Genomic DNA, 55376 nt, shown 5'->3' with positions numbered 1-55376 from the left:
GTACGAAATAGTTGCCGGCTCGTCTGTAATGGTTTTGCAGGCCTACAAAATGGCCGCAGCTACTCCGGTAATGGTTTTGTAGGTGTACGGAGGCTCCGCCGGTGCGTCGGTGATACTTTTGTAGGTATACGGAGGTTTTCCGTGTGGTACGGACACACGTTTTCGGCAGGCTGCAAGGGCAGCCTGCTATGTTTTGATTGTTTTTTACGTGAAAAAGGTGGGTGGAGGAAAGGTTACGTTTTTTTTGCAAAATTTCCTTCTTCATGAAGAAGGACTGCGGAACATACATGTTCCGCAGATATATGTCTTATACAAGGAATGTATTTCATCTTGTTTATGAGATGTTGCGGGGGCAAAGATAGGGAATAATCTTTATGAATTAAGCCTGTCTACTGTTTTTACGCCCTTTACTGTTTTTATCTTTTTAGTAAGCATGTTTAAAGATGTGGTATCTTTAACCATGACGGTAAAGTTGCCCTGGAATAATCCGTCTACCGAGTCTATGTTGATGGAACGTAATGTAATTCCGCTTTCTTTTCCGATTACGGAAGTTATGTTGCTTACAATTGTTATATCATCCCGTCCGATAACACGGAGGGTAACAATATAGCCATTGTCACCTTTGCCGCTCCATTTTGCGCGTATAATACGGTAACCGAAACGGCTGAACATTTCCTGTGCGTTAGGGCAATCCAGCCGGTGTATCTTGATTCCTTGCGTAGAAACGAAGCCGAATACTTCGTCGCCGTAAATGGGGTTGCAACATTTTGCCAGCTTGTATTCGATACCTGTTAAGTTTTTATCGATGACCAGAACGTCTTTACTCGTCGAAATTTCTTCTACCTCTGTTGTTGTGATGAAATCTTCGGCACTGCGTACTTCTATGTGGTCGTTAACCTCTTTCTCTTTGCGTTCCAATTCAAGGTATTCGTCAATCACTTTATTGGGGTCGAGACGTTCTTCCGCAATTTCTATATAGAAATCGGTAACGGTTTTGAATCCTTTCTTTTTAATGTAACGCATCAGTATGGCTTCTTCCACCTCTATTTTCCGGTTCTTAAAGCGTCGCTGAAGCATTTCCTTGGCAAACTCGGCAGCCTTGACAGCTTCTTCGCGTAAAGCCTGTTTTATTTTAACGCGGGCTTTCGAGGTTACAACAAAATTCAGCCAATCTCTCTTCGGGCTTTGTGCAGGTGAGGTAATAACCGATACCGTATCTCCATTATTCAGAACATATTTTATAGGTACGTTTTTGCCGTTAACTTTAGCCGAAACGCATTTGCTGCCTAACTTGGTATGGATGGCAAAGGCAAAATCCAATATTGTGGCACCTTTGGCTAACTTGATAAGTTCGCCGGTCGGTGTAAATACATATATTTCGTCTTTGTATAAATCCATTTTGAAATCTTGCATCAGGTCTAAAGGATTGCTCTCCTTAGCCTCTAATGCGGCACGTACGGTGGTAAGAAACTCGTCTAATCCGTTTTCCGCTTTTATACCTTTATATTTCCAGTGGGCGGCAAGTCCCCGTTCTGCTATTTCGTCCATACGTCTGGTACGTATCTGCACTTCCACCCACTTGTTTTGTGGTCCCATTACCGTGATATGCAGGCTTTCATATCCATTGGTTTTAGGGATGGATATCCAGTCTTTTAATCGGTTGGGGTTGGGTTGGTACATGTCGGTGACAATGGAGTAGACTTGCCAGCATTCCGAACGTTCTTTCTCTAATGGTGTTTCCAGTACGATCCGGATAGCAAAAAGGTCGTATATGCTTTCGAACTCGATCTTTTGTTTTTTCAGCTTGTTGTTGATGGAATGGATAGACTTGGTACGTCCTTTTATATCGAAAGTTAAACCAAGTTCTTCCAGTTTCTTCTTTATAGGTGCGATAAATTGGGCAATATAGGCATCTCGCGAGCGTTTGGTTTCATTTAATTTTTGCTTGATGAAATCATACTGTTTGCGATCTGTATATTTTAAAGAAAGGTCTTCAAGCTCGCTTTTTATTGAATATAAACCTAGCCGGTGGGCTAAAGGAGCATATAGATAGGATGCTTCGGTGGCTAACCGGATGCGGTCATCTTCTTTTAACTGCTTGCCCAAACGCATTAAGCACAAACGATCGGCAATCATAATCAGGATAACCCTTACATCTTCTGCAAAAGAGAAAAGTAAATGATGGAAATTCTCCGAATTGACGGCCGTGTTGCGTGCATATAAATCGGAAGTCTTTAGCAGGCGGCTGATAATAAGTGTAACGTCCGGATCGAAAGTTTGCTCAACATCTTCTAACGTTATGATTTTTTTTAGTACGGGCCGGTATAGCAGTAAAGCGATGACGGGAGTCCTTTTTAACCCGATCTCCTGGGTTACGATCAAGGCGGTATCTATGTTTCTCAATAAACCGTTGATCCCGTTTTTATCTCTGCCGTAACAATCTAATGCAACAACTCGCTGCATAAGACTTTTCATCTTTCGAATATCTTCTCTTTGCAGGAAAGAATAAAGATTGCGTAATAGTAATCTGTACTTTGAGAAAAACGTTTTTTTCTCTTCTTCGGTAAAGAATGATTGTGTATCCATTGTTGTGTTATTTTTACTGCCCACTTGCGGACAGGCCGTAAAACATGTTGTAAAAGTATCTTTTTTATTGGAATATGAATACTAATCTAGCGGTTATTTTATACATTTGCGATATCCGGAGTCTTTTAAAGGCTGTGGATTCATGATGAATTAATCAATTAAATTTATATACTATGTTAAACGCAAAAGACTTGGAACAGTTGTCGGCCAAAGGAATCAGCGAAAAACAGATTGACGGACAGTTGGCATGTTTTGTGAAAGGGTTCCCTTTTCTGGAAATAGCTGCTTCCGCTTCCGTTGAAAAAGGAATAATGGTAATTTCTCAGGAGCAGCAGGCCGCTTATATGGATGCTTGGGATGCTTATCTGGCAAAGAATAAGAAGATTGTGAAATTTGTTCCTGCTTCCGGTGCGGCAAGCCGTATGTTTAAGAACTTGTATGAGTTTTTGTCTTCCACTTATGATGAGCCTGCCAATGCATTTGAACGCACGTTTTTTTCCGAAATAAATAAGTTCGCATTTTATGATGCATTAAACAACGTTTGCCTTGCCAATGAAGAAAAAGATATTCCGGCATTGATGAAGGAGGGACGTTATAAAGCGATTGTTTCCAATTTGTTGGAACCTAAAGGATTGAATTATGGCCAGCTTCCTAAAGGTTTGCTTCTTTTCCATTCATATCCCGGAAAAGTCCGTACCGCAATGGAAGAACATTTGTCTGAAGGTGCTATGTATGCGAAGAATAATGCCGGTGAAGTAAATATTCATTTTACTGTTTCTCCGGAACACCAAGCTCTGTTTGAACAGTTGGTTGCCTCTAAAAAGGGAGAATATGAAGAGAAATTCTCCGTTAGATATGACATATCTTTCTCTATCCAAAAACCGAGTACCGACACGGTTGCGGCCGATATGGAGAACAATCCGTTCCGTGATAAGAATGGTAAATTATTGTTCCGTCCGGGCGGACATGGTGCATTGATTGAGAATCTGAATGATGTGGAGGCCGATGTTGTATTTATTAAAAACATAGATAATGTAGTTCCGGATAGTTTTAAATGCTCTACTGTCATTTGGAAAAAAGTTATTGCAGGCGTATTGGTTTCTCTGCAGGAAAAGATATTTAATTATCTGAATCTGATTGAAAGCGGTAAATATAACCATAGTCAGATCGAAGAGATGATTCATTTCTTGCAGGACGATTTATGTATTAAGAATCATGATATTAAATTGCTTGAGGATGCAGAACTTGTATTATATATCCGTAGTAAATTGCTACGTCCGTTGCGTGTCTGCGGAATGGTGAAAAATGTAGGCGAACCAGGCGGAGGTCCCTTCCTTGCCGTTAATCCTGACGGAACAGTTTCTTTGCAAGTCCTGGAAAGCTCCCAGATTGATATGACTGATCCTGCTAAAAAAGCAATGTTTGAGAAAGGGACGCATTTTAACCCTGTTGATTTGGTTTGTGCCGTGAAGAACTATAAAGGCGAAAAATATAATTTGCCTGATTATGTGGATAAGAATACCGGTTTTATATCTTATAAAAGTAAAGACGGGCGTGATCTGAAAGCTTTGGAATTGCCCGGTTTATGGAATGGTGCTATGAGCGATTGGAATACAGTTTTTGTAGAAGTGCCTATCGAAACATTTAATCCGGTGAAGACTGTGAACGATTTATTACGCAGAGAACATCAATAAGAATTATCCCGATCTTTTTTGAAAACCATCCCGATGATTTTGTAAAATCATCGGGATGGTTTGTTTTCCGGTTAACGATCTGCTTTCTTCTTGCATAATGACAAAGTGATTTATACTGTTTTTCATAGTAGCCGGGAGATGGTAATAAAACTATATCCCATTGTAAAAAAAGTTATTAAACCTGATTAAGTCTGATTCTTTTCAAAATATAGACTTACCTTTGCCAATGTTTTTTCAAAAAAATGAGTGTAAAACAGTTGTAAAAAGGATATAGACGATGAAAATACGAAGTGTAATTGCATGCTTTCTTTTGTGTTTGCCTCTATTGTCGTGTATACAAAGTGAGGCTCCGAATGCCGAAGCCGATATACTTACTTGTTCGGTGTCGGGCAATGTTCTGAAGGCAGAACCGGAAATAGAGAATGAAAGTATAACTCTCATTGTTAGAAGTGATGCAGATATAACCAAATTATCCCCTGAGTTTACTTTGACCCCTGGTGCAACAATTAGTCCGGCCAGCGGAACGACTTTTGATTTTACGACTCCGCATACGTATGTTGTAACTTCGGAAGATAGAAACTGGAATAAGACATATGTTGTACGTTGTATAGTTTCGGGAATTAGTACCGATTATCATTTTGAGACGATTACTTTGGAACCTAAAAATGAGCGTTTCCAGATATTCTATGATCTTTCATCAAGTGGTGATGCTGTAAATTGGGGAAGTGCGAATGCCGGTTATGCTTTAACCGGTGTGCCCAAAAGCCCGACGGATTATCCTACCAGCCAGTTTGCGGACGGATATGTTGGCAAATGTGCAAAACTTGTGACATGTAGTACAGGTAGTCTGGGTAGTTTAGTCGGAATGTATATTGCAGCCGGTAATTTATTTATAGGAACATTTGATGCGTCGTCTGCATTAACAAATGCATTAAAAGCAACTCGTTTTGGCAGACCTTTTGAACATGTTCCTACCTATTTAAGCGGGTATTATAAGTATAAACCGGGGGAAGAATTTACTTCTAAAGGAAAACTGGTTCCGGGAAAGGAAGACCAGTGTGATATTTATGCCATTTTTTATGAAACGGATGAAAATGTCCGCTACCTGGACGGCACGAATGCACTTACCAGTCCCAATCTGATTTCTGTTGCCCGGATTTCAAATCAGCAGGCAACCGATGAGTGGACTCATTTCTATATTCCTTTTGTGGCACGCCCGGGCAAGGTTGTGGATAAAGAAAAGCTGAAAAACGGAGGCTACCAGCTGGCCGTTGTATTTTCTTCCAGCATACGGGGAGATTACTTTGAAGGGGCCGTAGGCAGTACCCTATATATTGATGAGGTAGAGGTGATTCATTCTGAAAACGAATAAAAGGAAGTATGATGAAAAAACATATATCTGCAATTTGTGTATTGATGCTACTGTTTGCTGCAACGGTAAACGCGCAGGTCGAGAGAAACGAAGGCATTATATGGTCTTCTCTCCGGGGATTAGAATATGAGGTGAAAGCCGGTTTTAACATTGGCGGTACTGCTCCGGTTCCGTTACCTCGTGAAATACGTTCTATAGACGGCTATAAACCTACTCTTTGCCTGTCGGTTGAAGGCAATGTTATAAAATGGTTCGGCGTAGAGAAAAAGTGGGGAATGATTTTGGGACTCCGCGTTGAAAACAAAGGTATGGAAACAAAGGCTACAGTGAAGAATTATAGTATGGAAATCATAGGGACCGGAGGTGAAAAACTGAAAGGAAACTGGACGGGAGGTGTGCAAACTAAAGTACGTAATACCTATTTCAGTATCCCGGTACTTGCTTCTTACAAATTGAATAACAGAATGAGTTTTTCTGCAGGTCCGTATGTTTCTTTCCTGACAAACGGCGACTTCTCCGGGTATGTTTATGATGGTTATTTACGTGAAATTAATCCGACCGGAACAAAAGTTGAGTTTAAAGATGACAACCGTGCTTCGTATGATTTTTCAGATAATCTGAGAACTTTCCAATGTGGGGTACAAGTTGGTACGAAATGGAGAGCATTTAAGCATCTTGATGTTTGTGCCGATCTGACTTGGGGATTGAGTGATATATTCCAGAAAGATTTCGATACGGTAACTTTTGCTATGTATCCTATTTATTTGAATGTAGGATTTGGTTACGCTTTCTGATATTTTCATAACTTTGTACATACCATAGAAAAATATATTATTATGAGTAACAGACGTGATTTTTTGAAGAATGCATCCCTTTTTACTGCTGCAGGACTATTGGCAGGTAAAGCAGGATCTATGTATGCAGCCACTACTCCGGCTCCTGTAGTTGCCGCAAAGAAAAAGATAGGTTTACAAATATATTCCCTTGCCAGAGAATTGTATGAAGACCTTCCTAAACGTTTGAAGGAAGTAAAAGAAATGGGTTATACCGATCTTGAACTTGCCGGATATAATAAAGGGAAAATAGGGGATGTAGACATGATGGAATTTAAAAAGATGGCAGAAGATGCCGGTCTTAAAATCATCAGTTCCCACGTAAATCCTCCTACAAGGGAGTATACAAAAGAAAATATGTCTCAAATCCTGGAGTATTGGAAACCTACTGCCGAAGACCATGTAAAGCTGGGTTGTAAATATCTGATTCAACCTATGATGCCTAAATGTGCATCCCATGAAGATGCCGCATTAATTTGTGATATATTTAATAAAGGCGGAGAAATTGTAAAAGCTGCAGGTCTTCCGTTTGGCTATCATAATCATAATATGGAATTTCAGCGTGTGGTTAAACCCGGGGAACGTAAGGGAGAAGGCTTTTGGGATAGATCGGGCGATGTCATTTATGATTTGTTCCTTGCAGGGACTGATCCTTCTTTGGTATTTTTCGAGATGGATGTTTACTGGACGGTTATGGGACAAAATGATCCGGTGGAATATATGAAGAAATATGCTGACCGCATTAAAGTTCTGCATATTAAAGACCGTGCTGTGCTGGGTCAGAGTGGTATGATGAATTTTGAAATGATTTTTAAGCAAATGTACGCAAATGGTATTCAGGATTATTTTGTTGAACTGGAACACATGCCGGACGGACGTACACAATTTGCCGGGGTGAAAGATTGTGCCGCTTATCTTAAAAAGGCTCCTTTTGTAAAATGATATATTAAAAATAAAACTGAAACAGGCTGCCTCGAAAAGAGGCAGCCTGTTTCAGTTTGTAGGATATAGAGATTGTATTCTTAGTTTCAACAAGCATTATCCACAATCTGCAAATAAAAATGGGCTGCGTATATCTGTCGTAGTACTTTTGTTATGTGAATCGATAATTAGTATTTGTCTTACAGGAATGAATATTACATTATAACCTATCAGCTATAAAGAATTTTATTGATTACTATTAGTTAAATTGGAAATTAGACAGCGCGTAATACCGTTTGGTTCGAGAGGATAGGACGGTATTCTTTTTATGTTTACGCTAAGGATTAATTAATTCTAGATTTATCGTGGAGCATATCGGACTCGAACCGATCACCTTTAGACTGCCAGTCTAACGCTCTAGCCAGATGAGCTAATGCCCCGGTTATCATTTTCTGAGTGCAAATATAGATGTTTTCCTGATATATCCGTTATCTTTGTGTGATAAATTTAATAGATAAATGATTGTTTATAATACAACTTTTCATATTGAGAGGGATATTCACGAAGAAGGTCTGAAGTATCTTAAGGAAAATTATATTCCGAAGGCTACGGCTAGTGGATTTCTGCAAGCTCCAAGTTTGCGTCGTATTATGCAGACTGCCGAAGATGAAGGGTTTAGTTATTCGGTGCAATTCTTTGTGAAGAATATCGATACATTAAACTATTGGTTGGAAAAGGAAGGACGTGGGCTCCATACGGCGTTGGTCAATCGGTTCGGTCATAAAATTGCAGGTTTTAGTACATTGCTGGAAGATATAGATTGGGAAAGATGACGAAAGACCGCATTATATTAGGTATAGACCCCGGTACTATTGTTATGGGATACGGCGTATTGAAAATTGAAGGTAATAAGCCAAGCATGGAGGCGATGGGTGTTTTGCAATTGGATAAATTTGAAGATCATTATCTTCGTCTTCGTAAAATATTCGAGCGTGTTCTCGGATTGATAGATCAATATCATCCGGATGAGTTGGCCATCGAGGCGCCTTTCTTTGGTAAGAACGTACAGAGCATGCTGAAGCTCGGACGTGCCCAGGGAGTCGCAATGGCTGCTGCTCTGGAACGGGACATTCCTATCTTTGAGTATGCACCCCTGAAGATAAAGATGTCTATTACAGGCAATGGTAATGCAGCAAAAGAACAAGTAGCCGGTATGTTGCAACGCTTTTTGCATATTCCTCAGGAATCGATGCTTCCGCAGATGGATGCAACAGACGGATTGGCGGCGGCCGTTTGTCATTATTTCCAGACCAACAGGCCGGCCCAGGAGAAGAAATATACGGGTTGGAAAGATTTCATTGCAAAGAACCCCGGTAAAGTAAGAGATTGATGTAGATAGAATGACTAATGTAAATAAAATGAACTTAAATCTGTGTTAATGAAAAAGCTTAAAGAACTAGTTGTGTTGGTTGTCTTGTTTGGGACAACAATTCTCAGTTGCGATTCTCCGCACAAAACAGTTACCATGGAATCTCTTTTGGACGAGATGGTTTCCATGGAAGAATTATCGCTTTATCCTGATCCGTATTATACCTGTAGTCAGGTAAGCAGTTATGACCGGCGTTCCGTATCTCCTTCCGATTCTGGGTGGTTTGCCAATAACGACGGCTTCGGTATAGAACGGACTGATACGATAGAGGGACGAATCGAAAAGGTTATGTTTGACGAAAAAGGTCCTGGAGTAATCACCCGTATCTGGATTACAACGTTGAATAAACGCGGGACTTGGCGCTTTTACTTTGATGGAGCAACAGAGCCCGGATGGATTATCCCGGCCTATGACCTAATGCAAATCAATATCCCAGACGTTGTTCCCGGCCTGGTTCAGGCACATACCAGTTATGAACCCGAAGGAAAGGGTGGAAACACATCCTTTTTGCCAATCCCATATTCCGAAAGTTGTAAGATAACATTTGAAGATGAGCGGGGTGTAGATCCTACTCCTAAATATTACGGTATTAACTACCGAACCTATCCGGCAGGAACGAAGGTGGAAACCTTTTCGGCCGAAGTGTTGCAACGGGTAGCCGATAAGATTGCGGAAGTAAACAAACATCTTCAGAATCCGGTTGCTCAAAAAGGAACTATACTGAAAGAACAGAAACGCTTGTCGGCTTCCGATGCTATCAGTATTGCTCTTCCGCAAGGAGAGAATGCAATTTACGATGTGACTTTTACGATCGGAATAGAAGATACGGCACAGTTTGCCCAACTCATGCGTGAAGTTATCTTCAGTGCCGAGTTTGATGGAAAGCAAACCGTTTGGGTTCCTTTGAGCGACTTTTCAGGTGGCGGCATGGGCGCTCCTGCTGTCGATTGCTGGTATTTATATTCTGATGGAAAAGGAAAGATCGTGAGCCGCTGGCTGATGCCGTATAAAGAAAACGGAACGTTGAAACTACAAAATATCTCTTCCTCAGATGTAGATGCTAAGATGGAAGTAAACATCCTGCCACTGGCTTGGGACAAAGATCGTTCGTTGTACTTCCATGCTTCATGGCGGCAAGACACCGGAATCTATATTCATAATAATCCTGACGAGGCTGCCAAGTGTGCTGACTGGAATTTTGCCACGATTCAAGGCAAGGGCGTATATAAAGGTGACCTGCTCTCTCTATTTAACCATGCGCCCCGCTGGTACGGCGAAGGCGATGAAAAGATATGGGTAGATAACGATACATTCCCTTCTCACTTTGGTACAGGAACGGAAGACTATTACAACAGCTCCTGGGCTCCGGTTTATCCTTTTTATACGCCATTTGGTGGTGCACCTAGGGCTGATCTGACCAGTTCGCATGCCTACAATGCTTTTTTGCGTACCCGCAATCTGGATGGTATACCGTTTAAGGAGAAGTTCTGGTTTGATATAGAGATGCTGGGTTGGGACAGCGGCTATGTAGACTATGCCACTACCATTTACTGGTATGGCGATTATAATGCCCGGGCGCAAAGTACTTCCGGCGAAGAGCAAGCAAAGCGCATTTTACCTTCCCCCGTAACAGAATAAGATACTGTTCTTTTCAGAATCCAAAGCCGCCGTGATCTTCTTTTACGGCGGCTTTCTCTTTTCCTTTTATATAAAGAAAGGTATCGAAAACAAAGCTACCGACAGAGTAACCTTCCCTGCCGATAGCTTTTATAAAAGTGTGTTTATACGATTCTCTATACCACGCCTTGTGCCATCATAGCCTTGGCTACCTTCATGAAGCCTGCAATGTTTGCTCCTTTTACGTAATTGATATATTTTCCGTCTTTACCGTGGGCTACACATTGATTATGGATATCACTCATTATCTGGTGCAAACGTGCGTCTACTTCGGCCGCTGTCCAGGAGATATGCATTGCGTTCTGCGTCATTTCCAAACCCGAAGTGGCAACACCTCCGGCGTTAACCGCCTTGCCGGGAGCAAAGAGTTGTTTATGTTCAATGAACAAATCTACAGCATCGGCAGTACATCCCATGTTGGAAACTTCGGCAACGCAAAGTGTCTTGTTGGCAATTAACTTGCGTGCATCTTCGGCATCCAGTTCATTCTGGGTAGCGCAAGGTAGTGCAATGTCAACTTTCTGTTCCCAGGGCTTTTTACCCGGATAGAATGTAGAACCGGGGAATTGCTCTGCATATGGAGCTACAATGTCATTCCCGGAATTACGAAGTTCGAGCATATATTCGATCTTTTCACCCGAGATGCCTGCAGGGTCGTATATATATCCGTCAGGACCAGATATGGTTACCACTTTACCTCCCAGTTCGGTAGCTTTAGTTGCAGCACCCCATGCCACATTTCCAAAACCGGAAATGGCAATAGTTTTTCCTTTTATATCTATTCCATGTGTTTCTAACATCTGATGAACGAAGTATAAGGCTCCAAAGCCGGTTGCTTCCGGGCGGAGTATAGAGCCTCCGAATTCCATGCCTTTACCTGTAAATGTTCCGGTGTTTTCGCGTGCCAGCTTTTTGTACATGCCGTACATGTAGCCTACCTCGCGTCCGCCTACACCTATATCTCCGGCAGGAACATCGCGGTCGGGTCCCAGGTTGCGCCATAATTCCAAAATGAACGCCTGGCAGAAGCGCATGATTTCTGCGTCACTCTTACCTCTTGGTGCGAAATCTGAACCTCCTTTGCCACCACCCATAGGAAGTGTGGTCAATGCATTCTTAAATGTTTGTTCGAATCCTAAGAATTTAAGGATGGACAAATTTACAGACGGATGAAAACGAATACCTCCTTTATACGGGCCGATGGCGTTGTTGAATTGCACGCGATAACCTAAGTTTACCTGTATTTCGCCCTTATCGTCTACCCAGGGTACACGGAAGGTAAAGATACGGTCGGGTTCAACCAGTCTTTCAATGATTTTAGCCTTTTCAAATTCAGGGTGCTGGTTGTAGACTTCTTCGATGGACAGAAGAACTTCTTTTACTGCTTGTAAATACTCTTTTTCTCCCGGATGCTTTGCTTCCAGTGCCGATAAGATTAATTCAGTCTTCATAGTATATATCTCTTTTAAGATTACATTCTGTATGCAAATGTAAAGAATGCTCCGGAATGACAATGCGTTTTTAATGACTTTTTGATAGTGATTTATATGTTATTGGTGCATGTTTTTGAGTGGATACGGGTAAATGTCGGTTTGTATGGGTTGTGTGCGCTGACATTTTATCAGTAGGATTCTTTTGAAAGAATATGTGGGGCTGATTTGTTTTATCGGGTCAAAACTTTTATTTTCCGTATGGTAACACTATATTCTTGTCCTGATGAAAAAAGACAAAGCATTGTATCTTTTTTTCGTCAGGCATGCTATTCGGGCACAATATTCGGTATGTTTACGGATTTTTCTTTACTTTTGGCTGCATATAATTCTTACAGTATTAAGATATGAGCGGTATACCGGACTTTAAAGATCTTGTGTTTAAAGACACATCTTTTGCTAATCTGATGAATAAGCGTATATATAACGTATTGCTTATTGCTACTAAATATGATGCCTTTATGCTGGAGGATGATGGGCGGGTTGACGAACAAATATTCAATGAATATACTTCGTTGAGTTTACGCTATCCTCCCCGTTTTACTCAGGTAACTACGGAAGCCGAAGCTCTGGCCGAGTTAAGTAATCGTAACTTCGAGTTGATTATCTGTATGCCTAATATGGATAATCGCGATATATTTGCTGCAGCAAAAGAGATAAAAATCCATTATCCTAATATTCCGATCGTAGTTCTTACTCCTTTTTCGAAAGAAGTATCCAAACGCATGGCACAAGAAGACTTGAGAGCGATAGACTATGTGTTTAGCTGGTTGGGTAATTCGGAATTACTTCTTGCAATTATTAAATTGATAGAGGATAAGATGAATGCTCCTGATGATACGGCAGTTGGTGTGCAGATCATCATGTTGGTTGAAGATTCGGTTCGTTTTTATTCGTCTGCGTTGCCTCACTTATATAAGTTTGTATTGGAACAGAGCCAAATGTTTGCCAAAGAAGCTCTGAATGGACACCAACGTACGTTGCGTATGCGTGGCCGTCCTAAAATAAAACTGGCACGTACGTATGAAGAGGCCGTGCGTATATTTAACCAATACCGGGATAATATATTAGGTATCATATCGGATATGAGCTTTATGCACGACGGGGTAAAAGACCCGTATGCCGGTTACAAATTTGGCCAGTATGTAAGAAAAACAGGAATGATTATTCCTTTTGTTCTTGAATCGTCCGAGGCAAGTAATTCTGTGTATGCCAGGGAACTGGGGGCTTCTTTTATCGACAAAAATTCAAAGAGCTATCCGCAGGATTTGAGAAAGAAGATTATGCAGCGCTTCGGTTTTGGCGACTTTGTTATTCTCGATCCCCAAACGAAGGAAGAGATCATGCGTATCACCGACCTGAAAGATTTGCAGCGTAAGGTATTCCAGATACCTGATGATTCATTGGTTTATCATCTTTCGCGTAATCATTTCTCCCGTTTCTTCTATTCAAGGGCTATGTTTCCGCCTGCTGAGGTATTGAAGCATGTAGACGTGAGTGATTATAAAGATATGGACGAAGCTCGCAAGTTGATATTCGACTTGATTGTGCAGTATCGTCGCATGAAGAACTCCGGTGTTGTGGCTATCTATCAGAAAGACCGTTTTGATGAGTATAGTAATTTTGCCCGTATCGGTGACGGTTCGCTGGGAGGAAAGGGTAGAGGACTGGCTTTTATTGGGGCTATGGTGAAGCGTTATCCTAAATTAGAGTATGAAAACTTTTTTGTGACGATTCCGAAAACGGTTGTCATCTGTACCGACATCTTCGACGAGTTTATGGAGACAAACGAATTGTATCCGGTAGCTCTTAGTGATGTTGACGACGAAACAATTTTAAAATATTTCCTTCGTGCCAGCCTGCCTTCACGCCTGATAGAAGACCTGATGGCTTTTTACGACGTGGTAAAAGGACCTATTGCCGTCCGTTCATCCAGCCTGTTAGAAGATTCTCACTATCAACCGTTCGCCGGTATTTATTCTACTTACATGGTTCCGAAGGTAGAAGATCAGTATGAGATGTTGCGTACGTTAAGTGATGCAATAAAGGCTGTTTATGCTTCCGTATTCTATCGTGACAGTAAAGCGTATATGACTGCAACATCCAATCTGATAGATCAGGAGAAGATGGCTATTGTATTGCAAGAGGTTGTTGGCAGCCGGTATAATGACCGCTTCTATCCGACTCTTTCAGGTGTAGCCCGTTCGCTAAACTTCTATCCGATAGGTAATGAGAAGGCCGAGGACGGTATAGCTAACGTGGCGCTAGGCTTGGGAAAATATATTGTAGACGGAGGAATAACGTTGCGTTTTTCTCCGCGCCATCCGCACAATATCTTACAGATGAGTACGATGGATTTTGCATTGCGTGAGACGCAGACTCGTTTTTATGCACTCGACTTAAAGAATCTGGCGGAGAATTTTTCAGTAGACGATGCTTTCAATCTTTTGAAACTGAGCTTGAAAGAAGCCGACGCAGACGGTGCCTTAAAATACATTGTCTCTACATATGATCCGTACGATCAGATTATCCGTGACGGATATTATCCGGGAGGCCGTAAGATCGTATCATTTGTGAATATACTTCAGCATGATGTATTTCCCCTGGCTGAAACGCTTGATAAGTTGTTGCATATCGGACAAGATGAAATGGGTCGCCCTATAGAGATTGAATTTGCCGTTAATATTGATCCGAACGATAGTAGCAGGGCTACTTTCTACCTGTTACAGGTTCGTCCTATTGTGGATAATAAGGAAATTATGGATGAGGATCTTACGGTTGTAAACAATGGAGATACGATTTTGTCGTCTACAAGTGTTTTGGGACATGGCATTGTGAATGATGTACAAGATATAATTTATGTGAAGACAGGAGCATTTAATTCGTCGAATAATCAGTTAATTGCTTATGAAATAGAAAAAATGAACCGTCAGTTCGCAGAACAGGAAAAGAATTATGTCCTGGTTGGACCGGGGCGTTGGGGCAGTAGTGATTCATGGTTGGGAATTCCGGTAAAGTGGCCTCATATCAGTAATGCCCGTGTCATTGTAGAATGCGGGCTTGAAAATTACCGGATCGATCCGAGTCAGGGAACCCATTTCTTCCAGAACCTGACTTCATTTGGTGTTGGTTATTTTACAATCAATCCATTCAAAGGTGACGGATGGTTTGACGAAGACTTCCTCAATGCTCAACCGGCGGTTGAGGAGACTGAGTACCTTCGCCATGTATGCTTTGATAATCCTATAGTCATAAAGATGGATGGAAAGAAAAGTCTGGGAGTAGTGATGAAACCGTAAGGATCTTGGAAACCGGCTTATTTGCCGGTTATCCATTTTTCTGCTTTTTCCAGAGTATCCGGCTTACCTACATCTAACAGACGAAGATTTTCCATTTCATATGCGTGGATGTTTGTTTTGGCACAGATTGACAGATAAAAGTTGATGATTGAAAACTTGCCTGTCCATTCTTCCATCCATTCAAATATCTGGGGAGACACAACATGAACACCACTGAATGCATATTCATTATACTGCCTCGGGTCAAAGTCAGGATAATAAGATTTTACTTCTCCCGTATCATGATTACGCCATCCGCAAAGCTTGTTTTCCTTATTAAAAAGAAGATATCGGGAAGTATTTCTTTTGCTTACCAATAATGTTGCTAAAGGATTAGTTTCTAGGTGTTTGTTGTATAAATGGCGTAAATCGACATTAGATAATATATCTACATTATGGATTAAGAACGGTTCGTTTCCTTGCAAGAAGCGGGCGGCTTTTTTTATTCCTCCGCCAGTATCGAGCAGATAATCGCGTTCATCGGATATATTTATCCGGATGCCAAAGTTATTGTTGGCTTCCAGAAAGTCCAGTATCTGTTGTCCGTGATGGTGGATATTAATAACGATTTGATGAAACCCGGCATCTTTTAGCTTCAGTATCACATGTTCCAACATAGGCTTTCCTCCGATGGGGAGTAGAGCTTTTGGGGTAGTATCTGTCAATGGTTTGAGCCTTGTACCCAAACCGGCAGCAAAAATCATTGCTTTCATATTGTTGCGTCAAAGATTTGTTCAATATTCTGTTCTCTGTGTGTAAGATGTATTTTTACTCCGAATTTGGAACTGAGATGTTCGGCCAAATGTTGTGCTGAATATACTGAGCGGTGTTGTCCTCCGGTACATCCGAAACATACCATCAGGTTGGTGAATCCCCGGTCTAAGTAGCGTTTTACGGAAGCGTCCACCATTGTATATGCGTGTTCAAGAAATTCAGTAATTTCTCCATCGTTTTCCAGAAAGTTGATTACTGGCTCGTCCAATCCTGTAAAATGGTTGTAACGTTCATATTTTCCAGGGTTATTAATGGCGCGGCAATCAAATACAAAACCTCCACCATTGCCGGTTGGATCATTCGGTATTCCTTTTTTATAGGCAAAACTTACAATTTTTACTTCAAGTGTGCGTTTCTGCAAATCATCGGAGAACTGTTTCAAGTTGGTTAGTTCTCTTAATACGGAGCTGAGGTATGGATATTCGGGATAATCTTCGCGTAACAGTTGACGCAGGTTATCGATAGCAAACGGTACACTCTGGATGAAATGAGGTTTCTTTTCAAAATAACCTCTAAAACCGTATGCTCCCAGTACTTGTAGTGTACGGAAAAGGACAAAATGCCGTAGCTGACTGAAGAAGTACTTTTCGTCTACGGGAATGTATTTGCGTAAAGCTTGTATGTAATCGTTCAGCAGTTCATTTCTCAGGTCTTCCGGAAATTTGGCTTTTGCCTGCCATAGGAAAGAAGCTACGTCATAATAAACGGGCCCTTTGCGTCCACCTTGGAAGTCGATAAACCAGGGTTCTCCCTCTTTTATCATAACATTACGAGACTGAAAATCCCGGTACATAAAGGTTGCAGAAGAACTTCGAAGTAATACGTCACTCATTTTTAAGAAATCGTCTTCCAGCCGGTCTTCCTGAAATTCCATTCCGGTAGCTTTCAGAAAACAATATTTGAAATAATTCAGATCCCAAAGAATGGAACGCTTGTTGAATTCCGGTTGAGGGTAACATTTTGAGAAGTCGAATCCTTCAGCTCCTGCAAATTGAATGGAGGGTAATATCGTAATTGTTTTTCTTAATAAACTACGTTCACATTCGTCGAATACACTGCTTTTTCTCCCTTTTTCAATGGCATTGAACAATAAAGTGTCTCCTAAATCTTCTTGAAGATAATAGGTTTTGTTTTCTGACCAGCAGCATACATCAGGAACAGGCAATCCTTTTTTTCGGAAATGATCGGCCATGTATATGAACGAACTATTTTCTTCTTGTGATGTTCCGCTTACTCCAATTAGAGTTTTAATTCCTGTTAGTCTGAAATATCGGCGGTTAGAACCGGAAGAAGGTAATTCTGTAATCTCATTTGCTTCATGTCCGGTATAAGTGTAGTAGAGTCTTTTTAGTGCTTCTGTTACCATATCTCTTAAATTATGGCACTAAGGTACTATTTAATTGAGAACTGGGAATTGAAAATCGGAAATTTCTATTTGCGTGGGACTTCAAACCTGCTTTTTCTAACTCGAACAAGAAAGGGACTGACTAACTTTTATCGTTAGCCAGTCCCCTATATAATCATTAATCTTTTGATATTACAGGATTCCTTGTGCCATCATAGCTTTGGCAACTTTCATGAATCCTCCTACGTTTGCACCCTTTACATAGTTTGTGTAACCATCTTGTTGAGTGCCATATCTTACGCATTGTTCGTGGATGTCGTGCATAATCTGTTTTAGCTTAGCATCTACTTCTTCGCTTGTCCAACTCAGTTTCATGGCATTCTGTGTCATTTCCAAACCTGATACAGATACACCACCAGCATTAGCTGCTTTACCCGGAGCATACAGAATCTTAGCTTCCAGGAAGGCATCGATTGCTTCCGGGGTAGAAGGCATGTTTGCTCCTTCCGATACAGCAAAACAACCATTGGCTAAGAGAGCTTTTGCATCATCGCCATTTAATTCGTTCTGAGTTGCACTTGGCATAGCAATATCGCATTTTTCATTCCAAGGGCGACCTCCCTGTACATATTTACATCCGTATTTTTCGGCGTATTCACGTATACGGCCGCGATACAGGTTCTTTAATTCCATGATATAATCCAGTTTTTCACGGTCTATACCATCCGGGTCGTATATATAACCGTCAGAATCGGACATGGTAACGGGTTTTGCACCTAACTCGATCAATTTTTCTACCGTGTATTGAGCAACATTACCTGAACCAGACACAGTAACGACCTTACCTTTGATATCAATGTTTTTAGTTTTCAACATTTCCAGTAAGAAGTAAACATTTCCATAGCCGGTTGCTTCCGGACGAATCAGTGAACCACCGAATTCACGTCCTTTACCTGTGAATGTTCCGGTATTTTCGTGGGCCAGTTTCTTATACATACCATACATGTAAGCAACTTCGCGTCCGCCTACGCCAATATCACCGGCAGGTACGTCTGTGTCCGGACCAATATGGCGCCATAATTCTAAAACGAATGCCTGGCAGAAACGCATGATTTCAGCATTTGATTTGCCTCTCGGGCTGAAATCCGAACCACCTTTACCTCCACCCATAGGAAGTGTAGTAAGTGAGTTCTTGAATGTTTGTTCGAAAGCTAGGAACTTAAGAATAGACTGGTTAACAGAAGCGTGGAAGCGAATACCTCCTTTATATGGGCCGATAGCGTTATTATGCTGGATACGGTAACCCATATTTGTCTGAATTTGTCCCTTGTCATCCATCCATGTTACACGGAATGAGAAGATACGATCAGGAATGCAAAGACGTTCAATCAAATTGCTTTTCTCAAATTCAGGATGTTCGTTATAAGCTTCTTCGATTGTTCCTAATACTTCTGAAACTGCTTGATGATATTCCGGTTCATTCGGAAATCTTCTTTTCAGGTTGTCTAAAACTTCACTTGCCTTCATAAGACTGATTTTTATTTTGAATGTTATACCAATGTTATCCCATCATTGTTGTATTTACAACGACGCAAAGGTAAGTCAAATTTTGATACTGGCAAATATTTGAAAGAAAAAATACTAAAAAAATATCATTTAGATATTTTGGAGGCGTAAAACTGACTAAATGTTATTCGTTTCTGCGCTTTACGTTTTTATAGATAGGAACAAATACTATGATAGCGGATGCTACTAATGTGAATATGATATCAAAGTTTATTGTTTTGCTGTATGCAAGTAATATATAACATAAAACTCCCCATAAGAGTGTTATGCATACAATCTGACTATTTGTGATCTTTCTGCGAGCCATTGCGTACATTTTGTTTAGTTGGAAGATGCCAGAGAACCAAAGTAGATAACAAGCGCGAGGAATATGGCAACTATTACAAATAAAATAATGATTTGTTTTTCGAGTGAATATTTACACAGGAATGGTATATGTTGTGCTAAACCCGCCACTTGTTCAATCGGTTCATCCTCATTTGTTTCTTCTTGGGACACATATCCTCCTTCCTCCATAATTTCTAGAGCACGAGGTAAATCCTTCTCCAGGATTTCCAGTCTGGCGCCACCTATATCTATATAGCCAGCCATAACCTGGCTACTGATTTCATTTCGTAGATAACATTCGATGCCCTCAGCCCGGAGAAGAGATATTAATGTTTGTGCTTCTGCAGGATATGTGAACCTTGCTATTTCCACCATTTTATCCATAACTGTGTCGTTTTGTACAAAGATAGCCGTTTTTCGCTAGAATGCAATAGCTATTTCTGCTCCGATCTGGAATGGTTTACCTTTCTGGACAAACGGACGATCTAATGATTCAAAATAGAATGCGGCATAATCTGTATTTGTAATATTACGGCTCCACAGATTTACATTGACGATTCCTTTACGAACACCAGCTTTAGCATTAAGGGTTCCATAGAAGTTTTGTGTGATATCATTATATTCGGTCCAAAATATTTTACCTGTCCCGCAGAATTGAGCAGAAACAGTAAACTGGTCCAACCAACAGTTTTGTATCAGTTTTGTATATTGGACTCCGATATTTAATGTGTGCCTCGGAGTGTATGGAATGAAATTTCCTTTACAGTCAGTAGAAATAATTTCTGAATTTGCTTTCTTTTCACTGATATAATTGCGGAATGTAGCACGTGTAAAACCATAATTTACATCGGCCGTCAGATTGCCGGTCAGACGGGCACGTAATGATATTTCCGTACCGACGCTCCGTGCTTTTCCTGCGTTTGTCAGAATACGTCCGTTTCCGCTATCAACGAACTTGGTCAGTTGAAGGTCGCGTATATCCATATAGAATAATGTGAATTCGGCACTCAGGCGTCCGTTAATCAATTCGCTGCGGATTCCAGCTTCGTAGTTCCAACTATATTCCGGTTTGTAAGCCGATACTTCATCCAGTGGCAATGGTTCTTTTATAGGAAAAGGCAACATGCTTTCAACAGCTTTCATCATGTCGTATTGCATCTGGCTCTTCATTACATCGGCAGACATTTGCACATTGTATCCTCCTGTTTTATATCCTTTGGCAACCGATAGATAAGTGAATGTAGTAGGAGTGCATTCATATTTAAGGGATACTTTGGGCAATACCTGCCAGAAGTCTTGTGATATGCTTTCGTCTATTTTTGATGTTGGATATGGAAAGAATTTATCTAGTTCCATAGCCGGACTTCCGTTAAAACTGACTCCCATCTTCATCCTGGCTTCCGAGTTGTATGTCATTTTTTGCTTTTCATAATCCAGACGTATGCCTGCCGTAATGGACAAACCTTTTACAAACAGATTATTGTAAGTAGACTGGTGGAATAAAGCTACCCCGTAAGAAGGCGTGTCGAATGATCCGGGAATAAGCAGGTTTTCATCCATTACAACAAGTTGGGGCATTTTGGGGTTTTGTTCTTTCAAATCGTCAAATGTTTTCTGTAAGATATTTTTGATGCCGTCTTCCTTGAAGTTTACAGGCCCTTCCGTATGCAATGCATCATAAAAGCCATATAGACCGAAAGACCATTGGTAGTCTTTTTTTGTATTGCTCTTAAAGGCTATTTCCTGACTAACGGCATTTTGTTTTTGTTTCTGATTCAGGGTAAACATGGATAAGGTGTCGAAGTCCTGATCCATTTTCATGTCATCTTTGAAGTACTGATATCCTGTAGTACTGCTAAATACGAATTTGTCGGTTTTATATTCCAAGGAAAGATTGTTATTGACCATTGTCCGTTTATATGAACTGGGATCATTAAAACGTACGGGTTCAATTTTTCCTGTTTCTTTATTGTAAAGTCCGTAGGCAAAAGCGCCCTGATTGGTATAGTCAGCGGATAAGGAGTAAACTATGCGGAAGTTGGGGGTGAAACGGCCTTCCAATTTGATGCGACCACCTGCCACGTCTCCTTTGTCTACACGCTTCCCTGTGTATTCGTTTGTATAGAATCCATCGTTATGGTCGTAGTAAACACCGGCTGTAAATCCTATTGTGTTACTTAATTTTCCATAGTGAGATGCTTTGATTGTATATTGTCCGTAGCTTCCGGCAGCAACAGATAGTTTCTTTCCCTGAAAATCAAAAGGAGAGATGGTATACACATTTATAATGCCTCCCATAGCATTTCTGCCATATAATGTGCCCTGAGGACCACGTAATACTTCGATACGCTGTATATCTGTCAGGTCAAAATCGAATGTACTTTTATCCAGATATGGGACGTTATCTACATAAAGGCCTACGGATTGTCCGCTACTTCGGGCTCCAATTCCACGAATATATATAGCAGAAGTTAGCTTTGCCCCGTAGTCGGGCATATAAAGATTTGGAACGAATGAACTGATATCTTTTAGTACTTCGATTTGTCTTCCTGCAATTTGTTGAGGAGACAGAATGGAGACAGAACCGGGTAGTGTGCGTAGATTGTTTGTTTCTTTGGTGGATGAAGTAATCACTACGTCATTTAAGTTGTATGTTTTGATAGTGTCGTTGTTGTGTACTTCTTCGGCTGTAACTGTTTGTACAGCCAATAAAGTAAGAACCGCCAGTGCAGACAGGTAGTGTTGTTTCATGCAAATTCCTTTTGTTAGTAATTATTTTGTTTGCAAAGAAAATGGAAAAGAGTGGGATGGGCAATCACTAGATGTAGTGATTTTTAAAATTCTTCTCCGGATACGATTCCATTCATGATAGCATAGAAAGTAAGGCCGGAAACTGTTTTAATGCCAAGTTTTGCAGTGATATTTTTACGGTGGGTGAGTACTGTGTTAAGGCTGATGTTTAATTTATCGGCAATCTCTTTGTTTGTAATACCGTAGGCAATGAGTTGAAGTACATCTGTTTCGCGGGAAGATAATTCTTTGTTGTTGTCGCCGGAAGAAGTATTGGGGGTGTCGGTTACCAGGTATTGTTGTAATTGTTCGATGATTGTTTCTTGTGAAGCTTTTGTCATGAGGTGGTTTAAAGACTGTTGACAGCGCATTTCTTCTATTCCGTCTGTTAAGATGATTGTTTTGCTTCTGCGGGGAAGAAAGAAATCGGTGTTGAATGTAAAGGTTTCAGGTTGTACAAAATAGTAATCAAATAAATCGTTCCCCCCTGCACAGAAAACGTCAAAGGAAGGGAAGAGGTTCACTTCCACTGGAGGAAAGTATTCGTTCAGCAAGCTGTAGAGTCCCAGACTTTGCAATGTGTCGGGCAAAATAATTGCTATTTGTTTGTTTCTGTGCATTTTGAAACAAAGCGTTAAATACAGAGTTTCTCCATCGCCGAAACCATTGGCATGAGGATGCGATAGCGTATCCGGTTGTGTTGTTTTATGTCTTTTTCCAGACTACTGACAGCAAAAATTACAGCATAACATAGGTTCTCATCATATTCGCCGGATAAGTGCTTGATCATAATGCTTTTCAAGTCTGCCAGCAATTCTTCGATGGTATCTTCTTCCGGTTGGCTGGAATTTAATAGTAGCTCTTCCTTTGGTCCGGAATGGAGTTTTTCGCTTAATGAAAGACAATAGGGGAACCATACTTGTTCATCTTTTCTGATTCGTGTAGTCAGTTCTTCCTTAAATGAGGAGAAAAACTTACCAATAAGGTTAAGAGTATTGTTACCCGGTGTACTCATGGAGATGAATGAACCGAGATGGCGTTCTATATTGGGTAGTTGGTAACGTTGGTAATATTGATTGGTTTTTGTCAGATAGTCAATAATCTGTGAAGTATGGAAGGTCCGAAGTTTCTTTTCCGGAAAATACTCTTCATTGAGAAAGGTGTTAATGACAGTCAGAAAGAAGTCCGTATCCAGAGTATACTCATTACAAATAGCGCTCACGGACCTGTCCCCCAATCCGAGACGGATCTCGAAACGGTTGATAACAGGAATAAGTGAGGGATGCTCTTGCACCACCTCACTTAATTGCATATTAGGATAAACTAATGCCATATTGTATTAAGCCTGTTCCCATTGTTCGCGTAGCAGTTTTACTGCGGCAGGTACTACCGTTTCACGTTTGCCCTGGCAGCCACATTCAAAACTTACATATTTATCATAGCCAATCATTTTTAAGCCTTTGAAGCCGTTTATATAATTGTCGGCATCCCCATCTTCGCCCGGCATACTACGACGTTTACGGCTGGCCACATGTACATGTTGCAGATAATCTCCTGCACTAATAAAAGCTCCCATGTCCGATGGTTCTTCCCATGTCATGTGCCAGAAGTCGCCCATACAGCGTACACCCGGATTGTTGATGTCGCGACAAATAGATGCCGCATCAGCTACCTGACGGAGATAGAAACATTCTTTGCGGTTTAAAGGTTCAAATATGACCGTTGTTCCGTTTTGAGCGGCAAATGTTCCCATTTCATTAAATTGTTCGCAAAGGAAGTCGCGTGTCTCCATAGTGTGGGGCAACACGGGAACTTGCCCATTAAATGCTGGTACGATGATTACACCTGTCGAACCTAATTCGCCGGCAGCAGTAATAATTTCTTTCATTGTGTCCATGCATTGCTTGCGGATGGCTGGATCAGTAGAAAGGATAAAACCGTCAAAACCGGCACAAATTGCACTGACCTTGATATTGCGTCCGTTCAAAGCGTCTTTGATCTCTTTTACGCGTTCGCCGAGGCCTCTGCCACCGGGTTCGAAACCAACGACCCCTAGTTTCTCCATGTAGTCTAGCTTCTCATTCAAGCTTTCGCCGGGAGCCGTACCCTCCTGGAAAGATATTTTTAGCTCTGCTTTTTTATCATTTAGGCTACATGCCTTTTTTTCACCTGCCAGTGTCGCTGTTTGCTGGCCGGACTTTGATGAACAAGCTGCAATCGTTGTACTACCCACTGCAAGAGCTGCGCCTGATAGGGTAGTCCTTAAAAAGTTTCTTCTGCTGAATGTCATATACTTATCGTTTATTTTTTATCCTGAGGTTTGCCTGGAACAGGAACAGTAAAGCCACTCATATCCATTTTGCCGAGGTTCAAATCTTTCGGGGTATAATCGAGAGCCGAGGCTGTCATCGTTTCCCAGGTTATAGCTTCACCACTGTAGGCCGATTCGCGTCCCATAATGGCTGCCATGTTGGATATGGCTGTTTCCGAAGCTTGTTCGATAAGTTTGCCGGCACGAATCGTATTTATCCAGTTTACATGTTCCAGGGTATAAGGATCACATTGTTTGAAGTTAGCTTTTTCGGCTTCACTATCATATTTCCAGATTACATTACCAGCCAAATCTTTGATCTCCATTGTGCTGCTGTCCCATGAACCGCGTGTACCTTGAATAAATTCGCTTACGTTGTTAGCACAACCATCTATCTGGCGTGACATACTGTGTAGATGGATGCCATTCTCCATGGTAAAGTCGATACTGAAATTGTCATATTGATCGCCTGTAACACGACGTTGACGTGAACCAAAACCTACAGCTTTTACCGGTTTTAGTCCGCTGAACCAAGTAAATACATCTATATTATGTACATGCTGTTCTACAATATGATCGCCCGATAGCCATTTCCAGTTTACCCAATCTTTGATCATATATTCGCAGTCGTTCCAGCCTGGTTGACGATCGCGATACCAGAGCATATTCTGATTCCAGTAAACAGTTCCACCCGTGATTTCGCCGATCAGACCTTCCATGATCTTTTTGTAGGATTCTACGTAGCTGCGTTGGTGGTGACGTTGTGTTCCGGTTACAACGCAAAGGTTCTTGGCTGCTGCTTGTTTAGCCGTAGCCATGATGGTACGATAACCTACAGGGTCTACACATATAGGTTTTTCCAGGAAAGCATGCTTACCTTTTTCAACTGCATATTGGAAATGCACCGGACGGAAAACAGGAGGAGTGGCTATGATCACTACATCCACGCCGCTATCTATTACTTGCTTGTATGCGTCTAATCCAACAAAACGTTTGTCTGCAGGTATGTCGATGCCTTTTTCGTCTTTCAGTTTCTTTGCCAGATTGTCTACTTTTTCCTGGAAAGTATCGCCTAATGCTACGACTGTTACTCCGTTAGCTGCGTTTAGGAAGTTAAATGTTGCACCTGATCCGCGGCCTCCGCAACCGATAATACCGGCTTTCAACTCTTTTCCGTCAGCTGCCATGTCTGGTAATTCGGGAATATAATAGGTTCCTGCCTCTTTCAGAGGTTTCGGTGCATTGGTTTTTTCGCCACCACAAGAGGTTAAAATAACACTTGCTGCACTGCCTGTTCCTACGGCTCCTAGTGCACTTGCAAGTGCAGAGCTTTTAAGGAATGATCTTCTACTGATACTGTTTTCTTTTTTCATGATTTTCTATAAAGTCTTTTAAGATTGATTTTTCTTTTATTTAGCACCTAAAGAGGCGTCCGGTTCACAAACTACGCGGAAACCAATACCACGAATGTCAGAATACCACCAGATACTCTTAGGCTGTTGTGGGTCTGTTTTCAACCAGGCATCGTGTTTTGTATGATCGCGGGCTGCACAACGTACGTCTGCAGCATCAGAGGTATAGTTGCCACCACGTACCACCCATTCTGTACCTTCCGTAACGAGCGGATTTTTTTCATTTACACTGCTCTTACTATATGCTTCCGGATTATATTTATCGGCACAATATTCCATTACATTTCCCAACATATTTTTCAGGCCGAATGCATTCGGTAATACTAAAGCAGGTTCCTGCGTCTTATTACGGCTGTTTTTGCTGTAAATCACGTATGAACTTATACTATCTGTTTTTGCGTCAAAGAACTTACGCCAAAAACCCTGATCGGAGAAATCTTTTGGATTACCTGCAAAGAAATAAGGAGTTTCTGTTCCTCCACGGGCTGCATATTCCCATTCAGCCTCAGTAGGTAGGCGATATTTTTTTCCAGTCTTTTTAGATAGCCATTGGCAGAATGTTTCTGCAGCATAATGGGTCATGGTGATAGCCGGACGGTCGCCTCCTCCCCAACCTTGATCCGGGAAACCGAAAGGAGGAGTAGGTCCGGATATTGCATCTACATTCGGATTACTATTATTAGCATATATTTTTTCGGGTGGTGTACGTCCTTCACTCATGGTATTGCCATAAAATGCCCAGTACTGATCCCAGGTTACTTCCACTTCCGCCATAAAGAACGGGCTTAGCGTTATATTACGAACCGGAGCTTCGTCGGCTTTGTGGAACGGTTCTTTCTCAGTGCTTCCCATTTCAAATGTACCGCCTGGGATCGCGATCATTTTGAATGAAACGGCGGTACCCGGAATTTGTTCGGTATAGTTACTGAATGAGGTCAGTCTGACTGTATCAGTGAAAAACTTGCTTGAATCGCTTGCTGAAACCTTGTCAGCTCCCGGTATGCCTGTCAGTTTGGAGTGAACATAGTTCGGATTATAGTGTCCTGCATCCAGGTGACAACTGATACATTGCAGGTTCAGCTTCTTTTCATTTTCATCATAATAAAGATGGGCAGTTACTCCATCGTTAGAAATACCTTCAGGGAAAAGATTTTGATGGCATTCTTTACATGATTCGTTCGGAATGTATTTTACTGCATGTTCAAGTTCTGATTTGCTGTCCCAATTAAAATCAGCACTATCTTTAGTCAGGTAAGACCATACATCTGTCAGTCCTAATTTTGCTTTGGCTGAGTAATGAGCCCACGTGTTGTTCTGTGGCGGAAGATGGCATGCAACACAATGTGTTTTGACTCCACTTCTGTTATTTACGTGTTTCGATAATTTCCAGCTAGTTTCTACATGCGGATGAACATGGCATATCATACATGATTCGTCTGTAGAGAAGTATACTGAAGTTTTATAGGCAGCAATCATTATTCCTGCTCCAAAAAGTATTCCCAACAGTAAGATAAAGCTTTTTCCTTTGAAAAAACTTCTCTTTTTGTCGGAAGAGTAGCGTTTCGCAAATCTATTGTCCGTCATTTGTTTTTATGGTATTCTTAAATTGTAAGTCTTAAATTAGATTTAAAATCGGCAATAAAAGTAGCATATTCATTTATAAAAATGAAAGGGTATGGCTTCTATTTAACGAATTATATCTCGAAATTAGATTTTTTTTATATCGGAAATAAAGGTGCAACATGACAGATACTTTGTAAAACAAAAAACGATAGTAAATTTTTTACTATCGTTAATTTGCACGGAAGGAGAGGCTCGAACTCCCGACACCTGGTTTTGGAGACCAGTGCTCTACCAACTGAGCTACTTCCGTATCGTTGCGGGTGCAAAAGTAGTTTAATATTTTTAATATGCAAGGGGTGTCGTATGTTTTAGGGTAATTTTTATCGGATGAATACCATTTGGCTTTAAATATATCTTATAATTTTCTGTATTTTGTGTTTTGTAATTATTTAATCTATGACATGGAAACGTATTTAGCCTTGAGCTTGTATTTTGAGGGCTTTATGGTGAAAATCAAGTAGACTTATAATCATTAGTTTCTTATCAGGTATTTGTCTGCTTTTTTAACTAATATTAGTGGTGAATTCTGCCATTTAATGGATAAATTGTTGTTAATATTGAATTAAAATTATAATATTTACACACTATGCTCTAGTTATCTAAAGATACATATCTGATTGAGATTTTTATCATAAGGTTAGCCAATGCATATATCTGATTTTATAAATTAATTTATCAATTATCTTATGTCTGATTATCAAAATAAATTAGAAACCATCAGAACCTCTGGGTTTAGGTTCGAAATACATTTGACAGAACATTGTAATTTGAATTGTAAGGGTTGTTCTCATTTTTCGCCTTTGGCTGATGAAGAGTTTTTAGAAATTGGAGCGTTTGAAAAAGATATGGCGAGAATGGCGCAACTATTTGATAGGAATGATATCCAGATGATAACCCTATTGGGTGGAGAACCTCTGTTACATCCGCAAGTGAATGATTTTATGAGAATCGTTGTGAAATATTTTCCCTATATGCCTTTACAACTGGTCACTAATGGATTGCTATTGCTTAATAAGTCTAAATCATTCTGGGAAACGTGTCGGGTAACAGGTACGTTCATCCGTGTTAGTCATTATCCTATTTCATTGGATTTTTCAGCATTCAAAGAAAAAGCAATGATAGAAGGTGTAGACCTTTTTATCGAGCCGGAAGAAGCTCCTAAAAATTTCCATAAAGATGTTTATGATCTGTCAGGCTTGGCCGATGATCAATTGTCCCACGCGGCCTGCGAAATTTTTGGTTCTTGCTGTCAATTAAATAATGGAAAGTTCTTCCCCTGTAATAATGCAGCCAATTTCCATCATTTAAACCGCTTTTTTAATCTGGGAATTTCAGAGTCCGCTGAAAATTATATCGATATTTACAAAGCACAGTCAAAAGACGAATTTATTAAGTTGATAACATCTCCGATACCCTGCTGCAAATATTGCAATATGAATGCACAGGAATTGGAAATAAAGTGGGGTCGCTCAAAGCGAAGTTTGGACGAATGGACTTAACTAGGCAGTAGCTCTATTATATACGGGCAAAAACAAACTTATCCAACTCTCTTTCATCTGAGTGAAATAGTTTTATAAAACTATAAAAATCAAGCGACATGAAACAAACCAATATTTTCGCAAATGAATGGTCTATTGTATATGATACTTTGTCGAGCATGATAACTGAAGCATTAGTTATTCTTGATTTTGAGCAAAAGAATTTTCGATATATACCAAACCATGACTTGATCTTATGTGGTTACACGCAAGAAACACCAAAAAATCTTGGTTATGATTTTTTCAAAAATATAATTCACCCGAACGATATATCTTTTGGAATAAAGATATATAATATTGTTTTACAGAGTCTGAATAATAATGAATGGCTCGCAGATCAAATCAATTATTTTTCTTTTTTACTCCGAGTGAAAAGTTCTTTATCATCAGACAACAAGTCCAATTATCTGATGACATACGTAAAGTTGAAACCACAATGGTTGAATGAACAACTCCGATATGGAATTTGCATGCTATCCGTTTCCGTTATCCGAAAACAAGATAATCAGCTATGTGCACACTATAAGAATCTGGATCACTCTAATTACTCTTTTAAAACAAAAGAATGGACACATTATCCATTTTCACCATTGAGCAAAAGGCAAAAAGAAATGCTTGTATGGGCCCAACAAGGATTTTCACTAAAAGAAACGGCTGTTAAAATGGGTGTATCTGATAAAACAATAGAAAGCATAAGATGTGCACTTTTTGACAAATTCGGAGTAAACACCATAGAACAAGCTATTCAATATGCTTCCAATCGCAGACTGATCTATCATACTTATTCTGTTCAGTCTGAAACTATCCAATAGGTTTAGTCTCTGGAAAAATGGGATTGTGTATCTTTCTCTTTTTCAAATAAAGAACATGGAAATCAAGATATCTATATAACGAATGGCTTGTCTTCCATATATATTCAAATGAAAAATCCGGAATATAGCTTTGACTATAACCCGCAATTATTCTTTGCTAGAATAAATAATTCGGAGGCATGGCATACACTACAAAATAAAGAATTCTATTTTCGTAAATACAGCCGATTATTTGATGGTTTTCCTGGAGCGCATCTGGTACTGTTACATATAAAAAAATACTTCTTATGAAATACGAATTGAAAGACACTACTTTTATTTTATTGTCCGGATCGATTCGATAATCCGGTTAGAGAATTTACTGCTTGCCTTAGATATTCTGGAATCCGGTTTTGATACCAATATCCTTGTGGTAGAAGTTTCGTATTATAACAACGGAATACTAAAACAGCAGATTAACAGTACCGTCTCTTATCAATTTATAGAAGATAAAGACCCGATACTTCACCGAACCAAACATCTGAATACAATTCTAAAACAGATAAATACAGATATCATCGGTCTCTGGGAGGCAGATATTATTTTGGAATATTCCCCAATTATAGAAGCGGTACATCAACTCAGAACAGGAAATTGTGATTTTGCATTTCCGTATGACGGCAGATGTTTCGATACTTCCGAGATTCTTAGAAATCATTATTTGCTCCATAGAAATATCGATTTTTTGAAAAAGAATATATCCAAAATGGATTTAATATATTCCAGTTCAAGTAAAGGAAATGCAGTTGGAAGCGTTTTATTCCATCTTACGCATCCTAGAAATCAAAACGGGAAAATCAGGTCAGATTATTATGAAGCCAAAATAATGAATGAATATTATAAAACTTGGAATTCAACAAAAGAAGAACTGACAAATAAACTTCACGAATGAAAAATATAGGGAAATCACCTATTGTATGATATTTTCTATTTGCTCAATTTTGTCGCATATCACGTATCATTCAATGAGTATTAATTTAAAATCCAAAGAACATAAAAAAACTTGAAAAACTAAAATTAAGTCAACTTAGCGAAAACGCGTTAAATGCAAGACAGCAGGACATCTTAAAAGGTGGGGCACAATGCAATTGCACTTGCTCTACTTGTGGTTGTACTAGTTGGGACGGCACAGGTCCCATCACACCAGGACATTCTTCAACTGATATGGGGATGGGGACTATTACTAGAGACAGCACAGCTATGAGAGCGTCATATTTATGTATTGCTTAATAAAATACTATGAAAACAAGACATTTCAGCTTACTAATATCCTTTTTTTTATTGGGAAGCCAAGTAGTAAATTCCCAATCAAAGGTGAGTAACTTGCCTGTATTTGATTTTTCAAAAGATTATCCTCAAAAAAAGATGTGTCTTCAAGACATGGCAGATATTGAATATATACCATTGGAGACAACCGATGATATTTTATTGAGTGGAGCAGCGAAGCTTTCTGCTGTTACCAATAAATATATCCTTGTACACGAACTTCAGTTAGGCGACATATTTCTTTTCGATCGTAGCACCGGAAAACTATACTCCCACTTCAACCACAAAGGTCAAAGTGGCATGGAATATTCATGGATTAAAAACGGGACAATTTTAGATGAAAAAAAAGAGGAAATCTATGTGTGTTCCCAATACATACAAGTTTATTCTTTAAAGGGAGAATACAAACGAACTTTAAAAATAAATGGGTTTGAAAATGATATGCGAATTCTAAACTATGATGACACATCTTTACTTATCTATGACGAAGTAATTATAGAGCCCGGACATGAGAACAAGACTAAAAAAGCCCCTTACCGACTTATGTCCAAAAAGGACGGCAGTTTGATTTCCATATTGAACTTAGAGTTCTCGAAAAGATATTCAAACAAAATTGCTCAACATTTAGAGAATAACATGTGGAGATCTTTTGTAATTTCTTACTCTCATAATATGCATTATGGTTCAGATATAATAATTGCAGATATATCATCCGACACACTGTATCAACTATCTCCAAGCAAGGGACTAATTCCTCTATTAACCCGTACCCCATCAATCCACGCCCATGAACCCAGAAATATATGGACTCCTTTTTTAACAACCGACAAATTTATGCTGATAGGTACATTTCTTTTAGATTTTAATCCGAAAGGAGGAGGACCAATTCCTTCGTTTATGCTTGATTTTAGAACCAGAGAAATAAATAAAGCATCTATTTGGGATACAGAATATGAAACGAAATCTTGGAGACAAGGAAGATGGGGTGGGCCAAATGGAACACCTGCCATTGCAAAAAACATGGCTGCCGAACTGATTCAGGCATCATCAGTTATAGATGCTTACAAAGGTAAACGATTGAAAGGTAATGGCGAGAAAGTTGCAAAGAAACTTCTGGAAGATGATAATCCGGTAGTCAGGATTCTTACATTCAAGCAATAAAAAACAAGCATAATGAAAACGATCGGCTTAATAGATGAAAAAGTAATCAAAAACAATTTGATTAATCTCAAAAATATAGTTTTCGAGGTTACTGAAAAATGTAATCTGAAATGCAAATACTGCGGATTATCAGAACGACTATACGAAAAATACGATGTAAGAAAACACCGGGACTTACCATTCAAGAAAGCTCAGTTGATGATAGACTATCTTCTTAGTTTATGGAAAGAAAACTATATAGCAGAAACAAATTCACCACTTATTGTGAGTTTTTATGGAGGTGAACCATTACTAAATATGCCTCTGATAAAAAAAATCATCAATTATATCGAAGAATCGAATATCGTCAGTCGAAAAATTTTCTATGCAATGACGACCAATGCAATGCTACTGGATAAACATATTACCTTGCGAACGTATAGATCATGATTTTGAAGTAGGTTATGTTCATGATAGTTTTGTAGAGTTAGATCATAAATATGTTGCAGAACGACACAATTATTATTTATCAAAAGTGTCAGATCGATGTCTTAATTGCGCTGCCAGTAAATTTTGCTATCAATGTATGTATCATATTGACAACATAAGGAGTCAACATCCAGATTGTCCCAACTTCTATACTCCGGAACTATTCAATAAAGAGAAAGAGCAAAATTTCACTTATCTCCGGGAGCATCCTCATTATTACAACAGAATATTAAACGAAATTAGTTTTACATTGTAGAATTATGAATAAACATTGGTTTACACTATACGGTGATACCTTTTTATGGTTGAAAGACAATACAGGATTAGTCTATAATGCCGGAAATAAAAAAAGATTTCTTTTCCCTGTATCTGATAAAATTAAGGAAATATGCCATCAACTACTGGAAACAGAAAATTTATATACTGTTGGATTAACAGATGAAGCTATCAACGATGATGAAATTAATCAATGGATTCATTCATTAATAGATATGCAGGCCGGATATCTGTCGCTTAACGTAGAGTTTAATAAAAGGCCGGTTTCTTTGAAACCAATTTTAAAAGTTCAGGATAATAGAAAATATTATGAAGAACAGCAAAAACTTGGATTCAAAGGCAAAATTCTTCAAAATCTTCACGAGTTGACATTCTACATGAATGGAAGTGAACAAGGAAATGATGAATACTTTAAACAAGCTATTTATCCGGTCAGGAGCAACGTCCCTCACCTTCAAACTATGAAATAGTATTGAGGCGGCCTAATCTTTGCCATTTTGAAAAACAAGATCGCAAATGAATGGACTTAAACCATGTCACTCGCATATTTCAACCTCCATTGCCCCAAGAAATAGTGTACAGCAAACGCTTTTTCCACTTTATCCTCCATTTCCGGAGTTTCCCTGTTTAGCAATAAAAGAGAAATTTCTCTTGCAGACAAAGGTGTTACTAAATCTGCAGGGAGTAAAGTGATTTCTTCTTTGAAGTCGTATCCTTCATACAAATTATTAATCATCTCGATTCCGGCATTTTGAGTATCGTGCCATGTCATAGTTTGTTTTCTTCCGTTGCCTGAAAGAATAATTTGTTCAATTATCTTTTCAAAAAAAGGATGATGAGGAATGGCTGCCAGCATTGCATTTCCTATTAATTCTTGTTTGCCAAATCGTTCGGCATGCTCCGCCGGTTCAAGAGCCAAACAACAGGAATGTGTTTCCAGAAGGCTGTCCATAGGCTGAATACACTCGTAATCCATGTCAACATACAGGCCGCCTTCGTGATATAAAATCAGATAACGCATAAACTCCCATCTTTGTTTGTTGCAAAGAAATGATTTATAAATCGGAATAAATTCAGGGCAACTATCTTCCAGAAATTTTTGAATAGCTTCATGATCCCATAAACGATAGTTCCATGCAGGATGTTCTTTTTTCCATGATTCCGATACGTCAGACAGAATATCGGGAACACCTGCCGGATTATCATAGATTTGATGGATGATTTTGGGTATTTTCATAATTGTTTATTTGTAGTAATTTAAGAACCTGTCGGCTTCATTGGCAATACAATTAATTTTATTTCCCAGTATAATATCCGAAGATAACTGGAATGTATGCCCGTTTTTTATTTCTCGTTGTAGAGTGTTTGCTATGTCTTGAATATAACCATACTCTCCATGATTGGATTGTGTATGCGTATTCCAAACTGCAACACTTTTTTCCGATAGTCCCATAGAATACAACCAGTCTCTCCATTTCAGTTCATTGATAAAAAATGTTTCATCTAATGTAAGAAGTTCCATTTTCAAACGAGCCCAAGGTACCCTGCAAATATCTGCAACAATAGCTCCGTGCATGGCTGCCGATATGATTTTCTCCGATGTGGCTATTTCTTCCATTATAAAATCTACTGGTGCATACGGGTCAATTATGTTTACACCTGTTTGTTCAGAAATATACTTCCAATCAACCAGTTGCATTTGCAACATGTGCGGCATCACGGAAACCGGATGTTTTTTAGGAAGCCTGGGTATCATGTCATCCAACAATAAAAGCGAATAGGCTGCATCCGTAATAAACTTTTCTCCACCATATCCCAGAATGTTAGATGAAACAGGTCCTCGCAGAAAGAATACATTCCAATTTTGCTTGTCGTAACGCGGTGCCACTTCCCAAACACCCGACCCAAAAATTGCACACTTATTTTGTTGCCCAACATCAGGTCTGATGATGGTTCCTATTCCGTAGAAGTCAACATCTTTGTATTTCTCCATTTCAAATACAGAGCCAAACAGACGATTGAAAAGAGAAACATTCAATTCGTCACCAAAGTTGCCGGGTCCTCTGTGTGGGTGCCAGAATTTAAGATTCATAGTTTTTATCTAGTTTATTATTTATTGCACGGCATAATTGAATCACAGGATGTTCTTCTTGTTTTTCATCCTCAGGATAATAGACTTGCAGGTCGAAAAGCTCCTTAAATTCCGGATCATTAACCCATGGATAGTTCTTTTCTGTCTCCTCCAAATGCCAGGCTACCCAGATTTGATCTTCCGGTTTGTCTAAATCACCTTCAACCTCTTGTGCTAAATCCGGAAGATAGAACACGACAACATCGGCTTGTTGAAAATAGCGTCGGTCGGTGGTGATAAGCCAGTTTGCCGGAATAACTTCATTTTTTATATGTAAATTTTCACCGCGTACAGCATTGTATATCAACATCAGTTTCTTTCCTGATTTAATTTGATAAGCGACAGATGCCACCCCTTCGGAAGTACACCAATTCGTATATCTTTGTAAGTCTGCTATCGCAAGATCATAATAATATTTACATCTTTTTTGCGGTTCGGGCATCATTTCCCAACAATCCCGCCAAAAACGATCTAAGTGATACTGAGGTACTACGTATGAAGTATCTTTTATCCGGGAAAGAAACATGAATGCTTTAGAATAAATCCAAAATATATTAACATATAACCAATTTTTAAACTCTCCGTCTTCTCCCATAAAATCAAGGTGTCCGGCAAATTCTGTTAAACGATTGCCGACCCGGAACAAGGCTTTCATACGTTGTCGGCGACTCGATGCATGCATGACAGATCCTTCCCTTTGACGGTAATAATAGAAATTAATATCAGTAATCAGGAACTTCTCAGCTTGATAAAAAACGACAGGACTCCACAACTCATCTTCACACATAATACCCTCCTCAAACCTGGCCTGTATTTTATCTAAAAACTTCTTGCAATATATATAATTACATGCCATGGATGAATAAACGTTGGCCTTTGCTAGTTTTACAAATCCATCTTTGCCGGAAAGTAGAATATTACAAATGTCTTTAGGGGCAGGATTACTGGGGTTACTTAAGCTACCGTCTTGATAATAAAACAGCATATTGCCCATTACCATATCGGCTTGATGTTTAGTGGCTTCTCTGTATAATTCACCTAACGAATTTTGCTTTACCCAATCATCACTATCAATAAAAGCGATGTATTCTCCTTGTGCAATTTCCAAACCCGCATTGCGTGCAGCCGAGGCTCCTCCATTTTCCTGATGAATCACTTTAATCCGTTTGTCTTGATTGGCATATTGGTCGGCTATCATTCCCGAACCATCAGTTGAACCATCATTAATCAGAATGATTTCAACGGAAATATCCTGATCCAGGAGAGATTCAATACATGCCGGCAGATATTCTTCAACATTATATACCGGAACAACGACAGACATGTTTATGCTAATTTTACAATTCATAATTTTCTAATGGCTTAAGGTATTCAATTCTAAATATCAGCTTTTCGCAAAAGCTTCATGCAAAAGAAGAAGTCATAACTATGATTTTCTAAAGTTATAACTATGATCCGATAAAATTATAACTATGAAATATTGAAGGATTCGTTTACTAAAACTATTTCATAACCATGTATCAAAAAAAATGATCTGTTTTTTTTGTAAAGATAATTAAAAATATTAATTTGGTTAACAAATTATATATTTAAAAATCAAGGATAATTTCTCGAATTTAGACTTATATTTATATTAAAATAACGTATATTTGCCAAGAAGCGTTTATGTGCGTGTTGTTAGTTTTAGATTCATAATATCTATGGTTATGGAACAACCTTTAAATATTTGCCCGCAAATAACGTATGCTATTCAATTATTGTCTACCGGTGATAATCAGGATAAGGCTATTGGAATAATAGAATCTGTTATTTCCGATTATGACACAAAGCAATATCCAAATTTTTCTACAGGTTTAGCAGGTATTGGTGCCGGTATCCAATATATATGTAATACTCAGGCTGAGTTGCTACAGAATCGTATGATTGAAAACATGTATTACAAAGAAAACGCATCTTGCATCTCTGCAAATAAAAACCTGGATGATCTCACCATCTTAATTCCTGTCAGAATTGACAGCACTCAAAGATTGGAAAATTTATATACAATGATCGAATTCTATACATCCCGGACAAATGCACGCTTTATCCTCCTAGAGGCGGGTGAAACTCAATTAGTCAACATCACACATTATAATCATGTAGAGTATATTTTTTGCAAAGACAATAACCGGATTTTTCATCATACGCATTATCGGAATGAGATGATAAAAAGAGCTGGAACTCCAATTGTTGCGATTTGGGATATTGATATAGTCGTACCTCTGGATCAATTGTATGTGGCGGCAGAAGCGATACGTAAGTATGGTAATGTATTATCATATCCGTTTGATGGATGTTGCTATAGCATCCCTGAAGAACTAAGTAGTAAATATCGGGAAAATCCGGATATAAGACTGTTGGAGAATAAGCACCCCGTTTTATCTACCATGTTCGGTATGCTGACTGTTGGAGGCGTCTTTTTGGCAAACCGTAAACAATACATGAGGGAAGGTATATCATCTATGGCATCCCCGCAAAGAAAACTCTTGTTTTGCAAATCAGGAACAAAACTTAAAAGCAAAAAAAGAGTTGATCAGAATTTGCCGGATGAACAGTCCTGATTTACAAAATGAAATAAACACATGGCATTGGTTGGATAATCATAATCAGTAAATAAAAGCGTGTTGGTATGAATCAATTATATCTCTTTGATGAAAAAGGACGGGCTTCTGTTTATGGAATTGGCACGTATATACAGAGTGTGATTTCTGCATGTGCTGTTAGCGACTTTAATATAACAGTGGTGACTTTAAGATCGTATGTGGAGGCAACAACAATGACTACAAATAATGGAGTCCGATATATTGATATACCATTACTGCTTGACTATGCAGGAAAAGAGTTGGATTTGGAACAAAAAGAAAACAGGAAGAGATATTGCCAATATGTGGTATCAGAATTAGAACAGTATGTTTCATCTGCCGATTCCCATATATTCCATTTAAACTACACGCAAGATTATTTTTTGGCAGAATGCTTAAAAGGTAAATGGATGGAAAGTAAAATAATTCTGACAATTCATTATTTTACCTGGTGTTTCGCCTTGCAGAGCAATATAACCCGGCTTTCAAGTATTATATCCAAAAATGTGAATGACTTGTCTGACTTCGAGAAAGAAGTTATATACTCCGGACAATTTGAACAACAGTTATTTAAATTAGCCGATGAAATAATTTGTTTATCACATTTTGCCAAACAGATTCTAATTGATTATTACGAGATACCAACCTGTAAATTATGGTTAATTAATAATGGTCTTACCGATTATCACACGGGAATGGACAAAATGCAATTACGGGAGAAATATGGTATTCCTGGAAATGAAAAAATGATCCTGTTTGTTGGGCGGCTAGATCATATAAAGGGACTACAATATTTAATAGAGGCATTTAAAGAGATTGTTGCAAGTACACAAAGCGTTCATTTGTACATAATTGGCGATGGTTCATTCAAAGAATACCTACCGCTGTGTTATCCTATTTGGAAACGGATTACTTTTTGCGGCGGATTGTTACCTGAACAAGTTGCAGAGTTTTATGAGATGAGTGATATTGGAGTGTTACCTTCTATGCATGAACAATGCAGCTACGTTGCAATAGAGATGATGATGCACAGTTTACCCATAATAGGCACAGATTCGTCGGGGTTGGATGAAATGATAATAGACGGTTTAAATGGATATAAAGTGCATTTACAAGAGAAAAATGACTGCGTCAGTTTTCCAATAGAAGAACTGGTTGCTTTTTTATACAACTTCATACAGTTGCCATCACTGGATAAATATGCGAAACAGAGTAGGATGCTGTATTCACAACGATACACGAACGAAAGCATGAAACAAAACATCAACCAATTATATACATTTTGTATTAAAGGTAAAAAGTCTCCTTTCTACAAAATGCCGAATTAACCCAAAAGACTTGAAAACAATTTTAAAAACGCGAAAAATGAAAAACTCGAAAGTTTAAAGCTGAATGCACTCAGCAAATCCAATCTCAAAGATCGTGAAATGGGACGAATTTATGGTGGTAATTACTGAGCTTCTCATTTGGATAAAGATTGGGGTCTTTATTGATTTTTTACAAACGAGAAGAATTTGATGTAAGATACTGATTTTTCACATTGAATGTTTGTTGTTAAAAACGAAATAATATGAAAAATGCAATCTTCTTATACTTTATATTAGCGCTAATCTCTTGTCAAGACAAAAGTACAAGCTCTGCCGAAAGCGTGGAGCCTGAAGACATGCCTGTTACTATTGAGATAACCAAAGCGTTATTGAACCCGCAAAAAGAAATCTTATTGTCGGAGTTGGCAGATAGTGTCAGTTATATCCCACTGGAAACCAAAGATGAATGCCTGTTACGAAATTATCCTTTTTATTCTTTTAGCCCTCGTTATATCGCTTATCTGAACTATTGTTTTGACTGGTCAGGTAAATTCTTATTTAAAGTGGGGAATTTGGGGCAAGGCCCGGGAGAAGAGCCGGCGGACATAATAAGTCAAATTACGTACAGTGGAGATAATTTTTACACGTTGGGACAAAAGATTATCGAGTACGATAGTTTAAGTTTTTTCACAGGTAAGGAACGTTCTTTATTTTCTGTGAACAAATCGGAGTTCGTAATAACGAATAAGAATCTGGCTAATATTGTAGCTTTCAATTCATCAAAAGACAAGTTACTATTATACAATTTCCCGGATACGGTTTTTGTGATGAACAAGAATTTGGAGTTCGTATCTAAACATTTTGTGATGCCATGGCATAAAAACAGAGTTTCTCACTTTCTTTCATGGGATGGACCTTATGATCGTTTTATGACTAATTACAAGGAGGATGTTTTGTTTTATAACTATTTCAGAGATACTGTTTTCCAAGTTTCCGGAGCGGAGTTTAGTCCGAGATGGATTATCAAGTTCGACGAATTGAAGCTTCCGGACGATGCCTTGTATAAATTTGAAGAATTGTTTGATATAGCTTTTAAAGATTACCAGGGTGGCCAGCTGGATAATACTCCTTTGGCAAAACTTATGGACCATAAATATTCGGTGTCGAATGTATATGAAAGTAATAATTATGTATTTATAACAGCCGGAGAGATAATCGCTTTTCGTCCATTGAGAAAAGTGCCAGCATCTCCTGCCATTTTAATTTGTTATGACAAAAAGAAGAAAAAAATAAAATCGACCGTAAAAATTAAAGATGATTTGACAGGATATCCGAACTTCTTTATGCGATGCGGACTTGTCGGAGAAAAGATGATCGACTTTTTCTGGCCATACGAACAAGAGGAGTGGCTAAAGGAAAAGGCAAAGACAGACCCTCGGTTCTCCCGGTTTGCAGGGAGAGATTTTTCGGAGGATAATCCGATTGTGATTGTTGTACATTTAAAAAAGTGATCTATGAATTCTACAGTGTATTTCAAGACAAAAAATAATTTTTCATATTATTACGATATAAAGAATTTATATTTAGTGAATATTCATCCTGTTATAGAAACAATCAGATCTCTGGATGAATCGGAATGTTCAGAAAATAATGAAATGTGCCTTCTTTCGCTATATCCAGACCTATCCCGTGAGGATATCCTTTACTATATAAAGAAATATGAGTTTCTGAAAAGCAATGGCTTTTTTTCTTCTTTGAATACTGAAAAGTATGTAACCGGAAGGATAAATGGAGATGTTTGTTCAAACGTAAATTCAGAACCAATAGGAACTTGTCATGAAACAATACTTAAATCTGTATATCAAGAATTAAAAACCGGCACATTTTGGCGTAAAACCCGTGATAAAGTAGAGCCATGCAATACCTGTATTTATAAATATTTATGTCCATCACCTTCAAACTATGAAATAGCGATCGGCAAAGCAAATTTATGCCGTTTAAAATAAAAAGAGTTTACTATAATCATGCAATTATGATAAAAAAAACATTTCCACACTACCTCCAATTAGATGCTATGGATTGCGGACCTACCTGTCTTCGCATGGTGGCAAAATATTATGGCCGTACCTATTCCCTTCAATCTTTACGGGAAAAATCTTTTATTACCCGCGAAGGAGTATCTATGCTTGGAATCAGCGATGCCGCCGAATCTATAGGCTTTAGGACAAGTGGTGTGAAGATTACTTTGGAACAATTAAAAAAAGAGGTATCCCTTCCATGTATCCTTCATTGGAACCAGCATCATTTTGTTGTTCTTTACAAAGTAAAAAATGATAAATTCTATATTGCAGATCCGGCAAACACATTGGTAACTTATACCGAATCCGAATTTTCCCGTTGTTGGCTCAGTTCTAAAACGGGAGATGAAGATACCGGAACCGCTTTACTTTTGGAGCCGGGGCCATCCTTCTATGAAACAGAAAATGAAAAAGAGGCAGGCAAACATAAATTATCTTTCTTTTTCCGTTACATTTCACCTTATAAGCATGAATTAACGCAGTTGATACTAGGTATGATTGCGGCCAGTATATTTCAACTTATCATGCCTTTCCTGACACAGTCTTTAGTCGATACCGGTATACGGGATTCTAACCTCAACTTTATTACTTTAATATTAATTGCTCAGCTTGTCATTTTTCTTGCCCGATTATCTGTCGATTTTATAAGAAGCTGGATTCTATTGCATGTCAATACACGTGTAAATATTGCATTAATCTCTGATTTTCTGGCTAAATTAATGCGTCTTCCTATCCGTTTTTTTGATACCAAGATGATTGGGGATATTATGCAGCGTATTGGCGATCATAAACGAATCGAGACTTTTATGACCGGTTCATCTATCAGTACGCTTTTCTCTTTTGTCAACTTTATTGTTTTTTCTTTTGTGCTGGCTTATTACAGCCTTTCTATTCTGGGGCTGTTTTTAGTAGGAAACGGATTGTATATTGTCTGGGTACTGGCTTTCATGCGGTATCGTCGTGAACTTGACATCAAGCGTTTTGCACAGGCTGCCGGGGAGCAAAGTAATCTTTTTCAGCTTATCACCGGAATGCAGGAGATTAAACTTAATAACTGTGAGACTGAAAAACGTTGGCAATGGGAGCGTATACAGGTGAAATTATTTAAGATTAGTATCAAAGGCCTGGCAGTGGAGCAGTATCAGCAGGTAGGAACCGCATTTTTTAGTCAGACAACTAATATTCTGATCTCTTTCCTTGCAGCACGTGAAGTCGTTTCCGGGAATATGACACTTGGTATGATGATGTCTCTTACTTATATTGTCGGACAGCTTTCTTCTCCTATAGACCAGTTTATTGGTTTTGCACGTGCTTTCCAGGATGCTAAAATCAGTTTGGAGCGGCTAGGGGAGATACATCAGAAAGAAGATGAGGATGAGAATGCCGGCATGAAGGTGACTACATTGCCTGAGACGAGAACGTTGACTATAGAGAATCTTAAATTCAGTTATGATGGGGCTGACAGAGATTATGTGCTGGATAATGTAAATCTCACCATACCGGAGAAGAAAGTGACGGCTATTGTCGGTTCCAGTGGAAGCGGAAAAACGACTCTGATTAAGCTCTTACTCGGGTTTTATGAGCCGAACAAAGGAAATATACGCGTAGGAAATATCCCTCTCAATCAAATAAATCCTCATGTCTGGCGGCAAAAAAGCGGAAGTGTGATGCAGGATGGTTTTATCTTTTCCGACACAATTGCACGTAATATTGCAATCGGGACAGACACAATTGATAAAGATAAATTACAGCATGCCGTAACAGTAGCAAATATAAAAGGCTTTATTGATTCCCTCCCTTTGGGATACAATACCAGGATTGGTTCGGAAGGGAATGGTATAAGCCAGGGGCAGCGGCAGCGGATACTTATAGCACGTGCTGTATATAAGAACCCCGAATTTATCTTCCTTGATGAAGCAACGAACGCGCTCGATGCAAATAATGAACGGGAGATAATGGAACAACTCCATAAATTTTATGAAGGAAGAACAGTTGTGGTAGTAGCGCACAGACTTAGCACCGTACGGGATGCGGACAATATTGTTGTTCTTGATAACGGGCGGATTGCAGAAGAAGGCAAACATGAAGAATTGACTGCCCGAAAGGGAATTTATTATACCTTGGTCAAAAATCAATTGGAGATGGGGAACTAATGGAAGAGAATACTAAAAAAAACAGTGTAAAGCAGGTTGATCTTCGTAGCGAAGAGGTTCAGGAAGTCATGGGCAGTATCCCCGCATGGATTGTTCGTTGGGGAATTACTTTGTTGTTTATTGTCACGATGGCAATACTTATCGGCAGTTATTTTTTCCGCTATCCTGATGTAATCACATCCGAAATGACATTAACCGGGCGGTATCCGGCAGTGCAAGTAGTTTCACGTTCTAGCGGAAAGATTAATCAATTAATGGTGGTCGACGGAGTTAGTGTAACAGAAGGAACAGTACTTGCCGTGATTGAAAATCCGGCATCGACAGCAGATATTCTCTTTTTAAAAGAGAACCTGAAACAGTATCCTGATAATCCCGACAGTTTATCTGCTTATTTTCCGAAAGATCGTGATATGGCTTTAGGAGATGTACAGACTACTTATGTATCTTTCCTCAGAAGCCTGCAGGAATACAGGAATTATACAGAACTGAATTACTATCCGCAAAAGATAGCTGCTACGCATAATCAAATTGATAAATATAAGCAATATGCACAGAATCTTAAAAGGCAACTTCTGGTTGTAGAGTCTCGGTATGATATTGCACATCAACAATATGAAAGAGATTCGCTATTATTTTCACGGAAGGTAATTTCTCCTTACGAACAAGAGACAGCCCGGTCTGCTTTGTTACAAAGCCGCCAAATGGTAGAAGATGTAGCCGCTTCATGTGAAAATGCGGCCATCCAGATAGCATCACTCGAAACAACGGTGTTAGATCTTCAATTACAGGAAATGGAAAAAAAGACCCAATTGCAACAGGATTTACAGACAACAGCCGGCGAGTTGGCAAATGCAATTCATACGTGGGAACTGACTTATTGCCTAACCTCCCCAATAGACGGCAAGGTTACGTTTACAAAATATTGGAATGAAAATCAGTATATTCCATTAGGAGACCCTGTTTTTACAGTAGTACCTGCCACCTCCGATTTATTAATGGGAAAAGCTTTATTACCTATAGCACGTTCGGGTAAGGTGAAAGTCGGACAACGAGTGATTGTGCGTTTTTCAAACTATCCGGATCAGGAATTCGGAGTCGTGAACGGAACCGTTAATAGTATTTCTTTAGTTCCTGCGGATAACAATTATACCATTGAAGTTGCTTTTCCAAAAGGACTTACTACCAACTATGGTAAAACCCTTCCTGTCTCACACGAAATGACCGCTACCGCAGAAATCGTAACAGATGATCTTCGTTTGATCGAACGTTTCTTCATGCCGCTGAAGAAGGTGTTTAGGGAAGGGCTGGGGTTGTGATTGGATTGTAAAAAAATGGAATTTTATGGTTTGGTACTGTCTTTTATTAACTCACACTTTGTATTCCATTCAATTATTTGGCATACTACCAAAGTGATTTTTTAAACTTATTGAAATCCAAAGTATTCAAATTTAGGTTTTTATAATAATTTATTATATATTTCTAACATTGTGTTTTTAAAAGTTTGTATCCTGTAATTCTGAAAATATTGTTTATGAGCATTTACAGAATACTTTTCCCTCTGTATATCATCTGAAAGCAAATGAATAATGGCATTTGCTAAAAGCTCAATGGAAACGTCTTCATTTTTATTATCATATAAATCTAATAAATCACCAGATATTCCATCCTCTATAATCTCTGCTAAGCCACTGGTACGATTAGCAATAATAGGTATTCCATACATCGTCATCTCAACAGCGACATAACCAAACTCTTCATAATAAGAAGGAATAACTCCAACATCAGCACATGAGTATATTCTATGCAATGAGTCTAAATCTAAAAAACCAGTAAATGAAATTTTACCGTAAGAAGTTATAGATGGAAATAAAGAATCATAATCTCCTTTTCCAACCAATATCAAATGTACATGTTTAATGGTATTTACTACTCTATCAAAGGCTTTTAAAAGAATTTTTGGATTTTTGTTTTCATCAAAACGGCCAACAAATAAAACAATTTTATCAACAACATCAATGCCTAAAAAGGATCTGACACTTTTTTTATCTAGTGTTGCAGAAAGCAATTTATCATCAACATACGTAAATTTGCCAAATTTACCTTAAGACGATTAGAATCATAATTCAGTATAAAATCTGGGAAAATTTCTTCTGCCAAATTATTTGACTTCATAAAATTATCCTTCTTATTTTTATAACTACCTCTTTCTAGAATATCAGGGTAATATAAAAATTGTTTTTCTTTTTCTGAAAACCAATATCGATTACTATTTTTTGTCCGTATAAACATTTCTCTACCATTTAAATTTTCCTATAAATACTACAGAACATTCATCCTCTTGATCTTTTTTTTGATCAGATATCTCTTTTTCCAAAAATAATATATTAGTTGTCTTTTTATCTATTTTTTTTATCCGATTTTCAATTATACTACTCATATCTAGTATAGCAAATTCAGCTCCATGCATTTGAGTAAATAAACAATAATCATTATAAACTAAATCATCTAAAAGTTGAAATCCATCAACTATACAACCTTTTAATGTTTTTTTATCCACAATAATCTTCCGAGTTTCAAGTTCATCCTGATTAGGAGCTACAGAGCAAGCTTCTTCTATCACATAATAAAATGGTAATTCATGAATCATAATTGACAAATTCTCATCAGCATTAATAACTTTAAATTGGGGAATAAGCCTATTTGATACTATATCATAATGATACAAATACTCATTGGTATTCCTGTATCCAAAGCGGAATAATTCCACATTGTCCGTTCGAAATCTTGTCAACGTAGACTCATCATACGACTCTGAAAGATTTTTGAAATAATCGGCGGATTTTATACCTTGTTTAAGATTCCCATTAAAATCCTGAATCCAAACAAAATAATTCGGAGTACCTACTATTGAATTTGTAACTAAAACAGATTCTTTTTTTGTATCAACCCGAATAGAACTACCATACACAGTCCTTTCTATTAGCTTAATATCAAAAAGATATTTTGCATTAAAATTATATACCAATATTTTATCTGAAGAATAGGGAAGTATATATATCCTGTCATTTTCTTCATCCATGTACGCAGCGTCAATAGCAACATATTCCCCTACACCTTGTCCTATTGTTCCTATATTACAAATAAATGCTCCATTTTTTCTAAATAATTTAAAAGGGGAATAACTACCAGCCGTAACTCCTATATAGTTACTCGTTGTATAAACATTTGATAGACGTTTACTAATTAGAGCATCATCACCATTTTCTAATATAATATATGAAATACTATCAACAAAGAGCGATATCGGTAGTATTTTTTGTTTGGTAACTTTACTTAAATCACAAACAATTATAGTGTCATTATTTTCTATTGTAACTGATGCTACAGCATCCCAATCATCCCCAAGAGAAGTTTTTCCTGTCACAGCTCCTTTGTTACATGAGGCGAATACAGATAAAAACAAATACAATAAAAATATATTTGTTCTTACTATGCCATATTGCGTATTTAACAACATTTCCAACTAGTTAATACAGTAATAGTTGATACATTAAAAAACAACCATATCGGAATTTAAGAACGAAATTACCATACAATTACTATCTTAAATTTAAAAAAATATAACTAAGACTTATTGTTTATAAACCTTAGTTATATCACGTATTTTAACCAAAAGAACCACTTCCATAACCTCCTGCAGGATGTACAACTCCTGACTGATTTCCTGCATTACCAGTATCCAAGGTGCTTAAAATAACACCACATGTGCAGATACAACAATTCCCCCCTCCTAAAAGTTTGTTCATTTCTCTCTTTTCCAAATCATTGAGACTTAACACAGAAAGCTTCAAAGTACTCACCTTTTTCATAATAAAATCCTCCTATTTTTAATTAAACACTCAATTATAAAAATATCACCAATCATTGAATGGTAATAATAAGCAATATTTTAATACTGTTTGACTAACTCAAAAGTATTTTTGTCTTGTGAATAATTATTTGATATGTAAATATTTACAATATTAACACATTTCATGGAATTAAAAATAGCCTAAATAGGCCTATTTTATTTTTCATTTAAACTACTTTTATAAGTAAAGACTGCCATTAGGGGACAATAATTTATGGGTTAGGTTTTATTCTCTCTTTGTATGTGACATTCGAGATAACAAACAAATTTGATAGCTTCTTGCATAGAGTGAACCTTTAATTTAGAAAACAACGATTTTATCTGATTTCGTACGGTATATTGGCCTTTGCATAAATCGCTGGCTATCTCCACTGTATTTTTCCCTTGTTTCAAAATAAAGTCACTTGTTTTATATCGATAATTTTTCCAAAACTAATGAATTAAAATGTCTTAAACAAGTAAATTCTGTTTTTATTTACCCCTCCCTTTGAGTCTTCCTTATTGCCTTACCTCCCCAATTGATGGCAAGGTTACATTTACAAAATATTGGAATGAAAATCAGTATATTCCATTGGGAGACCCTGCTTTTACAGTAGTGCCTGCCACTTCCGATTTATTAATGGGAAAAGCCTTATTACCCATAGCACGTTCGGGTAAGGTAAAAGTCGGACAACGAGTGATTGTGCGTTTTTCAAACTATCCGGATCAGGAATTCGGAGTTGTGAACGGAACCGTTAATAGTATTTCTTTAGTTCCTACGGATAACAATTATACCATTGAAATTGCTTTCCCAAAAGGACTTACTACCAACTATGGTAAAACGCTTCCTGTCTCACACGAAATGACCGCTACCGCAGAAATCGTAACAGACGATCTTCGTTTGATCGAACGTTTTTTCATGCCGCTGAAGAAAGTGTTTCGTGAAGGGCTGGGGTTTTGATTTTTTGTCTTACTTATGAATAATCATTTTTCTTAAAGTTATTATTAAATATTTCCAAATTTTGAAAGTGCTTTTATGTATCACTTTTTGATTTTATAAAGATATATGTGGCTATACAGATCGCTACTTCACATGGCATAAGTTTGACTTTCCAATAACAACCTCATAATTAGAAGGGGAAGGGCAAAGATATTGAAACAAACAGTCTGAGCAAGGCTGACTATCTCTAATTTTCCTCCAAGCTGTATTTTCTATCATTTCTCTGTTCACTATATCAACTAAAGCATCTTTATAGATATTTCCTAAAACAGGACTATTCAGATTTGCGCTTACATCTCCATTCACGGATATTGTTAACGAACCAAAGAAATGTGAATTCATATTTTGGTGTATAAAAATTTGATTGAACGAGGTATTAAACTGCAAAATATCATCCTTACTCATATAGACATATTCTTTAAAGAAGTCCGAATTTGTATCTATATATACTGGATGTATTGAGAAATCATCTATTTTATATTTATCTATTATCTCTTCGGCTTTTGTACACTCATCATATTGAGTAACATAAAAATGAATTTTCATTTGTAAACTATTTAACAGTGATGAGGATAATAACAGTTGCTCTTTTTCCAAAGGAAAAGGTACAATAATATTGTAAATAAAGTTCGGATTCAAATTCACATTATTCACAAAGTCCAAATAATGGCTCCAGATATGAATTTTTCCTTTGAATTGAGTCAATAAAGGTAGTAAAGCTTCATAGTGTGGATACTGAAATATATTACCTCCAAATAAATTCAACTTTCCTATTGGAGCGTATTTAATTTGGGAAAAAATATGCTTTAATGCTGTAACGTCAATAGCCTGACATAGTTCGTTTTCTTTTAAATAGCAACATAATTTTTGTTTAGCAATCTTATTACAGTTACCACAATGATGATGACAAACATTATATAGGTAAATATTCAATTCTGACAAATAAAGTAGAACCATTTCTCCCACATCTCTCTCTTCTGTTTTTTGTAATTTATCAACGTCACATTGAATATTTAGAATAGGCATCATTTGTATAGGCCTTTCGGGAAAATCCATTATATCCTGAATATACCCCATTTCTTTCGCCAAAAAAGAACATAAGAAATCTTTGTACTCAGGTTTTACCAACCTATTACCTTTACAATAAACTGTACCAAGATTTTGTTTTTTATGCAGTTGCTGCAATAAAGCTATTATGGCTTTATTTTCAATCTCTAAAAACTTCCCATTTTTAGTATTATATAACAAAGCTTGTTTGTTCTTGATACAACAGTATACATAAGGAGCAATAACTAACCAATATTTTTTTTCTTTATCAAACATGTTGCATTTTGTTTTTATTCAGTTATGACCTCTTCCATTATTCTATAATAATCTGTCGGGTGCTTACGTAAAAATGCTATTTGATTTGATTTATACATTTCAAATGAATGCTTATCCATATATCCATAGCAAACGGGGGAATCCTCTAGCCCTTTAAGGTTAAAAAGACATTGTATACAAGATGCTGCTTTATGGCACTTCTTACATAGAGGTGCTAATTTGGCATAATAAGCATTATATCTATCAGCTATCATTTCAAAATCAAGCTCAACGCCACTGTCATCCGAAACTTTACCCAATGCAAAATGCTGTCCGATACGCTCACACGGTAAAATTTTACCGTTTACAGTAACGAACATTCTTTTACTAAATGGAAGACAGGTACCTGTAGGAATTTTCTTGTTTGTTCTGCCATATAATAAGTCTGAATAATTTCTAAACACATATCCACTGTATTGGTGAATGAAATGCGTCACTGTTTGATAGGTCGCTGATTTCAAGAACATCTCTTGTTCTATTTCTTCATAATTTTCAGCTTGATGTAAGCTCTCCTCTGAATTGCGATACGTATCCTGAAATAATTTTATTTTATCTGGGCTTACACCCATATTATTCAACTCGCCAATACTTGGTGTTTTATTATAATGTGTCTTAAAAAATTCGTAAATACTACTGACTGAATTCCGATTATGTAAGACTGCATTAAAATTCACTTTGTGTTCGAAATATTCTGGATATTTTTTACGCAATATTTCTATATTCCTAATAATGTCTGAATATACAACCTTACCTGTCTTATTTACCCGATAAGAAGTTGCGTGTTCATCTCCATCTAAACTAATAAGTAAATTAAAACCATGATCTACCAGATAATCCATATACTGATTAAGAAGTAATGCATTAGAAGTCATCGAGAAAACAAAACTACGATTTGAGCAAGGAAGCTTCTCTATATAATCTACTATCGATTTAACAAATGTCATATTCAATAACGGTTCTCCTCCATAAAAACTTATATATGTATATCGCTTAGCAGAAACATTATAATCAGAATTCCAGTAAGAAGTTAAATAATCTATCAATTTTAGAGAAGCAGGTAAACTTATTTTTAAATTCTTACGCTTATCATAGTCATTATATAACTCACCATAGTTGCAATATTTGCAGCATAAGTTACAAGCATCTGTCACCTCAAACGTTAATTGCCGCAGATTGGCTAACTGAAATTTGACATCATCTGCTGTTAAGTACTTGTTATCCATTATATTAAATTTCTATTTTTTGCATTTTCTAAGACATAAGAAGACAAATAGTATTCAGGATTGTCATATATACAGGTGGGTTGATTATTATTAATAAGTGCCTCGTAGTTTTTTTGAATACAAGGTCCCATGCAAAGGGGTAATATTCGACATTTCTCACAACATTCATTTTCGAATGTTGCCTTAGCAAACATTTTACTGATTATCCCATCATTCCAACTTATCAATCCATCATTTTGTAAGTTCCCTATCATTAATTTTTCATTATAGTCACGAGCTGTACATTTAAATATTTCACCATTATAATTGATTACATAATGATTAATACTGTCCGCATAGCAACATTTGTAACGAAAAGGGGTATAGGTCCAAATGCGAGATCTGAATCCGGACTTTGTAAATAAGTCTCTTGTTTCTTTCAATAATTTATGCGTTTCATTTGTGCATGAAACCTGCCACACTTTCTGAAAATCAATCATAATACATTTTCTACTATTTTCTGTAAAATCATTTATAATATCTTTTATGTCCTTCAGTGTCTGTCTATCATAATTTATACGTAAACAAATTGCTATATCAGGAATCAATTCTGTTAGCAAATTTATATTATTCATAACATCTCTATATGTACCACGTTTATTGGCATAGCACTTAATAAGATTTTGACGCTGTTCATTTCCATCAATAGATATTTGAATGAAATTAAATTTTGCCTCCTTCATATATTTAATTTTATTTTCATCCAATAAAGTGGCATTAGTTGTGATTTGTTGCTTAAAGTCAACTTGATATTGCTGTGCAAGTGGCAATGCAAAATCTGACACACTCTTTATTATTTCATTAAAATACATCAATGGTTCACCTCCAAACCAATCCAACAGTATTGAATTCGATTTATGTTTAGTTACTAACCAATGAATGTGCTTTAATAAATGATCTACCACTTCATCACTCATCCTGTTTTTGTCGTGTTTTGTTCCGGCATAATCAACCGAACAATACCAACATTTCAGATTACAATCTAAGGTTGGATTTATCGTAAGATGATAATTTCTATTCATATACACACTTCGCCTATTCTGGAGTTTGAGATAGGCCAGTTCATCAAAATCAGATTGCAGAATGAAACCAGACTGTTGGAATGCAGCATATAAGTCCGGGTATTTTTCCTGAAACGTCGGTAAATGCTCCATCAAAGTTTCAATTACAGCATACTCTTTTGCTTCTATTGGCAAAAGAGTATCAGACAGTGTATTATAAAGTATAGTCCCCTCAGGATATTCAATTTCAATGTTGTATCGGCTTACTTTATCATTCATGTTATTTCTTTTTAATTATCTTTATATATCAGAGTTCAAAATTCTCGCTCCTATCCACAATCACTTTTATTTTCAATCGCTTTCCTTGGCGATTGATATCATACATAAGCGTATCTTGCAGTAGTAATTCCTTCTTTTCTTCAGTAGTACATGTTTTAATATCTTTCCCATTAACAGCAATAATTTCATCCCCCTCCTTTAATCCCGCTTTCTTACAATAATTCTCATCATAATCAGCTATTTTATCAATAATAAACTTTCCTTGTTTATTCATGTTGGAAGACATGTGAAAACGTTTGGACAATGGATTGAAAATACGCTGAAAGCTCTTGATTGGCAATAAGCCTAGTTGCTTGTTTTTCAAATCAAAATAGACATTAAATCTTTTGAGAAAGTTCAGTCCTATCAAATATTGACCAGGCATTGAAGTAGGAAAGTCGGCTGTATGAATTCTCAATGAATCCAATTGTACCTGATTGGATAGGGTAGCGTTCACAATAAAGCGCCGGAAATAATAGGGCTCTTGTACCCAGACTGCATCTTGGCGGCTGTTGAAAAAATCAAATTCCGGAACTCCCGAAATCAGAACCACATCCCAATGCATACCGGTGTCTATCAGAAATCTACGGTTAAGCGTCAAAGTATCTCCATCTGAGAAGGTCACTTGCAGGGGTAGGTCAACGTAAACCCGAGAAAGTGGATCTCGTGTCAAAGGAAATGTCTGGCAGTTTTCCGGCATAACGAAGTTTGAGTCAGAATGAATCTCTATATAATTATGTTCAAAATTCAGTTCCCATATATGTGTTGTATCATTTTGTGGAATATGAAACAATCCATCAGAACAATCGCACATAGTTCCTTTCCAATCCCAAACATTCATTCTATTAAATAAAAGATTTGTCTCTCCCACGCGAATAGTCATTGCAGCAGAATAATATGCCGAAGCTAGTGCACTACTACCTTTAGACCATGCCGTTCCTGTTGGTAATATTGCATCTGGCGATGAATGCATAATGGCGGGATGCGCTATACAAAAAGAAGAATCCAACTCAAATATAGTTCCTCCTGTATCAAAAATTAAATTTGCAGTTACACTGTCATTAAAATGTACCGGTAATTCCATTACTAAGCTTTTAGGACCAATAATAAAAGATACCCGATTGGGGGAACTCTCTTGCATAGGTTTCGTACAACAAATGCTTGCTGCTATAAGGGCAATAACGAAGCCGGAGTGACAGATGGCTTTATGGATTTTATTCATACTGGCAGATTATATAGGTTTATACTGCACTACTAGAATAACTTCTATAGTAGTGCAGTGGTTTGTTAATTTCAAATCACACAAGTTTTCCTTACAAGATACCTATGTACACAGTTTATCAAGAGCAGAAGCCGTTAGTTCCGCAAGACCAATGTGGTGGATTTCCACAGCAAGGATTAGAGCCGTCCGATGTATATCCACCGGCATTATTAGCACCACTATTCGCACTTGTGGTAGAACCACCTTGGCCTTCGTACGCACAACTACACTGACAACAACCGGGAGTTCCTCCTCCTAGAATACGGCACATACTTCGTTCATTCAACTCAGCTCTTGCCACTTCATTCAATTTTAACTTCTTTAGTTTCATCTATTAGAATTATTTAGAGTTATACGATTAGAACAAATAACTACTTTTTGCCAATAAAGCCACATGAGCTTTTAGTATAGTCGGTACTTATTGATGCAAAAAATCAATAAATACCTTACGTGCTAATTTTATTTTTCCCTAGTGTCCAAATGTCACCAGAAGGGATAAATGGTGAAACATAAATTGACTTCTTCATAATATTTGAAAAACTAAGATTATATAGACCTGATATCAAATACATTTCCAATGACAAGGAAATTTAATTCAATATCATTAATTCTTCTGGTTTTTATAGATTTCAAGAGAATATCATAATAAAAAAACAGCTCTTGCTTATCTTCTTTTATATAAAACTCATACTTCCTGTTTCTATCTGTTAGATCAAGATATCCCAAATGCAGAAGTAATGTTTTGCTAAAATGCATATTACCAGAATATGGAACTGATTTAAAATGTAAGTGTCGTTTTGCATTAATTTGCATCCGTCCCTTATCCCTGAACATCCTCCATCGAAACCATAAGCCATTCTTTGAATACGGATTTGTATCTTCCATATCCGTCCGATACGTCTCTACGCTATCCCACAAATTTGCAATCCAAACCCCTACCGTATCTACATCGTCTCTTTTCATCACTTCCCTTAAATCCACAAACCGGTCATCAAACCGTTCGTCTGCATCTATGAAAATGAACCATTCCGCTTTAAAGAACGAGGCTATGTCCAACAGGATATTGCGGTTTTGTTTGTCATTAAATTCGGTACGCACTTTTTTCGCTTTGATTAATAGTTTATCCGATTGGGCTATCCGGTAGGTATCGTCCGTACTTTCATCGTCCAGCAAGATGATACCGTCACAATATTTCTCTACGCTACGCAAACAGTCTGTTATGCGTTCGGATTCGTTGTAAGTAGGGATTAATGCAATCAAAGGGTACGATTTTTCAAATATATCATCTGATAATATATCAAATTGCCTTAAGGTCGAAAGATAATCCCGACATTGCTGTTTAGCGTATGGATGTTCTTTCCAGTCATATTCTACCGTATAATTGGTTCCCCAATCAGATTTATTCACATTTATCTCTACAGGCAAAAGTATCTCCGATAATAATTCATTCTGTATGACTGTTTCCTGATAGAAACCTTCTTTCTGAATCGATATAGTTTCCGGGAAAAACAGTTGATGGATGCCAGCTAACTCCAAACGTTTGCGCAAATTGTCATCGGCGTCTCTCCATTCGGCATAATGTTCATCATATCCGCCTACTCTTTCAAAATATTCTTTTTTAGCCATGACGCTTCCATAGGGGATCAACTTATCCATATACCGGGTTTGACCGGCAGCATAATGTTCCGGATAAGAATCCAGCTTTTCGCGTAACTCATAGATTACGTCCGTGCAAAATTCCAATACCGGGCCCATAGTCAGAACGTATTGTTTCGTTGCCTGCCGGATACCGGTGTTAAATGCTTTTGCCGGATTGTGTTGCGGGTGGTCTTGTGTATTAATCATTACTATCCAATTGATAAATGGATAAGTACGGATATAATCCAGTGTCTCTTGCTGTTCGTTCGGCTTATTGATCACCAGCACCACTTCAATACCGTTTCGT

The 55376-nt window shown here is 38.0% G+C and carries 49 protein-coding genes, 2 tRNA genes and 1 pseudogene; 23 read left to right on the top strand and 29 right to left on the bottom strand.

What is annotated here, in order from left to right:
• Both C4S38_RS16150 and C4S38_RS14590 read right to left on the bottom strand, forming a co-directional pair.
• Nucleotides 1–265, bottom strand: a 265-nt coding sequence (locus tag C4S38_RS16150) for a hypothetical protein (protein ID WP_234999417.1), incomplete at its 3' end; no start/stop codon positions are given.
• Nucleotides 266–372: 107 nt separating this feature from the next.
• Nucleotides 373–2586 (bottom strand): RelA/SpoT family protein, encoded by a 2214-nt coding sequence (locus C4S38_RS14590; RefSeq protein ID WP_103984307.1) that lies wholly within the window; start codon nucleotides 2584–2586, stop codon nucleotides 373–375.
• A gap of 173 nt (nucleotides 2587–2759) precedes the next feature.
• On the opposite strand from C4S38_RS14590, the gene C4S38_RS14585 reads away from it, so the two are divergent.
• The 4 genes from C4S38_RS14585 (at nucleotide 2760) to C4S38_RS14570 (ending at nucleotide 7427) form a co-directional block, all read left to right on the top strand.
• Entirely contained in the window at nucleotides 2760–4280 is a 1521-nt protein-coding gene (locus C4S38_RS14585) for a DUF4301 family protein (RefSeq protein WP_103984306.1), read from the top strand.
• Between the two features lie 277 nt (nucleotides 4281–4557).
• Complete coding sequence (locus tag C4S38_RS14580; protein WP_103984305.1) at nucleotides 4558–5652, top strand: PCMD domain-containing protein; 1095 nt, start codon at nucleotides 4558–4560, stop codon at nucleotides 5650–5652.
• Between the two features lie 11 nt (nucleotides 5653–5663).
• The gene (locus tag C4S38_RS14575; protein ID WP_099464837.1) at nucleotides 5664–6446 is read left to right on the top strand and encodes a porin family protein; all 783 of its coding nucleotides are present in this window, start codon (nucleotides 5664–5666) and stop codon (nucleotides 6444–6446) included.
• A 42-nt stretch (nucleotides 6447–6488) separates the two neighbouring features.
• The gene (locus C4S38_RS14570) at nucleotides 6489–7427 is read left to right on the top strand and encodes a sugar phosphate isomerase/epimerase family protein (protein ID WP_103984304.1); all 939 of its coding nucleotides are present in this window, start codon (nucleotides 6489–6491) and stop codon (nucleotides 7425–7427) included.
• Nucleotides 7428–7772: 345 nt separating this feature from the next.
• Here C4S38_RS14570 and C4S38_RS14565 read toward each other — a convergent pair.
• A tRNA-Ala gene (locus tag C4S38_RS14565) sits at nucleotides 7773–7846 on the bottom strand.
• A 78-nt stretch (nucleotides 7847–7924) separates the two neighbouring features.
• Between C4S38_RS14565 and C4S38_RS14560 the strand changes: the two genes are divergently transcribed.
• Genes C4S38_RS14560 through C4S38_RS14550 form a run of 3 tightly spaced genes read left to right on the top strand, consistent with a single transcriptional unit; the run spans nucleotide 7925 to nucleotide 10473 of the window.
• A complete protein-coding gene (locus C4S38_RS14560; RefSeq protein ID WP_103984303.1) occupies nucleotides 7925–8239 on the top strand; it encodes a DUF4286 family protein in 315 nt (104 codons plus the stop codon).
• A complete protein-coding gene (gene ruvC / locus C4S38_RS14555; RefSeq protein ID WP_099464194.1) occupies nucleotides 8236–8796 on the top strand; it encodes a crossover junction endodeoxyribonuclease RuvC in 561 nt (186 codons plus the stop codon). Before C4S38_RS14560 ends, ruvC begins: the two co-directional genes overlap by 4 nt.
• Nucleotides 8797–8844: 48 nt before the next feature.
• Nucleotides 8845–10473 (top strand): glycoside hydrolase family 172 protein, encoded by a 1629-nt coding sequence (locus C4S38_RS14550; protein ID WP_103984302.1) that lies wholly within the window; start codon nucleotides 8845–8847, stop codon nucleotides 10471–10473.
• 155 nt (nucleotides 10474–10628) lie between these two features.
• Here the strand turns inward: C4S38_RS14550 and gdhA are convergent, their stop codons facing one another.
• Nucleotides 10629–11963 carry an NADP-specific glutamate dehydrogenase gene (gene gdhA, locus C4S38_RS14545; protein WP_103984301.1) on the bottom strand — a complete coding sequence of 445 codons (1335 nt, stop codon included), beginning with the start codon at nucleotides 11961–11963 and terminating at the stop codon, nucleotides 10629–10631.
• 386 nt (nucleotides 11964–12349) lie between these two features.
• Between gdhA and C4S38_RS14535 the strand changes: the two genes are divergently transcribed.
• On the top strand, nucleotides 12350–15301 hold the full coding sequence (locus C4S38_RS14535; protein WP_103984299.1) for a PEP/pyruvate-binding domain-containing protein: 2952 nt from the start codon (nucleotides 12350–12352) through the stop codon (nucleotides 15299–15301).
• 17 nt (nucleotides 15302–15318) lie between these two features.
• On the opposite strand, the gene C4S38_RS14530 is transcribed toward C4S38_RS14535, so the two are convergent.
• The 12 genes from C4S38_RS14530 to C4S38_RS14475 all read right to left on the bottom strand — a co-directional run bounded on the left by C4S38_RS14530 (nucleotide 15319) and on the right by C4S38_RS14475 (nucleotide 27738).
• The gene (locus C4S38_RS14530) at nucleotides 15319–16053 is read right to left on the bottom strand and encodes a nucleotidyltransferase family protein (protein WP_103984298.1); all 735 of its coding nucleotides are present in this window, start codon (nucleotides 16051–16053) and stop codon (nucleotides 15319–15321) included.
• Nucleotides 16050–17480 (bottom strand): RapZ C-terminal domain-containing protein, encoded by a 1431-nt coding sequence (locus tag C4S38_RS14525; protein WP_103984297.1) that lies wholly within the window; start codon nucleotides 17478–17480, stop codon nucleotides 16050–16052. Before C4S38_RS14525 ends, C4S38_RS14530 begins: the two co-directional genes overlap by 4 nt.
• 171 nt (nucleotides 17481–17651) lie before the next feature.
• Nucleotides 17652–18986: an NADP-specific glutamate dehydrogenase gene (locus C4S38_RS14520; protein ID WP_103984296.1), complete on the bottom strand. Its 1335-nt coding sequence runs from the start codon at nucleotides 18984–18986 to the stop codon at nucleotides 17652–17654.
• A gap of 163 nt (nucleotides 18987–19149) precedes the next feature.
• Nucleotides 19150–19332, bottom strand: a complete 183-nt coding sequence (locus C4S38_RS16145) for a hypothetical protein (protein ID WP_103984295.1) — start codon at nucleotides 19330–19332, stop codon at nucleotides 19150–19152.
• Between the two features lie 14 nt (nucleotides 19333–19346).
• Entirely contained in the window at nucleotides 19347–19736 is a 390-nt protein-coding gene (locus tag C4S38_RS14510; protein WP_103984294.1) for a putative signal transducing protein, read from the bottom strand.
• Between the two features lie 36 nt (nucleotides 19737–19772).
• Complete coding sequence (locus C4S38_RS14505) at nucleotides 19773–22103, bottom strand: TonB-dependent receptor (protein ID WP_103984293.1); 2331 nt, start codon at nucleotides 22101–22103, stop codon at nucleotides 19773–19775.
• An 83-nt stretch (nucleotides 22104–22186) separates the two neighbouring features.
• A complete protein-coding gene (locus tag C4S38_RS14500) occupies nucleotides 22187–22762 on the bottom strand; it encodes a response regulator transcription factor (protein WP_103984292.1) in 576 nt (191 codons plus the stop codon).
• A 14-nt stretch (nucleotides 22763–22776) separates the two neighbouring features.
• Complete coding sequence (locus C4S38_RS14495) at nucleotides 22777–23454, bottom strand: helix-turn-helix transcriptional regulator (protein ID WP_200817982.1); 678 nt, start codon at nucleotides 23452–23454, stop codon at nucleotides 22777–22779.
• A 27-nt stretch (nucleotides 23455–23481) separates the two neighbouring features.
• Nucleotides 23482–24432, bottom strand: coding sequence for a sugar phosphate isomerase/epimerase family protein (locus C4S38_RS14490; RefSeq protein ID WP_103984290.1), 951 nt, complete (start codon nucleotides 24430–24432; stop codon nucleotides 23482–23484).
• Nucleotides 24433–24443: 11 nt separating this feature from the next.
• Nucleotides 24444–25826, bottom strand: a complete 1383-nt coding sequence (locus C4S38_RS14485) for a Gfo/Idh/MocA family oxidoreductase (protein ID WP_103984289.1) — start codon at nucleotides 25824–25826, stop codon at nucleotides 24444–24446.
• 36 nt (nucleotides 25827–25862) lie between these two features.
• Nucleotides 25863–27449, bottom strand: coding sequence for an SUMF1/EgtB/PvdO family nonheme iron enzyme (locus C4S38_RS14480; protein ID WP_103984288.1), 1587 nt, complete (start codon nucleotides 27447–27449; stop codon nucleotides 25863–25865).
• Between the two features lie 216 nt (nucleotides 27450–27665).
• Nucleotides 27666–27738, bottom strand: a tRNA-Trp gene (locus tag C4S38_RS14475).
• Nucleotides 27739–28174: 436 nt separating this feature from the next.
• Between C4S38_RS14475 and C4S38_RS14470 the strand changes: the two genes are divergently transcribed.
• From C4S38_RS14470 to C4S38_RS14435, 7 genes are all read left to right on the top strand, one after another.
• Nucleotides 28175–28987: a radical SAM protein gene (locus tag C4S38_RS14470; RefSeq protein WP_103984287.1), complete on the top strand. Its 813-nt coding sequence runs from the start codon at nucleotides 28175–28177 to the stop codon at nucleotides 28985–28987.
• 98 nt (nucleotides 28988–29085) lie between these two features.
• Nucleotides 29086–29838: a helix-turn-helix transcriptional regulator gene (locus tag C4S38_RS14465; protein ID WP_103984286.1), complete on the top strand. Its 753-nt coding sequence runs from the start codon at nucleotides 29086–29088 to the stop codon at nucleotides 29836–29838.
• A gap of 409 nt (nucleotides 29839–30247) precedes the next feature.
• On the top strand, nucleotides 30248–30769 hold the full coding sequence (locus C4S38_RS14455) for a hypothetical protein (RefSeq protein ID WP_103984284.1): 522 nt from the start codon (nucleotides 30248–30250) through the stop codon (nucleotides 30767–30769).
• A 101-nt stretch (nucleotides 30770–30870) separates the two neighbouring features.
• Complete coding sequence (locus C4S38_RS16340; protein WP_103984311.1) at nucleotides 30871–31107, top strand: TIGR04149 family rSAM-modified RiPP; 237 nt, start codon at nucleotides 30871–30873, stop codon at nucleotides 31105–31107.
• Between the two features lie 9 nt (nucleotides 31108–31116).
• On the top strand, nucleotides 31117–32304 hold the full coding sequence (locus C4S38_RS14445; protein ID WP_103984283.1) for a 6-bladed beta-propeller: 1188 nt from the start codon (nucleotides 31117–31119) through the stop codon (nucleotides 32302–32304).
• Nucleotides 32305–32316: 12 nt separating this feature from the next.
• Nucleotides 32317–32733, top strand: coding sequence for a radical SAM protein (locus C4S38_RS14440; RefSeq protein WP_103984282.1), 417 nt, complete (start codon nucleotides 32317–32319; stop codon nucleotides 32731–32733).
• Nucleotides 32734–33032: 299 nt separating this feature from the next.
• Nucleotides 33033–33518: a hypothetical protein gene (locus tag C4S38_RS14435; protein ID WP_103984281.1), complete on the top strand. Its 486-nt coding sequence runs from the start codon at nucleotides 33033–33035 to the stop codon at nucleotides 33516–33518.
• A gap of 56 nt (nucleotides 33519–33574) precedes the next feature.
• On the opposite strand, the gene C4S38_RS14430 is transcribed toward C4S38_RS14435, so the two are convergent.
• Genes C4S38_RS14430 through C4S38_RS14420 form a run of 3 tightly spaced genes read right to left on the bottom strand, consistent with a single transcriptional unit; the run spans nucleotide 33575 to nucleotide 36527 of the window.
• Nucleotides 33575–34285, bottom strand: coding sequence for a glycosyltransferase family 32 protein (locus tag C4S38_RS14430; protein ID WP_103984280.1), 711 nt, complete (start codon nucleotides 34283–34285; stop codon nucleotides 33575–33577).
• 6 nt (nucleotides 34286–34291) lie between these two features.
• Nucleotides 34292–35140 (bottom strand): glycosyltransferase family protein, encoded by an 849-nt coding sequence (locus C4S38_RS14425; protein WP_103984279.1) that lies wholly within the window; start codon nucleotides 35138–35140, stop codon nucleotides 34292–34294.
• On the bottom strand, nucleotides 35130–36527 hold the full coding sequence (locus C4S38_RS14420) for a glycosyltransferase (RefSeq protein ID WP_103984278.1): 1398 nt from the start codon (nucleotides 36525–36527) through the stop codon (nucleotides 35130–35132). Before C4S38_RS14420 ends, C4S38_RS14425 begins: the two co-directional genes overlap by 11 nt.
• Nucleotides 36528–36885: 358 nt before the next feature.
• Between C4S38_RS14420 and C4S38_RS14415 the strand changes: the two genes are divergently transcribed.
• From C4S38_RS14415 to C4S38_RS14385, 7 genes and pseudogenes are all read left to right on the top strand, one after another.
• Nucleotides 36886–37779, top strand: coding sequence for a hypothetical protein (locus C4S38_RS14415; RefSeq protein WP_146059494.1), 894 nt, complete (start codon nucleotides 36886–36888; stop codon nucleotides 37777–37779).
• Between the two features lie 68 nt (nucleotides 37780–37847).
• The gene (locus tag C4S38_RS14410; RefSeq protein ID WP_103984276.1) at nucleotides 37848–39128 is read left to right on the top strand and encodes a TIGR04157 family glycosyltransferase; all 1281 of its coding nucleotides are present in this window, start codon (nucleotides 37848–37850) and stop codon (nucleotides 39126–39128) included.
• Between the two features lie 54 nt (nucleotides 39129–39182).
• A pseudogene (locus tag C4S38_RS14405) lies at nucleotides 39183–39257 on the top strand (TIGR04149 family rSAM-modified RiPP); the annotation flags it as partial.
• Between the two features lie 113 nt (nucleotides 39258–39370).
• The gene (locus C4S38_RS14400) at nucleotides 39371–40618 is read left to right on the top strand and encodes a 6-bladed beta-propeller (protein ID WP_103984275.1); all 1248 of its coding nucleotides are present in this window, start codon (nucleotides 39371–39373) and stop codon (nucleotides 40616–40618) included.
• A gap of 3 nt (nucleotides 40619–40621) precedes the next feature.
• A complete protein-coding gene (locus tag C4S38_RS14395) occupies nucleotides 40622–41113 on the top strand; it encodes a hypothetical protein (RefSeq protein WP_103984274.1) in 492 nt (163 codons plus the stop codon).
• A 26-nt stretch (nucleotides 41114–41139) separates the two neighbouring features.
• The gene (locus tag C4S38_RS14390) at nucleotides 41140–43338 is read left to right on the top strand and encodes a peptidase domain-containing ABC transporter (protein WP_200817981.1); all 2199 of its coding nucleotides are present in this window, start codon (nucleotides 41140–41142) and stop codon (nucleotides 43336–43338) included.
• Complete coding sequence (locus tag C4S38_RS14385; RefSeq protein WP_103984273.1) at nucleotides 43338–44654, top strand: HlyD family secretion protein; 1317 nt, start codon at nucleotides 43338–43340, stop codon at nucleotides 44652–44654. Before C4S38_RS14390 ends, C4S38_RS14385 begins: the two co-directional genes overlap by 1 nt.
• A 140-nt stretch (nucleotides 44655–44794) precedes the next feature.
• Here C4S38_RS14385 and C4S38_RS14380 read toward each other — a convergent pair whose 3' ends face one another.
• The 4 genes from C4S38_RS14380 to C4S38_RS16335 form a co-directional block, all read right to left on the bottom strand.
• Nucleotides 44795–45403, bottom strand: a complete 609-nt coding sequence (locus C4S38_RS14380) for a glycosyltransferase family 4 protein (RefSeq protein WP_103984272.1) — start codon at nucleotides 45401–45403, stop codon at nucleotides 44795–44797.
• A gap of 228 nt (nucleotides 45404–45631) precedes the next feature.
• Complete coding sequence (locus C4S38_RS14370; protein WP_103984270.1) at nucleotides 45632–46855, bottom strand: 6-bladed beta-propeller; 1224 nt, start codon at nucleotides 46853–46855, stop codon at nucleotides 45632–45634.
• A 148-nt stretch (nucleotides 46856–47003) separates the two neighbouring features.
• Nucleotides 47004–47207 (bottom strand): TIGR04149 family rSAM-modified RiPP, encoded by a 204-nt coding sequence (locus C4S38_RS14365; RefSeq protein WP_103984269.1) that lies wholly within the window; start codon nucleotides 47205–47207, stop codon nucleotides 47004–47006.
• Nucleotides 47208–47467: 260 nt separating this feature from the next.
• Nucleotides 47468–47641 (bottom strand): helix-turn-helix transcriptional regulator, encoded by a 174-nt coding sequence (locus C4S38_RS16335; RefSeq protein WP_160034749.1) that lies wholly within the window; start codon nucleotides 47639–47641, stop codon nucleotides 47468–47470.
• Between the two features lie 94 nt (nucleotides 47642–47735).
• On the opposite strand from C4S38_RS16335, the gene C4S38_RS14355 reads away from it, so the two are divergent.
• Nucleotides 47736–48188 carry an HlyD family efflux transporter periplasmic adaptor subunit gene (locus C4S38_RS14355; RefSeq protein ID WP_103984267.1) on the top strand — a complete coding sequence of 151 codons (453 nt, stop codon included), beginning with the start codon at nucleotides 47736–47738 and terminating at the stop codon, nucleotides 48186–48188.
• A 123-nt stretch (nucleotides 48189–48311) separates the two neighbouring features.
• On the opposite strand, the gene C4S38_RS14350 is transcribed toward C4S38_RS14355, so the two are convergent.
• The 6 genes from C4S38_RS14350 to C4S38_RS14325 form a co-directional block, all read right to left on the bottom strand.
• Nucleotides 48312–49550, bottom strand: a complete 1239-nt coding sequence (locus tag C4S38_RS14350; protein WP_103984266.1) for a TIGR04150 pseudo-rSAM protein — start codon at nucleotides 49548–49550, stop codon at nucleotides 48312–48314.
• A gap of 14 nt (nucleotides 49551–49564) precedes the next feature.
• Entirely contained in the window at nucleotides 49565–50812 is a 1248-nt protein-coding gene (locus tag C4S38_RS14345) for a radical SAM peptide maturase (protein WP_103984265.1), read from the bottom strand.
• Nucleotides 50812–52131 carry a radical SAM/SPASM domain-containing protein gene (locus C4S38_RS14340; RefSeq protein ID WP_103984264.1) on the bottom strand — a complete coding sequence of 440 codons (1320 nt, stop codon included), beginning with the start codon at nucleotides 52129–52131 and terminating at the stop codon, nucleotides 50812–50814. Before C4S38_RS14340 ends, C4S38_RS14345 begins: the two co-directional genes overlap by 1 nt.
• Before the next feature lie 28 nt (nucleotides 52132–52159).
• Nucleotides 52160–53392, bottom strand: a complete 1233-nt coding sequence (locus C4S38_RS16140) for a PDZ domain-containing protein (protein ID WP_234999415.1) — start codon at nucleotides 53390–53392, stop codon at nucleotides 52160–52162.
• Between the two features lie 118 nt (nucleotides 53393–53510).
• On the bottom strand, nucleotides 53511–53762 hold the full coding sequence (locus tag C4S38_RS14330) for a TIGR04149 family rSAM-modified RiPP (RefSeq protein WP_103984263.1): 252 nt from the start codon (nucleotides 53760–53762) through the stop codon (nucleotides 53511–53513).
• Nucleotides 53763–53977: 215 nt separating this feature from the next.
• The coding region (locus C4S38_RS14325; RefSeq protein WP_103984262.1) for a glycosyltransferase family 2 protein at nucleotides 53978–55376 on the bottom strand (1399 nt) is incomplete at its 5' end.

This window comes from Parabacteroides chinchillae (genome assembly GCF_900108035.1).
Lineage (GTDB): Bacteria > Bacteroidota > Bacteroidia > Bacteroidales > Tannerellaceae > Parabacteroides > Parabacteroides chinchillae.
The sequence above is the reverse complement of the archived record's forward strand: the minus strand, read 5'-3'. Positions and strand labels throughout refer to the sequence as shown.

Excerpts from the sequence above, each read along its gene's own strand:
- gdhA (WP_103984301.1), bottom strand. The coding sequence starts at position 11,963 with ATGAAGACTGAATTAATCTTATCGGCACTGGAAGCAAAGCATCCGGGA.
- C4S38_RS14465 (WP_103984286.1), top strand. The coding sequence starts at position 29,086 with ATGAAACAAACCAATATTTTCGCAAATGAATGGTCTATTGTATATGAT.
- C4S38_RS14480 (WP_103984288.1), bottom strand. The coding sequence starts at position 27,449 with ATGACGGACAATAGATTTGCGAAACGCTACTCTTCCGACAAAAAGAGA.
- C4S38_RS14560 (WP_103984303.1), top strand. The coding sequence starts at position 7,925 with ATGATTGTTTATAATACAACTTTTCATATTGAGAGGGATATTCACGAA.
- C4S38_RS14590 (WP_103984307.1), bottom strand. The coding sequence starts at position 2,586 with ATGGATACACAATCATTCTTTACCGAAGAAGAGAAAAAAACGTTTTTC.
- C4S38_RS14430 (WP_103984280.1), bottom strand. The coding sequence starts at position 34,285 with ATGAAAATACCCAAAATCATCCATCAAATCTATGATAATCCGGCAGGT.
- C4S38_RS14530 (WP_103984298.1), bottom strand. The coding sequence starts at position 16,053 with ATGAAAGCAATGATTTTTGCTGCCGGTTTGGGTACAAGGCTCAAACCA.
- C4S38_RS14520 (WP_103984296.1), bottom strand. The coding sequence starts at position 18,986 with ATGAAGGCAAGTGAAGTTTTAGACAACCTGAAAAGAAGATTTCCGAAT.
- C4S38_RS14575 (WP_099464837.1), top strand. The coding sequence starts at position 5,664 with ATGAAAAAACATATATCTGCAATTTGTGTATTGATGCTACTGTTTGCT.
- C4S38_RS14420 (WP_103984278.1), bottom strand. The coding sequence starts at position 36,527 with ATGAATTGTAAAATTAGCATAAACATGTCTGTCGTTGTTCCGGTATAT.
- C4S38_RS14350 (WP_103984266.1), bottom strand. The coding sequence starts at position 49,550 with ATGTTTGATAAAGAAAAAAAATATTGGTTAGTTATTGCTCCTTATGTA.
- C4S38_RS14345 (WP_103984265.1), bottom strand. The coding sequence starts at position 50,812 with ATGGATAACAAGTACTTAACAGCAGATGATGTCAAATTTCAGTTAGCC.
- C4S38_RS14390 (WP_200817981.1), top strand. The coding sequence starts at position 41,140 with ATGATAAAAAAAACATTTCCACACTACCTCCAATTAGATGCTATGGAT.
- C4S38_RS14385 (WP_103984273.1), top strand. The coding sequence starts at position 43,338 with ATGGAAGAGAATACTAAAAAAAACAGTGTAAAGCAGGTTGATCTTCGT.
- C4S38_RS14525 (WP_103984297.1), bottom strand. The coding sequence starts at position 17,480 with ATGGTAACAGAAGCACTAAAAAGACTCTACTACACTTATACCGGACAT.
- C4S38_RS14425 (WP_103984279.1), bottom strand. The coding sequence starts at position 35,140 with ATGAATCTTAAATTCTGGCACCCACACAGAGGACCCGGCAACTTTGGT.
- C4S38_RS14500 (WP_103984292.1), bottom strand. The coding sequence starts at position 22,762 with ATGCACAGAAACAAACAAATAGCAATTATTTTGCCCGACACATTGCAA.
- C4S38_RS16145 (WP_103984295.1), bottom strand. The coding sequence starts at position 19,332 with ATGGCTCGCAGAAAGATCACAAATAGTCAGATTGTATGCATAACACTC.
- C4S38_RS14580 (WP_103984305.1), top strand. The coding sequence starts at position 4,558 with ATGAAAATACGAAGTGTAATTGCATGCTTTCTTTTGTGTTTGCCTCTA.
- C4S38_RS14510 (WP_103984294.1), bottom strand. The coding sequence starts at position 19,736 with ATGGATAAAATGGTGGAAATAGCAAGGTTCACATATCCTGCAGAAGCA.
- C4S38_RS14330 (WP_103984263.1), bottom strand. The coding sequence starts at position 53,762 with ATGAAACTAAAGAAGTTAAAATTGAATGAAGTGGCAAGAGCTGAGTTG.
- C4S38_RS14485 (WP_103984289.1), bottom strand. The coding sequence starts at position 25,826 with ATGAAAAAAGAAAACAGTATCAGTAGAAGATCATTCCTTAAAAGCTCT.
- C4S38_RS14505 (WP_103984293.1), bottom strand. The coding sequence starts at position 22,103 with ATGAAACAACACTACCTGTCTGCACTGGCGGTTCTTACTTTATTGGCT.
- C4S38_RS14570 (WP_103984304.1), top strand. The coding sequence starts at position 6,489 with ATGAGTAACAGACGTGATTTTTTGAAGAATGCATCCCTTTTTACTGCT.
- C4S38_RS14495 (WP_200817982.1), bottom strand. The coding sequence starts at position 23,454 with ATGCAATTAAGTGAGGTGGTGCAAGAGCATCCCTCACTTATTCCTGTT.
- ruvC (WP_099464194.1), top strand. The coding sequence starts at position 8,236 with ATGACGAAAGACCGCATTATATTAGGTATAGACCCCGGTACTATTGTT.
- C4S38_RS14445 (WP_103984283.1), top strand. The coding sequence starts at position 31,117 with ATGAAAACAAGACATTTCAGCTTACTAATATCCTTTTTTTTATTGGGA.
- C4S38_RS14395 (WP_103984274.1), top strand. The coding sequence starts at position 40,622 with ATGAATTCTACAGTGTATTTCAAGACAAAAAATAATTTTTCATATTAT.
- C4S38_RS14585 (WP_103984306.1), top strand. The coding sequence starts at position 2,760 with ATGTTAAACGCAAAAGACTTGGAACAGTTGTCGGCCAAAGGAATCAGC.
- C4S38_RS14440 (WP_103984282.1), top strand. The coding sequence starts at position 32,317 with ATGAAAACGATCGGCTTAATAGATGAAAAAGTAATCAAAAACAATTTG.
- C4S38_RS14400 (WP_103984275.1), top strand. The coding sequence starts at position 39,371 with ATGAAAAATGCAATCTTCTTATACTTTATATTAGCGCTAATCTCTTGT.
- C4S38_RS14535 (WP_103984299.1), top strand. The coding sequence starts at position 12,350 with ATGAGCGGTATACCGGACTTTAAAGATCTTGTGTTTAAAGACACATCT.
- C4S38_RS14550 (WP_103984302.1), top strand. The coding sequence starts at position 8,845 with ATGAAAAAGCTTAAAGAACTAGTTGTGTTGGTTGTCTTGTTTGGGACA.
- C4S38_RS14435 (WP_103984281.1), top strand. The coding sequence starts at position 33,033 with ATGAATAAACATTGGTTTACACTATACGGTGATACCTTTTTATGGTTG.
- C4S38_RS14370 (WP_103984270.1), bottom strand. The coding sequence starts at position 46,855 with ATGTTGTTAAATACGCAATATGGCATAGTAAGAACAAATATATTTTTA.
- C4S38_RS14490 (WP_103984290.1), bottom strand. The coding sequence starts at position 24,432 with ATGACATTCAGCAGAAGAAACTTTTTAAGGACTACCCTATCAGGCGCA.
- C4S38_RS16140 (WP_234999415.1), bottom strand. The coding sequence starts at position 53,392 with ATGAATAAAATCCATAAAGCCATCTGTCACTCCGGCTTCGTTATTGCC.
- C4S38_RS14410 (WP_103984276.1), top strand. The coding sequence starts at position 37,848 with ATGAATCAATTATATCTCTTTGATGAAAAAGGACGGGCTTCTGTTTAT.
- C4S38_RS14470 (WP_103984287.1), top strand. The coding sequence starts at position 28,175 with ATGTCTGATTATCAAAATAAATTAGAAACCATCAGAACCTCTGGGTTT.
- C4S38_RS14340 (WP_103984264.1), bottom strand. The coding sequence starts at position 52,131 with ATGAATGATAAAGTAAGCCGATACAACATTGAAATTGAATATCCTGAG.
- C4S38_RS14365 (WP_103984269.1), bottom strand. The coding sequence starts at position 47,207 with ATGAAAAAGGTGAGTACTTTGAAGCTTTCTGTGTTAAGTCTCAATGAT.
- C4S38_RS14415 (WP_146059494.1), top strand. The coding sequence starts at position 36,886 with ATGGAACAACCTTTAAATATTTGCCCGCAAATAACGTATGCTATTCAA.